The sequence below is a fragment of the Microbacterium sp. M4A5_1d genome, assembly GCF_053345465.1.
Genome location: NZ_JBKFAD010000001.1, coordinates 617,898 through 675,568 on the forward strand (window position 1 = coordinate 617,898; position 57,671 = coordinate 675,568).

The 57,671-nt window shown below is 69.1% G+C and carries 47 protein-coding genes, 1 tRNA gene and 1 other RNA gene (2 of these 49 cut by a window edge); 22 read left to right on the forward strand and 27 right to left on the reverse strand.

Going from position 1 to position 57,671, the window contains the following annotated elements; genetic code table 11:
• The 3 genes from ACLBWJ_RS02995 to ACLBWJ_RS03005 all read left to right on the forward strand — a co-directional run.
• A protein-coding gene (locus ACLBWJ_RS02995) for a ribonuclease D (protein ID WP_282502421.1) crosses the window boundary here: on the forward strand, positions 1-1,015 show its 3' portion. 182 nt of this gene lie to the left of the window's left edge; 1,015 of the gene's 1,197 nt are visible here — the last part of the coding sequence; its start codon lies beyond the left edge, outside the window; its stop codon occupies positions 1,013-1,015.
• A 72-nt stretch (positions 1,016-1,087) separates the two neighbouring features.
• Positions 1,088-2,305: a thiolase family protein gene (locus ACLBWJ_RS03000; protein WP_112614188.1), complete on the forward strand. Its 1,218-nt coding sequence runs from the start codon at positions 1,088-1,090 to the stop codon at positions 2,303-2,305.
• Between the two features lie 11 nt (positions 2,306-2,316).
• Complete coding sequence (locus tag ACLBWJ_RS03005) at positions 2,317-4,461, forward strand: 3-hydroxyacyl-CoA dehydrogenase NAD-binding domain-containing protein (protein WP_282502420.1); 2,145 nt, start codon at positions 2,317-2,319, stop codon at positions 4,459-4,461.
• Positions 4,462-4,522: 61 nt separating this feature from the next.
• Here the strand turns inward: ACLBWJ_RS03005 and pepN are convergent, their stop codons facing one another.
• Entirely contained in the window at positions 4,523-7,024 is a 2,502-nt protein-coding gene (gene pepN, locus ACLBWJ_RS03010; protein WP_447659718.1) for an aminopeptidase N, read from the reverse strand.
• 66 nt (positions 7,025-7,090) lie between these two features.
• Between pepN and ACLBWJ_RS03015 the strand changes: the two genes are divergently transcribed.
• Together ACLBWJ_RS03015 and ACLBWJ_RS03020 are read left to right on the forward strand one after the other, a co-directional pair.
• Positions 7,091-7,768, forward strand: a complete 678-nt coding sequence (locus tag ACLBWJ_RS03015) for a TetR/AcrR family transcriptional regulator (RefSeq protein ID WP_323987550.1) — start codon at positions 7,091-7,093, stop codon at positions 7,766-7,768.
• A complete protein-coding gene (locus tag ACLBWJ_RS03020) occupies positions 7,765-8,367 on the forward strand; it encodes a hypothetical protein (protein WP_447659719.1) in 603 nt (200 codons plus the stop codon). The genes ACLBWJ_RS03015 and ACLBWJ_RS03020 overlap by 4 nt, the downstream gene beginning before the upstream one ends.
• On the opposite strand, the gene dxs is transcribed toward ACLBWJ_RS03020, so the two are convergent.
• The 5 genes from dxs to dut form a co-directional block, all read right to left on the reverse strand.
• Complete coding sequence (gene dxs, locus ACLBWJ_RS03025) at positions 8,349-10,337, reverse strand: 1-deoxy-D-xylulose-5-phosphate synthase (protein WP_447659720.1); 1,989 nt, start codon at positions 10,335-10,337, stop codon at positions 8,349-8,351. The two genes, ACLBWJ_RS03020 and dxs, sit on opposite strands and share 19 nt — an antisense overlap.
• 104 nt (positions 10,338-10,441) lie before the next feature.
• Complete coding sequence (acnA, locus tag ACLBWJ_RS03030) at positions 10,442-13,300, reverse strand: aconitate hydratase AcnA (protein ID WP_274177691.1); 2,859 nt, start codon at positions 13,298-13,300, stop codon at positions 10,442-10,444.
• A 133-nt stretch (positions 13,301-13,433) separates the two neighbouring features.
• Positions 13,434-14,201 (reverse strand): DUF3159 domain-containing protein, encoded by a 768-nt coding sequence (locus ACLBWJ_RS03035; protein WP_323987546.1) that lies wholly within the window; start codon positions 14,199-14,201, stop codon positions 13,434-13,436.
• On the reverse strand, positions 14,198-14,776 hold the full coding sequence (locus ACLBWJ_RS03040) for a DUF3710 domain-containing protein (RefSeq protein WP_112614172.1): 579 nt from the start codon (positions 14,774-14,776) through the stop codon (positions 14,198-14,200). The genes ACLBWJ_RS03035 and ACLBWJ_RS03040 overlap by 4 nt, the downstream gene beginning before the upstream one ends.
• Positions 14,773-15,228 (reverse strand): dUTP diphosphatase, encoded by a 456-nt coding sequence (dut, locus tag ACLBWJ_RS03045; RefSeq protein ID WP_181574120.1) that lies wholly within the window; start codon positions 15,226-15,228, stop codon positions 14,773-14,775. The genes ACLBWJ_RS03040 and dut overlap by 4 nt, the downstream gene beginning before the upstream one ends.
• A gap of 63 nt (positions 15,229-15,291) precedes the next feature.
• Between dut and ACLBWJ_RS03050 the strand changes: the two genes are divergently transcribed.
• Positions 15,292-15,738 carry a DUF3093 domain-containing protein gene (locus ACLBWJ_RS03050; RefSeq protein ID WP_323987545.1) on the forward strand — a complete coding sequence of 149 codons (447 nt, stop codon included), beginning with the start codon at positions 15,292-15,294 and terminating at the stop codon, positions 15,736-15,738.
• 63 nt (positions 15,739-15,801) lie between these two features.
• Here ACLBWJ_RS03050 and ACLBWJ_RS03055 read toward each other — a convergent pair whose 3' ends face one another.
• Positions 15,802-16,095 (reverse strand): DUF4193 domain-containing protein, encoded by a 294-nt coding sequence (locus ACLBWJ_RS03055; protein WP_023951316.1) that lies wholly within the window; start codon positions 16,093-16,095, stop codon positions 15,802-15,804.
• Positions 16,096-16,323: 228 nt separating this feature from the next.
• On the opposite strand from ACLBWJ_RS03055, the gene sepH reads away from it, so the two are divergent.
• Positions 16,324-17,373, forward strand: a complete 1,050-nt coding sequence (gene sepH / locus ACLBWJ_RS03060) for a septation protein SepH (protein ID WP_323987544.1) — start codon at positions 16,324-16,326, stop codon at positions 17,371-17,373.
• A 4-nt stretch (positions 17,374-17,377) separates the two neighbouring features.
• On the opposite strand, the gene ACLBWJ_RS03065 is transcribed toward sepH, so the two are convergent.
• Positions 17,378-18,505 carry an alkaline phosphatase family protein gene (locus ACLBWJ_RS03065; RefSeq protein ID WP_447659721.1) on the reverse strand — a complete coding sequence of 376 codons (1,128 nt, stop codon included), beginning with the start codon at positions 18,503-18,505 and terminating at the stop codon, positions 17,378-17,380.
• Positions 18,506-18,568: 63 nt separating this feature from the next.
• Between ACLBWJ_RS03065 and ACLBWJ_RS03070 the strand changes: the two genes are divergently transcribed.
• Entirely contained in the window at positions 18,569-21,028 is a 2,460-nt protein-coding gene (locus tag ACLBWJ_RS03070) for a DNA gyrase/topoisomerase IV subunit A (RefSeq protein WP_404568063.1), read from the forward strand.
• Between the two features lie 110 nt (positions 21,029-21,138).
• Here ACLBWJ_RS03070 and ACLBWJ_RS03075 read toward each other — a convergent pair whose 3' ends face one another.
• A complete protein-coding gene (locus ACLBWJ_RS03075; protein WP_404568064.1) occupies positions 21,139-23,208 on the reverse strand; it encodes a DNA gyrase/topoisomerase IV subunit B in 2,070 nt (689 codons plus the stop codon).
• A 194-nt stretch (positions 23,209-23,402) separates the two neighbouring features.
• Here ACLBWJ_RS03075 and ACLBWJ_RS03080 point away from each other — a divergent pair, with 194 nt between their 5' ends.
• Positions 23,403-23,621: a DUF7455 domain-containing protein gene (locus ACLBWJ_RS03080; protein ID WP_112614164.1), complete on the forward strand. Its 219-nt coding sequence runs from the start codon at positions 23,403-23,405 to the stop codon at positions 23,619-23,621.
• Between the two features lie 84 nt (positions 23,622-23,705).
• Here the strand turns inward: ACLBWJ_RS03080 and ACLBWJ_RS03085 are convergent, their stop codons facing one another.
• From ACLBWJ_RS03085 to ACLBWJ_RS03105, 5 genes are all read right to left on the reverse strand, one after another.
• Complete coding sequence (locus ACLBWJ_RS03085; protein ID WP_274177685.1) at positions 23,706-24,713, reverse strand: sugar-transfer associated ATP-grasp domain-containing protein; 1,008 nt, start codon at positions 24,711-24,713, stop codon at positions 23,706-23,708.
• Between the two features lie 51 nt (positions 24,714-24,764).
• The gene (locus ACLBWJ_RS03090) at positions 24,765-25,778 is read right to left on the reverse strand and encodes a sugar-transfer associated ATP-grasp domain-containing protein (protein ID WP_240309657.1); all 1,014 of its coding nucleotides are present in this window, start codon (positions 25,776-25,778) and stop codon (positions 24,765-24,767) included.
• A gap of 10 nt (positions 25,779-25,788) precedes the next feature.
• Positions 25,789-26,487, reverse strand: a complete 699-nt coding sequence (locus ACLBWJ_RS03095; RefSeq protein WP_114587847.1) for a coenzyme F420-0:L-glutamate ligase — start codon at positions 26,485-26,487, stop codon at positions 25,789-25,791.
• The gene (locus tag ACLBWJ_RS03100) at positions 26,484-27,806 is read right to left on the reverse strand and encodes an RNA polymerase sigma factor (protein WP_447659722.1); all 1,323 of its coding nucleotides are present in this window, start codon (positions 27,804-27,806) and stop codon (positions 26,484-26,486) included. The genes ACLBWJ_RS03095 and ACLBWJ_RS03100 overlap by 4 nt, the downstream gene beginning before the upstream one ends.
• Before the next feature lie 229 nt (positions 27,807-28,035).
• Positions 28,036-28,962, reverse strand: a complete 927-nt coding sequence (locus tag ACLBWJ_RS03105) for a proteasome assembly chaperone family protein (protein ID WP_112614154.1) — start codon at positions 28,960-28,962, stop codon at positions 28,036-28,038.
• 92 nt (positions 28,963-29,054) lie between these two features.
• On the opposite strand from ACLBWJ_RS03105, the gene ACLBWJ_RS03110 reads away from it, so the two are divergent.
• The 3 genes from ACLBWJ_RS03110 to sucB all read left to right on the forward strand — a co-directional run bounded on the left by ACLBWJ_RS03110 (position 29,055) and on the right by sucB (position 33,707).
• The gene (locus ACLBWJ_RS03110; RefSeq protein WP_274177684.1) at positions 29,055-30,521 is read left to right on the forward strand and encodes a leucyl aminopeptidase; all 1,467 of its coding nucleotides are present in this window, start codon (positions 29,055-29,057) and stop codon (positions 30,519-30,521) included.
• The gene (gene lpdA / locus ACLBWJ_RS03115) at positions 30,518-31,888 is read left to right on the forward strand and encodes a dihydrolipoyl dehydrogenase (RefSeq protein WP_404568066.1); all 1,371 of its coding nucleotides are present in this window, start codon (positions 30,518-30,520) and stop codon (positions 31,886-31,888) included. The genes ACLBWJ_RS03110 and lpdA overlap by 4 nt, the downstream gene beginning before the upstream one ends.
• Positions 31,889-31,952: 64 nt before the next feature.
• Positions 31,953-33,707: a 2-oxoglutarate dehydrogenase, E2 component, dihydrolipoamide succinyltransferase gene (sucB, locus tag ACLBWJ_RS03120; protein ID WP_447659723.1), complete on the forward strand. Its 1,755-nt coding sequence runs from the start codon at positions 31,953-31,955 to the stop codon at positions 33,705-33,707.
• A gap of 17 nt (positions 33,708-33,724) precedes the next feature.
• On the opposite strand, the gene ACLBWJ_RS03125 is transcribed toward sucB, so the two are convergent.
• The gene (locus tag ACLBWJ_RS03125; protein WP_447659724.1) at positions 33,725-35,083 is read right to left on the reverse strand and encodes a hypothetical protein; all 1,359 of its coding nucleotides are present in this window, start codon (positions 35,081-35,083) and stop codon (positions 33,725-33,727) included.
• 120 nt (positions 35,084-35,203) lie between these two features.
• On the opposite strand from ACLBWJ_RS03125, the gene ACLBWJ_RS03130 reads away from it, so the two are divergent.
• Positions 35,204-35,914, forward strand: a complete 711-nt coding sequence (locus tag ACLBWJ_RS03130) for a DUF4191 domain-containing protein (protein WP_112614144.1) — start codon at positions 35,204-35,206, stop codon at positions 35,912-35,914.
• A 27-nt stretch (positions 35,915-35,941) separates the two neighbouring features.
• Here ACLBWJ_RS03130 and ACLBWJ_RS03135 read toward each other — a convergent pair whose 3' ends face one another.
• On the reverse strand, positions 35,942-36,376 hold the full coding sequence (locus ACLBWJ_RS03135; RefSeq protein WP_240309658.1) for an RDD family protein: 435 nt from the start codon (positions 36,374-36,376) through the stop codon (positions 35,942-35,944).
• Positions 36,377-36,510: 134 nt separating this feature from the next.
• On the opposite strand from ACLBWJ_RS03135, the gene glnA (ACLBWJ_RS03140) reads away from it, so the two are divergent.
• Complete coding sequence (gene glnA / locus ACLBWJ_RS03140; protein ID WP_023951345.1) at positions 36,511-37,935, forward strand: type I glutamate--ammonia ligase; 1,425 nt, start codon at positions 36,511-36,513, stop codon at positions 37,933-37,935.
• A 200-nt stretch (positions 37,936-38,135) separates the two neighbouring features.
• Here glnA (ACLBWJ_RS03140) and ACLBWJ_RS03145 read toward each other — a convergent pair whose 3' ends face one another.
• Together ACLBWJ_RS03145 and ACLBWJ_RS03150 are read right to left on the reverse strand one after the other, a co-directional pair.
• Positions 38,136-38,792, reverse strand: coding sequence for an esterase/lipase family protein (locus tag ACLBWJ_RS03145; protein ID WP_447659725.1), 657 nt, complete (start codon positions 38,790-38,792; stop codon positions 38,136-38,138).
• 11 nt (positions 38,793-38,803) lie between these two features.
• A complete protein-coding gene (locus tag ACLBWJ_RS03150) occupies positions 38,804-39,601 on the reverse strand; it encodes an alpha/beta fold hydrolase (RefSeq protein WP_447659726.1) in 798 nt (265 codons plus the stop codon).
• A gap of 98 nt (positions 39,602-39,699) precedes the next feature.
• Between ACLBWJ_RS03150 and ACLBWJ_RS03155 the strand changes: the two genes are divergently transcribed.
• The gene (locus tag ACLBWJ_RS03155; protein ID WP_269266545.1) at positions 39,700-39,852 is read left to right on the forward strand and encodes a hypothetical protein; all 153 of its coding nucleotides are present in this window, start codon (positions 39,700-39,702) and stop codon (positions 39,850-39,852) included.
• 3 nt (positions 39,853-39,855) lie between these two features.
• On the opposite strand, the gene ACLBWJ_RS03160 is transcribed toward ACLBWJ_RS03155, so the two are convergent.
• From ACLBWJ_RS03160 to ACLBWJ_RS03175, 4 genes are read right to left on the reverse strand one after another with little or no spacing between them, the layout of a single operon-like run.
• Positions 39,856-40,758, reverse strand: coding sequence for a DUF808 domain-containing protein (locus ACLBWJ_RS03160; protein WP_323987535.1), 903 nt, complete (start codon positions 40,756-40,758; stop codon positions 39,856-39,858).
• Between the two features lie 8 nt (positions 40,759-40,766).
• The gene (locus ACLBWJ_RS03165; RefSeq protein WP_447659727.1) at positions 40,767-43,757 is read right to left on the reverse strand and encodes a bifunctional [glutamine synthetase] adenylyltransferase/[glutamine synthetase]-adenylyl-L-tyrosine phosphorylase; all 2,991 of its coding nucleotides are present in this window, start codon (positions 43,755-43,757) and stop codon (positions 40,767-40,769) included.
• Between the two features lie 4 nt (positions 43,758-43,761).
• On the reverse strand, positions 43,762-45,099 hold the full coding sequence (gene glnA / locus ACLBWJ_RS03170; protein WP_064956796.1) for a type I glutamate--ammonia ligase: 1,338 nt from the start codon (positions 45,097-45,099) through the stop codon (positions 43,762-43,764).
• A gap of 33 nt (positions 45,100-45,132) precedes the next feature.
• Positions 45,133-45,354, reverse strand: coding sequence for an SPOR domain-containing protein (locus tag ACLBWJ_RS03175; protein ID WP_114587856.1), 222 nt, complete (start codon positions 45,352-45,354; stop codon positions 45,133-45,135).
• 78 nt (positions 45,355-45,432) lie between these two features.
• On the opposite strand from ACLBWJ_RS03175, the gene ppgK reads away from it, so the two are divergent.
• Entirely contained in the window at positions 45,433-46,257 is an 825-nt protein-coding gene (gene ppgK / locus ACLBWJ_RS03180; RefSeq protein WP_114587857.1) for a polyphosphate--glucose phosphotransferase, read from the forward strand.
• 304 nt (positions 46,258-46,561) lie between these two features.
• Here the strand turns inward: ppgK and ACLBWJ_RS03185 are convergent, their stop codons facing one another.
• From ACLBWJ_RS03185 to ACLBWJ_RS03205, 5 genes are all read right to left on the reverse strand, one after another.
• Positions 46,562-47,602: an HNH endonuclease gene (locus tag ACLBWJ_RS03185; protein ID WP_274177677.1), complete on the reverse strand. Its 1,041-nt coding sequence runs from the start codon at positions 47,600-47,602 to the stop codon at positions 46,562-46,564.
• Positions 47,603-47,794: 192 nt separating this feature from the next.
• Positions 47,795-48,153, reverse strand: an RNA gene (gene rnpB, locus ACLBWJ_RS03190) — RNase P RNA component class A.
• A 42-nt stretch (positions 48,154-48,195) separates the two neighbouring features.
• A complete protein-coding gene (locus ACLBWJ_RS03195; protein WP_274177676.1) occupies positions 48,196-49,884 on the reverse strand; it encodes a bifunctional 3'-5' exonuclease/DNA polymerase in 1,689 nt (562 codons plus the stop codon).
• A 7-nt stretch (positions 49,885-49,891) separates the two neighbouring features.
• Positions 49,892-50,623, reverse strand: a complete 732-nt coding sequence (locus ACLBWJ_RS03200) for a zinc ribbon domain-containing protein (protein ID WP_112614118.1) — start codon at positions 50,621-50,623, stop codon at positions 49,892-49,894.
• Between the two features lies 1 nt (position 50,624).
• A tRNA-Val gene (locus ACLBWJ_RS03205) sits at positions 50,625-50,698 on the reverse strand.
• A 137-nt stretch (positions 50,699-50,835) separates the two neighbouring features.
• On the opposite strand from ACLBWJ_RS03205, the gene aceE reads away from it, so the two are divergent.
• From aceE to ACLBWJ_RS03235, 6 genes are all read left to right on the forward strand, one after another.
• Positions 50,836-53,565, forward strand: a complete 2,730-nt coding sequence (gene aceE, locus ACLBWJ_RS03210) for a pyruvate dehydrogenase (acetyl-transferring), homodimeric type (RefSeq protein ID WP_114587859.1) — start codon at positions 50,836-50,838, stop codon at positions 53,563-53,565.
• 7 nt (positions 53,566-53,572) lie between these two features.
• Positions 53,573-54,775 (forward strand): PucR family transcriptional regulator, encoded by a 1,203-nt coding sequence (locus ACLBWJ_RS03215; RefSeq protein ID WP_112614114.1) that lies wholly within the window; start codon positions 53,573-53,575, stop codon positions 54,773-54,775.
• A 124-nt stretch (positions 54,776-54,899) separates the two neighbouring features.
• Positions 54,900-55,817 (forward strand): ACP S-malonyltransferase, encoded by a 918-nt coding sequence (locus ACLBWJ_RS03220; protein ID WP_274177675.1) that lies wholly within the window; start codon positions 54,900-54,902, stop codon positions 55,815-55,817.
• A complete protein-coding gene (locus ACLBWJ_RS03225; protein ID WP_274177674.1) occupies positions 55,814-56,815 on the forward strand; it encodes a beta-ketoacyl-ACP synthase III in 1,002 nt (333 codons plus the stop codon). Before ACLBWJ_RS03220 ends, ACLBWJ_RS03225 begins: the two co-directional genes overlap by 4 nt.
• Before the next feature lie 75 nt (positions 56,816-56,890).
• Positions 56,891-57,139, forward strand: a complete 249-nt coding sequence (locus ACLBWJ_RS03230) for an acyl carrier protein (RefSeq protein ID WP_023951379.1) — start codon at positions 56,891-56,893, stop codon at positions 57,137-57,139.
• A 51-nt stretch (positions 57,140-57,190) separates the two neighbouring features.
• Positions 57,191-57,671, forward strand: partial view of a beta-ketoacyl-[acyl-carrier-protein] synthase family protein gene (locus ACLBWJ_RS03235; RefSeq protein ID WP_114587862.1) — the 5' portion only. 758 nt of this gene lie beyond the right edge of the window; 481 of the gene's 1,239 nt are visible here — the first part of the coding sequence; it begins with the start codon at positions 57,191-57,193; the stop codon falls past the right edge of the window.

A 57,671-nucleotide genomic window follows, 5' to 3' on the forward strand; every position in this document is an offset into this window, starting at 1 on the left:
GGCGATCTCGACCTTCGCGCCCCTCCAGGCAGCGATCGGCGAGATCGAGTGGGTGCTGCATGCCGCGAGCCAAGACCTGCCTTCGCTGCGCGAGGCCGGCCTCGACCCGACATCGATCTTCGACACCGAGCTGGCCGCACGGCTGCTGGGCCACGCCCGCGTCGGGCTCGGCGCCGTGGTCGAGGACACGCTGGGCATCGTCCTCGCGAAAGCGCACTCGGCCGCCGACTGGTCGACGCGCCCGCTGCCGCAATCGTGGCTCGAGTACGCCGCTCTCGACGTCGAGCACCTGATCGACGTCCGCGACGTGCTCGCCCGCGAGCTCGAGGCCCAGGGCAAGGTGGAGTTCGCGGCCCAGGAGTTCCAAGCCGTGCTCGACCGGCCGGTCAAGCCGCCCCGCGAGGATCCGTGGCGCCGACTCAGCGGCCTGCACACCATTCGCGGCCGGCGTGCCCTCGCCGTCGCTCGTGCGCTGTGGACCGCGCGCGAGGAGTACGCCCGCGAGCAGGACATCGCTCCGGGCCGGCTCGTCCCCGACCGCGCGCTCGTCGCGGCGCTCGCCGCCGACCCGAAGACGAAGCAGGACCTGGCGAAGGTCAAGGACTTCACCGGCCGCGCGAGCCGCTCGCAGCTCGACCGCTGGTGGGCGGCCTTCGAGGCGGGCCGGGCCGAGCAGTCGTTGCCGCCGGACCGGCTGCCCGGCGACGGACTGCCGCCGGTGCGGGCCTGGGTCGACCGGAACCCTCCCGCCGACGCCCGCCTGAAGGCGGCGAAGCCACTCGTCGAGCAGCGCGCCGAGGAGCTGTCGATGCCGACGGAGAACCTGCTCACGCCCGAGCTCCTGCGCCGCGTGGCGTGGGCGCCGCCCGCCGAGATCTCCGCTGAGACGGTCGGCGCAGCACTTGCCGAGCTCGGCGCACGTCCGTGGCAGATTGAGCAGACCGCACAGGTGATCGCGCAAGCCTTTGTGGATTCCGTGAACGGGGATGCCGCGCCCTCCTCGAGCGGTTCGTAGGTTCGACCCAACCGATTTTCCCGGCCTCCCCGGCTCTCTAGGCTGGAGTCGATCCCATCTTCTGGAGGCAAAGTGGCCGAGATCTCGGACGTCTACTTCATCGACGGCATGCGTACCCCGTTCGGGCGCGCCGGCGAGAAGGGCATGTACTGGAACACCCGAGCGGACGACCTCGTCGTCAAAGCGATCCGGGGCGTGATCGAACGCAACCCCGATGTGCCGCTCGACCGGATCGATGACGTGGCGATCGCCGCGACGACGCAGCAGGGCGATCAGGGCCTGACCCTCGGCCGCACTGCGGCGATCCTCGCCGGCCTTCCGCAGAGCGTGCCGGGCTTCGCCATCGACCGCATGTGCGCAGGCGCGATGACCAGCGTCACCACGATGGCCGGGTCGATCGGCATCGGCATGTACGACCTCGCCCTCGCGGGCGGCGTCGAGCACATGGGCCGCCACCCGCTCGGCGGCGGAGACACCGACCCCAATCCCCGCTTCCTCACCGAGAAGCTCGTCAGCGCAGATGCCCTGAACATGGGCATCACCGCCGAGCGCCTGCACGACCGCTTCCCGGTCCTCACGAAGGAGCGCGCCGACCGGTTCGGCATGCGCAGCCAGCAGAAGGCGCAGGCCGCGTACGACGCCGGCAAGCTGCAGCCCGACCTCGTTCCCGTCGCGGTGAAGTCCGCGGACGGCGCGTGGGGCCTCGCGACCGAGGATGAGGGGCGCCGGCCCGAGACCACCATGGAGGGCCTCGCGCAGCTGAAGACCCCCTTCCGGCCGCACGGCCGCGTCACCGCGGGCACTTCGTCGCCCCTCACCGATGGCGCGACCATCAGCCTTCTCGCCGGCTCGCGCGCGGTGAAGGAGCTCGGGCTCACCCCGAAGATGCGGATGGTCTCGTTCGGCTTCGCCGGCGTCCAGCCCGAGGTGATGGGCATCGGCCCCATCCCCTCGACCGAGAAGGCGCTCGCCAAGGCCGGCCTGACGATCGACGACATCGGGCTCTTCGAGCTCAACGAGGCGTTCGCGGTGCAGGTGCTCTCGCTGCTCGACCACTTCGGCATCGACGACGACGATCCGCGCGTCAACCCGTGGGGCGGCGCGATCGCGGTCGGTCACCCCCTGGCGGCATCCGGTGTGCGTCTGATGATCCAGCTCGCCGCGCAGTTCGCCGAGCGCCCCGACGTCCGCTACGGCCTCACCGCGATGTGCGTGGGCCTCGGCCAGGGCGGATCCGTGATCTGGGAGAACCCGCACTACACCGGCAAGAAGAAGACCGCGAAGAAGTGAGGCGCGCCGACATGACCTACGACGACATCGACTTCTCCCCCCTCGACGCCCTCACCGGTGACGAGGTCGTCACGCATTCGCTGGTGCGCGATGTCCGGCTCGCCTCGGGCCGCACGCTAGCGCTCGTCACCCTCGACAACGGACGAGACCACACCCGGCCGAACACGCTCGGTCCGGCGACGCTCGCCGAGCTGGGCGGCGTGCTCGACACGATCGCCGCCCGTGCGGCGGCCGGGGAGATCGACGCCGTCGGCATCACCGGCAAGCAGTACATCCTCGCTGCGGGCGCCGACCTCTCCGATGTCTCACGGTTGCCCTCGAAGGAAATCGCGAGGCTCGTCGCGCAGCGCGGGCACCAGGTGCTCGGGCGTCTGTCGCAGCTCGGCGTCCCCTCCTTCGCTTTCGTGAACGGCCTCGCCCTCGGCGGCGGTCTCGAGATCGCGCTCAACAGCACCTACCGCACCGTGGACGCCTCCGCCGCGGCGATCGCGCTGCCCGAGGTCTTCCTCGGGCTCATCCCGGGCTGGGGAGGCGCCTACCTGCTGCCGAACCTCATCGGGATCGAGAACGCGCTCGAAGTGGTCATCAGCAATCCGCTCAAGCAGAACCGCGTGCTCAAGCCGCAGCAGGCGTACGACCTGGGCATCATGGACGCGATCTTCCCCGCGGTGAGCTACCTCGAGGACTCGCTCGCCTGGGCCGACCGCGTGCTGTCGGGCGCCGTCTCGGTCACGCGCAAGAACGAGCCCGGCAAGCTCGAGCGCCTGACCAAGTGGCCGATCGCCGTCAAGGTTGCCCGCGGCATGCTCGAGTCGAAGATCGGCACCGTCCCGAAGGCCCCCTACCTGGCCCTCGAGCTGCTTGAGAAGGCCCGCGGCGGCTCACGCGACGAAGGCTTCGCCCGCGAGGACGACGCTCTGGCCGAACTGATCTCGGGTGACCAGTTCGCCGCGTCGATGTACGCCTTCGACCTGGTGCAGAAGCGCGCGAAGCGGCCGGTCGGCGCTCCCGACAAGGCGCTGGCGAAGAAGGTGACGAAGGTCGGCGTCATCGGCGCGGGCCTCATGGCCAGCCAGTTCGCGCTGCTGTTCGTCCGCAAGCTCCAGGTGCCCGTGCTCATCACGGACCTCGATCAGGCGCGCGTCGACAAGGGGCTCGCCTACATCCGCGACGAGATCGGCAAGCTCGAGGCGAAGGGCCGCATCGATTCCGACACGGCGGGCAAGCTCCGCTCGCTCGTGCACGGCACGGTCGACAAGAGCGAGTACGCCGACTGCGACTTCGTCATCGAGGCGGTGTTCGAGGAGGTCGGGGTCAAGCAGCAGGTCTTCGGCGAGATCGAGAAGATCATCGCCGACGACGCGATCCTCGCGACGAACACCTCGTCGCTGTCCGTGGCGGAGATCGGCGCGAAGCTCGCCCACCCCGAGCGTCTCGTCGGCTTCCACTTCTTCAACCCCGTCGCGGTCATGCCGCTGATCGAGGTCGTGAAGACATCGCAGACGACGGATGCTGCCCTGTCAACCGCGTTCGTCGTCGCGAAGGGCCTCGGCAAGAACGCCGTCCTGACAGCCGACGCGCCCGGCTTCGTCGTGAACCGACTGCTGGCGAAAGTCATGGGCGAGGCGGCGCGTGCCGTCTACGAGGGCACGCCGGTCGCCGATGTCGAGAAGGCCTTCGCGCCGCTCGGGCTGCCGATGGGGCCCTTCCAGCTCATCGACCTCGTCGGCTGGAAGGTCGCCGCACACGTGCAGGACACGATGACCTCGGCGTTCCCCGACCGCTTCTATGCGAACGAGAACTTCCACCAGCTCGCGGAACTGCCCGAGGTCGTCGAGAAGGACAAGGGAGGACGGGTCACCGGCTTCACCAAGGCCGCGGAGAAGATCGCGAAGAAGGCGACGGGTTCGTCGCCGGTCGCGGCCGACACGATCCTCCAGCGCGTTCAGGACGGCCTGGCGCAGGAGATCAAGCTCATGCTCGACGAGGGCGTCGTTCCCGAGGTCCAGGACATCGACCTGTGTCTCATCCTGGGCGCCGGCTGGCCGTTCGTCGACGGCGGTGCTTCGCCCTACCTCGATCGGGAGGGCGCATCGGAGCGGGCGTTCGGCGACACGTTCCACCACCCGCCCATCCGCGGGATCGCGAACCGCTGACAGCCAGCGCTGCACCGCCGACGAGGACCCCGTGGCATGAAGCCGCGGGGTCCTCGTCGCGTCACGCCGGTCGGCCCTGCGCGCTCTGCACGCGCAGGTCGCGCTCGCGGACATCGCGCTGCTCGATCACGATGCGACGCAACGCGGCCGGCGCCCCGGGGTTCGAGTCCAGCCACGTCGTCGCCGCCGTCAGGTCATCCGTCGCCGGGAACAGACCGCGCACGAGGCGGCGCGCGATCTCGATGCTCCGGGTCTCCCAGACTCGGCCGATGCGCGAGAAATAGTCGCCGTCGAGGGCCGCGATGAGATCGCGCCGCCCTCCGGCGCGGACACCCGCGATCGTGGCGTCGAGCTCGTCGTTCGACAGGGTCTCGTCTGTCCATGCCGCGACCCACGCGGCCTCGCGCACCGGCGCCTCCGGCAGCGCCGCTCGGGCGGCGCGGTGGGCTCGCCTGCCCTTCGAGGTATCGTCGCGGACCAGCTCGGCGTCGATCTCGGCGGCGCTGGCCTGGCCCGTCGAGGCGAGCGCGAACAGCCAGCTCCATCGCAGGTCCGCATCGAGCACGAGACCCTCGGGGAGCTGCCCTTCGCCGGCGAGCAGCTGGCGCAACGACGCCGCACGCCCCGCATCCACCGCGGCGGCAGCGCCCAGGGCGCGCGCCCAGACAAGCTGGGCGTCCGTCCCGGGGCGGGCTTCGTGCAACGACCGCCAGACGGTCTCCAGCCAGCGCGCGGCGAGCGACTCGCGCTGTGCGGGAGCGGCGTAATGGGCGATCGCGTAGTCGGCATGCGCGACCGCGTCGGTGAGGAGGCCGATGTGGGTCTCGGCCGCGGCGTGTGCTCCGACGATCTCGAGGTAGCGCGCCACTTCGAGGCGACCGTCGCGAACCGCGTTCCAGAGCGCGGCCCACGCCACCGAACGAGCGAGCGGGTCGCCGACCGTCGAGAGCGAGCGCTCGAGGGCTGCCGTCGTGTCACCGTCGAGGCGCACCTTGGCATAGGTGCGGTCGTCGTCGTTCGGGATGATCACGCCCGCGGCATCACCGGGCAGCGGCGTCCGGGCGTCGACGAGATCGAGCTCGACCCCGCCCTCTCGGCGGAGCGCCCCCTCCGACGCCGCGTACCGTCCGATCGTCACGCGGTGGGGTCGGGGATCGGTCTGGACGATCGTGACGCCGTCCGATCCATCGCGCTCGACCGACAGATCCGACATCCCGGTGGTCTCGAGCCAGGCGCGACTCCACGCCCGCAGGTCGCGCCCGGAGGTGTGCTCCAGGGCGTCCAGCAGATCACCGAGCGTGGTGTTCCCGAAGGCGTTGTCGGCGAAGTACTTGCGCGCGCCGGCGAAGAACGCCTCCTCCCCCACGTACGCGACGAGCTGCTTGAGCACGGACGCTCCCTTGGCGTACGTGATCCCGTCGAAGTTGAGCTTGGCCGCCTGCAGGTCGGGAATGTCGGCCACGATCGGATGCGTGGTCGGAAGCTGGTCCTGCTCGTAGGCCCACCCCTTCCGCCGGCTCGCGAAGCTCACCCAGGCATCCGGATAGAGCCCGGTCGCGACAGACGCATGCGAGCCCATGAAGTCCGCGAAGGACTCCTTGAGCCACAGGTCGTCCCACCACCGCATGGTCACGAGGTCGCCGAACCACATGTGCGCCATCTCGTGGAGGATCGTGTTGGCGCGGGCCTCGCGCTGCGCGGCGGTCGCGGCCCCGCGGAAGACGTACGCCTCGGTGAACGTGACGAGACCGGGGTTCTCCATCGCGCCGAGGTTGTACTCGGGCACGAAGATCTGGTCGTACTTGCCCCACGGATAGCCGAGCCCGAACGCCTCACCGAAGTACGCGAGCCCACGGCGGGTGATGTCGATGATCTCCTCGGCGTCGAGGTACGGCGCCAGCGAGGCACGGCACAGGACGCCCAGGTCGACAGGTCCCTCGGGTCCGTCCCAGACCGCGCCGACGCGGTGGTAGGGGCCTGCTGCGACGGCGGTGATGTAACTGGAGATCGGGAGGGTCTCAGCGAAGGTGACCTCGGTACCGCCGTCGAGGTCGCGGCGGTCGGTCTCCGCACCGTTGGACAGCACCCGCCAGCCCTCCGGCGCCGCGACCCGCATCCGCCAGCGTGCCTTCAGGTCCGGCTGCTCGAAACACGGGTAGACGCGACGCGCGTCCGCGGGCTCGTACTGCGTGTACAGGTAGACGGCGCCGTCGACCGGGTCGACGAAGCGGTGGAGGCCCTCCCCCGAGCGGCTGTAGACGCCGCGCGCCGCGATCGAGACGGTGTTGCGCTCCGCGAGGTCACGGATGCGGATGCGCGCGCCGTCCCATTCCACGGGCCGGCTCTCGCCGTTCACGATGACCGCATCGACGCTCGAACCGAGGAAGTCGACCCAGGCCTCACCGCCGACGCGCGCATCGAACGACAGGATCGCGCGGGTGCTGAACGTGGTCTCCTCGGCGCGCGGGGCGTCACGGACGTCGAGGGAGACATCGATGGTGTGGAGCCGGACCTCGGCTGCACGATGCTGGGCGTCGGTACGGGTGAGGTTGTCGCCGGTCATCCCTCCATGCTTCCACGGGAGCGGGGAAGCCTGTGGCCGGGGTTGCCTGCACGCTAGTATCTGAACATGTTCAGCACCCCGGATCCGACCGGATCGAAGCGCCACCGCACACGTGCCCTGATCGTCGAGACGGCGCTGCGTTCGTTTCGCGAACGCGGCTACGACGCGACCACCATCCGCCGCATCGCGTCGGAGGCCGGCGTGTCGGTCGGGACGACGAACTACCACTTCGCGTCGAAGAACGAGCTCGTGCAGGAGTTCTACCTGCAGGTGCAGCAGGGTCACCGCGCGGCCGCCCTGCCCGGACTCGAGTCGGAGCGCGACCTCAAGGACAGGCTCGCGATCGTCTTCCACACGGGCCTCGATCAACTGACGCCGACGCATGGCCATGCGCCCGAGTTCCTGACGGCCGCCGTCTCGCCGCGATCGTCGATCAACCCGCTGTCGCCCGAGTCGAACGCCTCGCTCGCGATCGTGGAGGATCTGTTCCGTACCGCCGTCGACGGTGCCGACCACAAGCTTCCGAAGGACATCGCCGAGGCGCTGCCCGGCGCGCTCGTTCTCGCGCATCTGCTGCTCGCGATGTACTGGGTCTACGACGAGTCCGATCACCAGGCGAAGACGCGGCGCTTGCTCGACAAGGGCCTGGCACTGCTCGCGATGGCGCTCCCACTGGCGCGCCTCCCGATGCTGCGGCGGCCGGTGCGGGAACTTCTCGACCTCATCGCCGAGGCCCGGTCGTGACGGGCGCCGGCCCGCAACAGCAGCGCGCACCACGTCGAGACTCGCCCCGCACGGATGCCGAACCCCTCGCGTTCACCCGCGCCGAGTTCCTGGCGGGCATCGCCCGCGCGTGGGGCGCGACCACGCTGCTACTCATCGTCGCCTGGGCGGTGCTGACGGGCGGCTTCAGCTTGGTCGTGGGCACCGTGATGATCTTGGTCGTCTCCGTGCCCGCTGTGGTGATCGGCTCCCCCGGCGCATACGCACTCGGCCGCCTCCTGCGACGTTCGCCACGTGTCGGCGCACATCTCATCGCTTTCACGGCCTACGGCGCGCTGGTCGGCTTCGCCACCACGGCCGTCGCCCTTCCCTTGCTCATCGGCGACTCGGGCGACGGGTGGATCGAATCGATCGCCTTCCTCGTCAACGTGCCTCTCAGCGCCCTCGGACTCGCAGGCGCCTGGTTCATCACCATGCGGAGAGCCCTCCGCCTCGACGCCGAGGTGTTCGGCGACGTCGTGCCGACCTCGAACCCGGACGCCGCCACCGAGGATGCCCTCGACGAGAACTACCGCATCATCTCCCCCGACCGGCGACGACGTCAGCGGCCGCGAGGCTGAGGCTCGCCGTCGCTCGCACCTGCGCGGCCCGGCGCGTCGGCGGCATCCGCCCAGTCCGTCGCGGCATCCGCGCTGGGCCGGGCGATCGGGATGCGGGTACCGAGGACCTGCGCGACGACGTCGTGCGCGATCTTCGCGGACGTCAGCCCCGCGTCGTCGAGGATCTCGTCGCGCTCCGCGTGATCGATGAACTCGTCGGGCAGTCCGAGCTCGTCGACGGCCGTGTCGATGCCGGCCTCGCGAAGAACCTGGCGGATGCGTGTGCCGATACCACCGACACGGATCCCGTCCTCGATGGTGATGACCAGCCGGTGTCCAGCGGCGAGGTCCACGACCGAGCGAGCGACCGGGACCACCCAGCGAGGATCGATGACGGTCGCGCCGATTCCCTGCGCTCGCAGGCGCTCGGCGACCTCGATGCCCAGGCGCGCCATCGGGCCGATGCCGACGATGAGGACATCGTCCGATTCGCCCCGCACCAGCACGTCGGTTCCGTCGTCCAGACGTTCCACAGCGGGCAACTCGTCGCCGACCGATCCCTTCGGATAGCGAACGACCGTGGGCGCGTCCTCGATGTCGACGGCCTCGCGGAATACCTCGCGGAGACGCTCAGCGTCTCGCGGCGCCGCGATACGGACGCCGGGCACGAGCTGGAGCATCGCGAGGTCCCAGATGCCGTGATGGCTGGGTCCGTCGGGTCCGGTCACGCCGGCCCGGTCGAGGACGAACGTCACACCTGCACGGTGCAGCGCGACATCCATCATCATCTGGTCGAACGCGCGGTTCATGAACGTCGCGTAGATCGCGACGACCGGATGCAAGCCGCCGAAGGCGAGGCCGGCGGATGCCGCGACGGCGTGCTGCTCCGCGATGCCGACGTCCAGGACACGGTCGGGGAACCGCTGCGCGAAGGGCAGCAGCCCGGTCGGACGCAGCATCGCCGCAGTGATCGCGACGACATCGCCGCGGCGCTCCCCCGCAGACACGAGCTCCTCGGCGAACACGTCGGTCCAGGTCGTCTTGCCACCGGAGGAGACCGGCTGGCCCGTCGCAGGGTCGATCTTCCCCACGGCATGGAACTGGTCGGCTTCGTCGAGTCGGGCGGGCGCGTAGCCGCGGCCCTTCTCGGTGATCGCGTGCACGATGACCGGAGCACCGTACGACTTCGCGAGGCGCAGGGTCTCGATCATGGCCTCGAGGTCGTGGCCGTCGACGGGTCCGAGGTACTTGATATCGAGATTCGAGTACAGGGCCTCATTGTTCACGAACCGGGACAAGAATCCGTGAGTCCCACCGCGGAGTCCACGGTAGACGGCCCGCGCCGCCGGCCCGAGGCGGCCGAAGAGCGACGCTGAGCCTTCGTGCAACGACCGGTAGCGCTCGGTGGTGCGCACCTTGTTCAGGAAACGCGCCATGCCGCCGATCGTCGGCGCATACGAACGGCCGTTGTCGTTGACGACGATGACCAGGTTGCGATCGTTGTCGTCGGAGATGTTGTTGAGCGCCTCCCACGTCATCCCGCCGGTCAGCGAGCCATCGCCGACCACGGTGACGACATGGCGATCGGTGCGACCGGTGCGGGCGAAGGCCCGTGAGATGCCGTCGGCCCAGCTGAGCGAGCTCGACGCGTGCGACGACTCGACGACGTCGTGCTCGCTCTCGCTGCGCTGCGGGTAGCCAGCCAAGCCGCCCCGCGAGCGCAGCCGCGAGAAGTCCTGGCGGCCCGTGATCAGCTTGTGCACGTAGGACTGATGCCCGGTGTCGAAGACCACCGGGTCGTTCGGAGAGTCGAAGACCCGATGGATCGCGAGGGTGAGCTCGACGACTCCGAGGTTGGGTCCGAGGTGCCCGCCGCTGCGCGCGACGTTCTCGACGAGGAACGAGCGGATCTCACCGGCGAGCGTCTCGAGCTGAGCGATCGAGAGGGCGTCGAGATCGCGCGGGTGCGAGATCGAGGAGAGCAACGACATCGAGCTCCTCCTTCCATCGGGTGCCGGTAAGTCTAATCAGCGGGATGCACGAGAGGCCGGAGCTGGACGCTCCGGCCTCTCGTGGACTACTGCAGCTCCGTGTCTCAGACGAGCGAGCGCAGCACGTACTGCAGGATGCCGCCGTTGCGGTAGTAGTCGGCCTCACCGGGGGTGTCGATGCGCACGATCGCGTCGAACTCGACCGTCTGCTTGCCCTCGGGCGAGAACTCGCTCGGCTCGGCGACGACCTTCACCGTCTTCGGGGTGACGCCTTCGTTCAGCTGCTCGAGGCCCGTGATCGAGATGATCTCGGTGCCGTCGAGTCCCAGCGACTTCCAGCTCTCGCCGGCGGGGAACTGCAGCGGGACGACGCCCATGCCGATCAGGTTCGAGCGGTGGATGCGCTCGAAGCTCTCGGTGATGACGGCCTTCACGCCGAGGAGGTTGGTGCCCTTCGCCGCCCAGTCGCGCGACGAGCCCGAGCCGTACTCCTTGCCGCCGAAGATGACGAGCGGCGTACCCTGCGCCTGGTAGTTCTGGCTCGCGTCGTAGATGAACGACTGCGGGCCGCCCTCCTGAGTGAAGTCGCGCGTGTAGCCGCCCTCGACGACCTTGCCGTCGTTGACCGCTGCCGTGAGCTCGTTCTTCAGACGGATGTTGGCGAAGGTTCCGCGGATCATGACCTCGTGGTTGCCACGGCGCGAGCCGTAGGAGTTGAAGTCCTTCTGCGCGACGCCGTGCTCGGTGAGGTACTGCGCGGCCGGGGTGCCGGCCTTGATGTTTCCGGCCGGGCTGATGTGGTCGGTGGTGACCGAGTCGCCCAGCGTCGCCATGACGCGCGCACCGGTGATGTCGGCGACCGGGGTCAGCTCCATCTGCATGCCGTCGAAGTACGGCGCCTTGCGGACGTAGGTCGAGTCCTCGTCCCACTCGAACACCGGGCCGGTCGGCGTGGGCAGGTTCTTCCAGCGCTCGTCACCGTCGAACACGGTGGCGTACTGCTTGATGAACTGCTCACGCGAGATCGACGAGTCGATGATCTCCTGGACCTCATCGGGAGCGGGCCAGATGTCCTTGAGGAAGACGTCGTTGCCGTCCGAGTCCTTGCCGAGCGCATCGGTCTCGAAGTCGAAGTTCATCGACCCGGCCAGGGCGTACGCGACGACCAGCGGCGGCGAGGCCAGGTAGTTCATCTTGACGTCGGGGCTGATGCGGCCTTCGAAGTTGCGGTTGCCCGAGAGCACCGCGGTGACCGCGAGGTCGTTCTCGTTGATCGCGGCCGAGACCTCTTCGATCAGCGGGCCGGAGTTTCCGATGCAGATCGTGCAGCCGTAGCCGACGGTGTAGAAGCCGAGGTTCTCGAGGTCCTTGTCGAGGCCGGACTTCTCGTAGTAGTCGGTGACGACCTTCGAGCCGGGGCCGAGCGTCGTCTTGACCCACGGCTTGCGCGTGAGGCCGCGCTCCGAGGCCTTGCGGGCCAGCAGACCTGCGGCGATCATGACCGACGGGTTCGACGTGTTGGTGCACGACGTGATGGCCGCGAGCGTCACTGCGCCGTTGTCGAGCATGTAGCTCTCGCCCGACGGCTGCGTGACCTTCACCGGGTTGGATGCCGCATGGCGTGCGCCGCTCGAGAGCAGACCCGCGTGCGCGTGGTCGTGCTGGTGCGAGACGGTGTCGTCGGAGTGGGTCTCGTGCTCGACGCCCGGGGCGTTGCCCGGGTCCGACGCCGGGAAGGTGCCCTCGACCTCGACGGCCTCGTCGGCGGCCGTCGCGTAGTTGAGGATGTCCTTCGCGAACTGCTCCTTCGACTCCGACAGGAGGATGCGGTCCTGCGGGCGCTTCGGGCCGGCGATCGACGGGACGACCGTCGAGAGGTCGAGCTCCATGTACTCGCTGTAGCTCGGCTCGTTCGCGGGGTCGTGCCAGAGCGACTGCTCCTTCGCGTACGCCTCGACGAGGGCGACGGTCTGCTCGTCGCGGCCGGTCAGGCGCAGGTAGTCGAGCGTGACGTCGTCGATGGGGAACATCGCGGCGGTCGACCCGAACTCGGGGCTCATGTTGCCGATCGTGGCGCGGTTCGCGAGCGGGACGGACCCGACGCCGGCGCCGTAGAACTCGACGAACTTGCCGACCACGCCGTGCTTGCGCAGCATGTCGGTGATCGTCAGCACGACGTCGGTCGCGGTGACGCCCGCGGGGATCTCGCCGGTGAGCTTGAAGCCCACGACGCGCGGGATGAGCATCGACACGGGCTGACCCAGCATCGCGGCCTCGGCCTCGATGCCGCCGACACCCCAACCCAGGACACCGAGGCCGTTGACCATCGTGGTGTGCGAGTCGGTGCCGACACAGGTGTCGGGGTACGCACGGAGCACACCGTCGACGTTGCGGTCGTAGATGACCTTCGCGAGGTGCTCGATGTTCACCTGGTGGACGATGCCGGTGCCCGGGGGGACGACCTTGAAGTCGTCGAACGCGCCCTGACCCCAACGGAGGAACTGGTAACGCTCGCCGTTGCGCTCGTACTCGATCTCGACGTTGCGCTCGAGGGCGTTCTCGCTGCCGAAGAGATCGGCGATGACCGAGTGGTCGATGACCATCTCGGCGGGCGAGAGCGGGTTGATGCGGTTGGGGTCACCGCCGAGCGCGGTCACCGCCTCGCGCATCGTGGCGAGATCGACGATGCAGGGCACGCCCGTGAAGTCCTGCATCACGACGCGGGCCGGGGTGAACTGGATCTCGGTGTCGGGCTCTGCCGACGCGTCCCACGAACCCAGCGCGCGGATCTGCTCCTGCGTCACGTTCGCGCCGTCCTCGGTGCGCAGGAGGTTCTCGAGCAGCACCTTGAGGCTGAAGGGAAGACGGTCGTAACCCTCGACCGTGTCGATCCGGAAGATCTCGTAGTCGGTGCTGCCGACCGTCAGGGTGCTCTTGGCTCCGAAGCTGTCAACAGTGGACACGTCTGCTCTCCTTCATCGGCGGGCCGCGCGCTCGCGCGCACTGTCCCATCATCCCCTCGCCGCACCGGTCGATCTAGTGAGGCGACCCTTAGTCGGATCGGGGGAAATTTATCTTGACGTCAAGATAAATGTATCACTCGGCGGGCCGCTTATAGAGCGCCCGCACGGCGAGCCAGGTGACGGCCGCGAGCGGGGCGAACAGCGGCAGGCCCATGACGAGCTTCAGGGTTCCGAGGGCGGCGACTTCGTCGGCGAAGTACAGCGGCAGTTGCACGGCGAGCCTGAGGTAGAAGAGCCCCGCCCAGGCGATCGCGAGCCAGAAGTAGACGCGGCGCTTGCGCTTGTCACGCCTCCAGGCGACGCCCTCGTTCATGAGGAATCCGGCGGCGAGTCCGATGAGCGACCATCCGATGAGGGCCGAGACCAGGAAGGCGGTCCCGTAAGCCGCATTGGTGATCAGACCCGGGATGAAGTTGTCCTGCCCCCGCCCCGTCCACAGCGCCAGCCCCGCGGCCGCAGCGGTCGCGATGAGACCTCCGAATGCGGCTCCTGCCGGGCCGCGCTGGATGAGGCGCAGCAGCGTGAACACCGCGGCGACACCGACCGACAGCCCGAGCGACAGCCAGAGATTCGCCTCACGGGTCTGCGGGTCCGTCGTGAGCGTGAACACGACGATGAAGACCAAGCCGGGGAGGACGGCCTCGACGATGCCGCGGAAACCGCCCATCGCGCGCCAGACGACGCCCCCGGTCGAAGCCTCGGTGTCGGGATCGAAACCGGCCTTGCGCGCAGCCTCGCCGAGCGCGGCTCCGAGAACGCCCGAGGTCGAGGCCACCGGTTCGGGCGGGGTCAGATCGGCGGGACGCTCGGTCGCGGCCTCGCGCCCTTCGTCAGCGCTCACGCCGAGCCGGGGGTCGCCGGCATCTTGAGCGGGATGAGGTCGCGCGGCGGCATCGGCGATCCGCCGCGGACGACCACGAGCGACCGGAAGAGATCCTCGACCTGCGCAGCCGCGTCGACGTCATTGGTCGCCGCACCGCCGATGACGCCTCGGAGGAACCACCGCGGCCCGTCGACGCCCACGAAACGCGCGAGACGCTTTCCGCTGCCCTCCGCCCCGGCCATCACGGGGACCTCGGCGAGCAGCTCCGGGCCGAGCGGGCCTTCGCGCTCCTCGACGCGACCGCCCTGCTGGCGCACCTGCTGGCGGATCTGCTCGCGCGTCTCCTCCCAGAGCCCCGTCGAACGGGGCGCTGCGAACGGCTGGACCTGAAGCGTCGAACCGGCGTAGTCGAGACCGACCGCGACAATGCGCTTCGTCTGTTCCTCGACCTCGAGACGCAGGTTCAGCCCCTCGCGCGGAAGCACCTTGATGCCGCCCAGATCGATGTACGGACGAACCGGGTTGGCCTCGGACTCGTCGAAGGGGCCTGCCGTGGCCCGGTCGGCGGGTGCCGACTTCGCGTCGTCGCTCATGCGGGTACTCCTGTCTGCTGCTGATAGCCGGTCGAGCCGAAACCGCCCTCACCGCGAACGCTCTCGGGCAGGGTGTCGACGGGGATGAAGCGGGCCCGGGTGACGGGCATGACGATCAGTTGGGCGATGCGGTCGCCGGGCGCGATGTCGTACGGCTCGGCGGTGTCGGTGTTCAGGAGCGTGACCTTGATCTCTCCGCGGTACCCGGCGTCGACCGTTCCCGGCGAGTTGACCACGGTGATCCCGTGCTTCGCCGCGAGCCCGCTGCGCGGCACGACGAAGGCGGCGAAGCCGTCCGGCAGGGCGATTCGGACACCGGTCCCCACGAGTGCGCGCTGCCCGGGCTCGAGACGCAGCTGCTCGACGGACACGAGATCTGCTCCGGCATCTCCGGGATGGGCGTAAACGGGAACGTCGGCGGCGATAATGGGGACGTCCACGGATTCGGTCACCCCACGAGGCTAATGCACAGTTCCGCCCCCGCCACCTCGCCCGCCACAAGCTACCGCGAGCGCTTGAGCCCATCCCTGTGGGCTCTGGTGAGCGCCGCCGTCTGCGGGCCGATGGTCGCTCTCGTGCTCGCCCCGCTCGACTCGGTGGTCGGGCTCATCGCCGGCATCGCCGTGGGAGCCCTCGTCGTGGCAGGACTCATCGCCCTCTCACCGGTGATCGAAGTCACCGGCGAGCGGCTCCGAGTCGGGCGCGCGAGCATCGAGCTCACCTACCTCGGCGAGATCGAGACGTTCACCGGCGACGCCGCGCGGCAGGCACGCGGGCCCGGCCTGTCGTCGAGTTCCTGGCACCTTCTGCGTGGCGGCATCGACGGAGTCGTACGGATCGCGATCGAAGACGACGACGATCCGGTCACCCACTGGGTGTTCTCCTCGCGGACGCCCGCCCGCGTCGCCGCGGTGATCGAGAGCGCCCGCGCGACCGCCGCCCCGGCCGGCCCCGACGCGTAACGCCGCCCGGTAAAAGACAGACCCCCGACGCCGGAGCGTCGAGGGTCAGCGAAGGTCGTGCGATCAGGCCGCGCACTCGGTGCAGATGGCGCCGACCTTGGTCTCGTGATCGATCTGGGTGCGGTGCTTCACGAGGAAGCACTCCATGCACGTGAACTCATCCTCCTGCGGGGGCAGGACGACGACATCGAGTTCGAGGTCCGAGAGGTCGGCCCCGGGCAGCTCGAAGCCCGACGGGTTGTCGGCGTCCTCGTTGTCGATCGAGCCCGACGACTTGTCGGGCACGCGCTCCTTCAGGGCCTCGATCGACTCGCTGTCGTCCTCGGTCTTGCGGGGTGCGTCGTAATCCGTAGCCATGTCGAAAGGCCTCTACTTCCAGGTGTTGCCGGTTGCCGCGCCGAGTGGGGCGGCGATAGTTTGCATGACCGGCGCGATTTTCGCAAAACGTCGCGGAAGATCCTTCCGGGAACGGATGCGCACGACCGGTTCGCCCCCCGAAACCGGCGGCGCGCCCCGGATATTCCCGCGGTGCCCGGATGCCTGTGACACCATGACGGCACACGTATCGCTGGGAGGGTTCTGCGCATGGAACAGCTCAAGGTCATCGGGACCGAGGAGGGCATCCTCGTCCTCGCCACCGAGTCCGGGGAGCGCTTCGCGTTGCCGGTGAACGAGACGCTGCGCGCCCAGCTGCGCCGCGCCCGGCCGACGGACGAACCGCGGGCTCCTCGCCCCAGCCCCCGCGAGATCCAATCGCACATCCGCTCCGGGATGAGCGCCGCGGACGTCGCCACCCTCCTCGGAGTCCGGGTCGAGGACGTCGCGCGTTACGAGCGCCCGATCATCGCCGAACGCGAGCACATCGTCGGGCAAGCGCTCGCCGTGCCCGTCCTCATCGCAGGCGAGCTGGAGCCCGATGCGCAGCCGACCTTCGGAACGGCGGTTCGAACCAAGCTCAGCGAGGCAGGCGCGACCGGCGAGCGGTGGAGCAGCTGGCGCGAACCCGACGGCTGGATCGTGAAGGTCGAGTTCACGGTCGGCGAGGTGGAGCACGACGCACGGTGGTCGTTCGACCCGCGGCGCTCGTCGCTGGCACCGCTGAACTCGGATGCGACGCAGCTGTCGCGGCAGGGGTCGCTGCCGGAAGGTCTGATCCCCCGTCTCCGTGCCCTCGACACGCCACAGGCCAAGGACGAGTCCCGGTTCGACAGCGGCGCCTTCGGGCCGCGGCATCCCGCCGCCGCCGCCGCCGCTGACGCTGACGCGGTCGCGTCGAACTCGCTGCGCAGCACGAACGCGAAGGACGCGGCGATCAAGCGAGCGCCCGAGCCGGTCGTGACCTCGTCGGAGACCGCCGATCTGCTCGAAGCGCTCCGGCGTCGCCGAGGCCAGCGTGAGCCGATGCCCGGTGAGGACCGCGGTGCCGACACGCGTGAACGCACTCCGGTCGCCCTCTTCGATGCCCTGGAGGCCGGTCAGCGCGAGCCAGCCGAGCCTGCGCCGTCCGAACCCGAGACGCCGAAGACCGAGCCCGCGAGCGAGGATTCCGCGCCCGAGACTCGCCGTCGCGGTGGCCGCACGTCGATGCCCTCGTGGGACGAGATCGTCTTCGGCGCTCGCAGCGAGGACGCCTGACCGCTCAGGCGAACGCGCCGAGACGGACGAGCGGAACGATCCGCTCCTGATCCGTCAGAGATCCGTGCTGGCCGACCATGCGCTGCGGTTTCTTGTCGGCGAGACGATCGTCGTAGTAGGCCACCGCTGAGCGCGCGGCGACCAGCACGTCGCCGATCCGCGGTACGACCTCGGGATGCACCGGTCCGAACAGCCCGGCGTCGATCGCCTCCTCGCGCGTCACGACCCAGGAGCGATCCGACTCCGCGTCGCGCCAGCGCGAAGCGACGCGTTCGGCCGCGCCGTCGGACGCATAGAGGTGCAGCATCCGCGGCTCGCCGCCGATGACTTCGACCTCGTCGAGGAGTGGGTCCCCCTCTCGGAGCAGCACATGCCGGTGCGCGGGAACGTCGATCATGCCGTGGTCGGCCGTCAGCACCGCGCCGATCCCGGGTGCCAGTTGACGGTCCCAGCGCCGCAGCTCGGCGTCGAGCGACTCCAGCTCGGCCGACCACCGGTCGCTCTCCCAGCCCTGCGCGTGCCCGATGACGTCGAGCTCGGGAATGTAGACGTAGACGAGGGACCCGTCATGAGTGCCCGCGAGGGCCTCAGCCATCGCGAGACGCTCGCCGATCCCCGAGGCCGCGACGAACTCGGCCCCGCGCACCGTAGCCGTCGTGAACCCCGTGCCGGCGTACTGCGCCCGGCTCACGACGAAACAGCGTCTTCCCCCGGCGACCTCGCGCTCGAAGACCGGCTGCGAGCGCTGCCACGAGAGCGGATCGAGCCCGTCTTGCTCCCACCCCGTCAGCTGATTGGGAGCGGATGCGGTGCCCGGCACGCGGACGCGATAGCCGACGATGCCGTGCTCACCCGGAAGCACGCCGGTGAAGAGGCTGCTCAGGGCGGCGGCGGTCGTCGCCGGGAACACCGTGCGAGCGGCATCCCGCTTGGCCATCCGCTCGGAGAGGAACCGGGCGTAAGCGGCCCGCTGAGCGAGGTTGCCGCGCCCCAGCCCGTCGGCGACGATGACGATCGCCGATCGCGCCGGAGCGAACCAGTCGGATCGACCCGAGACGGAGGCGATCAGCTGCGGCAGCACACCGGTGAGGCTCCGGGCCGCGGGCGGGTCGATCGGTAGGCTGGAGGGCATCGCGGACAGTCTCGCACACCCGGCATCCGCACTCCCATCCCCGATCGAGGTCCGTACAGCTCCATGGCCGCATCCCGCACCGCTTCACCCGTCCCCGACCAGCCGGAGCGCATCGAGGACGTCGACGTCTCGGCGGAGATGCAGGGTTCGTTCCTCGAGTACGCGTATTCGGTCATCTACTCCCGCGCGCTTCCCGACGCGCGTGACGGCCTCAAGCCCGTGCAGCGGCGCATCCTGTTCCAGATGGCCGACATGGGCCTCCGTCCTGACAAGGGGCACGTCAAGAGCGCCCGTGTCGTGGGCGAAGTCATGGGAAAGCTGCACCCGCACGGCGACTCCGCGATCTACGACGCGCTCGTCCGTCTCGCACAGGACTTCGCTCTGCGCGTGCCCCTGGTCGACGGACACGGCAACTTCGGCTCGCTCGACGACGGGCCTGCGGCAGCGCGGTACACCGAGGCCCGGCTGGCGCCCTCCGCGCTCGCCCTGACCGAGAACCTCGACGAGGACGTCGTCGACTTCGTCCCGAACTACGACGGACAGTTCCAGCAGCCGGCTGTCCTTCCCGCCGCGTACCCGAACCTGCTCGTCAACGGAACGACGGGCATCGCCGTCGGTATGGCGACGAACATGGCGCCGCACAACCTCATCGAGGTCGTGGCGGCAGCCGTGCACCTGCTCGAGAACCCCGACGCGACGCTCGACGAGCTCATGGAGTTCGTGCCGGGCCCCGACCTGCCCGGCGGCGGCGTGATCGTCGGACTCGACGGCATCAAGGACGCCTACACCAACGGGCGCGGCACCTTCCGCACCCGCGCGAAGGTGTCGGTCGAGTCGCTCGGGCCACGACGCACCGGTCTCGTCGTGACCGAGCTGCCGTACATGGTCGGCCCCGAGCGGATCATCGAGAAGATCAAGGACGCCGTCAACGCCAAAAAGCTGACCGGTATCTCGGATGTCCAGGACTTCACCGACCGCAACCACGGGTTGCGCCTCGTCATCACGATCAAGACGGGCTTCGACCCGAACGCGGTGCTCGAGCAGCTCTACCGGCTGACCCCGCTCGAGGACTCGTTCGGCATCAACAACGTCGCGCTGGTGGAGGGACAGCCCCAGACGCTCGGACTCAAAGAGCTGCTGCGCGTCTACCTCGACCACCGCATCGAGGTCGTCACACGGCGCAGCCGGTACCGCTTGGCCAGGAAGCAGGAGCGCCTGCACCTCGTCGAGGGCCTGCTCATCGCGATCCTCGACATCGACGAGGTCATCCAGGTCATCCGCGCGTCCGATGACGGGGAGCAGGCGAGGACGCGACTGATCGACGTCTTCGATCTCTCGCAGCCGCAGGCCGAGTACATCCTCGAACTACGTCTACGCCGCCTGACGAAGTTCTCCCGCATCGAGCTGGAGACCGAGCGCGACCAGTTGAAGGCCGAGATCGCGCACCTCGAGGAGCTCCTCGCGAGTGACGTGCTGCTCCGAGCCCAGGTGGCCCGCGAGCTCGAGGCGGCCGCCGAGACGTACGGCACGCCGCGTCGCACGCTGCTGCTCAACGGCGGACCCGTGACCGCACGCTCGGGCAAGAAGGCCGGCGTCGACCTGCAGATCGCCGACGCGCCCTGCCGCGTGTTCCTGTCGGCGACCGGCCGCATGGTCCGCGCAGAGCTCGGCGAAGATCTGCTCAGCAGCGGCATCGTCCCGCCTGCGCGGCGGAGCAAGCACGACGCCATCCGATCGGCCGTCGACGCGACGGTCCGGGGCGACCTCGGCGCCGTCACCAGCACGGGGCGCCTCGTCCGCTTCTCGCCCGTCGATCTGCCCTCGGTTCCCGGCAACAGCGTTCAGCTCGCGGCAGGCTCGAAGGCCGACCAGTACCTCGGGCTCGGCCCGAACGAGCACGTCGTGGCCATCGTGCCGTTGACCGGCGAACCGCCGATCGCGCTCGGCACGGCTCAGGGCGTGGTCAAGCGTGTCGCGGCCACCGAGCTCGCGCCGGGGAAGCCCGACGCCGAGATCATCTCGCTCAAGCCCGGTGATCGCGTCGTCGGCGCCGCGCCCGCCCCCGACGGTACCGAGCTGGTCTTCGTCACCTCCGACGCCCAGCTGCTGCGCTTCGACGCGGCTGCGGTGCGGCCGCAGGGTCGAGCCGCCGGCGGCATGGCGGGCGTCCGCGTCGCAGACGGCGAGCGAGTCATCGCGTTCACCGCCGTGACCGCGTCCGAGAACACCGTCGTCGTCACGATCGCTGGGTCGACGCAGTCGCTCGCCGGTGCTGACGCCGGCAGCGGCAAGGTGTCGGCATTCTCCGAGTTCCCGGCGAAGGGCCGCGCGACCGGCGGCGTCCGTGCGCAGCGCTTCCTGCGCGGCGAAGACACGCTGACCCTGGCGTGGGTGGGCGACTCCCCCCGCGCGGTCGGTCCTGACGGTGCGACCCGCGCTCTGCCCGAGGCCGGAGCCAAGCGCGACGCGTCAGGCCAGCCTCTGGATGGCGTGATCGGTGCGGTCGGCACCGTCGTCGCCTGAGCCGCCGGCCCCCGAACCTCGGAGAATGACGTCGACCTCGGACCCCTGGCCGAGATCCCTCCGAAGCTCTCGTCGTCCTCCGAGCTTCGTGCGCGCAGCCGCGGCGTGGGTCAGGCGTCGATGGCCTCGCGCGAGAGACGGTCGCTCGAGGTGACGATGAAGTCGCGGCGCGGCGCGACCTCGTTGCCCATGAGCAGCTCGAAGACGGCGTTGGCCGCATCGGCGTCCTCGACACGGACACGGCGGAGCGTACGGCCGGCGCGATCCATCGTGGTCGTCGCGAGCTGATCGGCATCCATCTCGCCGAGACCCTTGTAGCGCTGCACGGGCTCCTGCCATTTCCGCCCGGACTTGCGGAGCTTCGTGAGCAGCCCGTGGAGTTCGGCCTCGGAGTATGTGTAGATCGTCTCGTTCGGCTTCGACCCCGGGTTGACGACGACCACGCGGTGCAGCGGCGGAACCGCAGCGAACACGCGACCCTCCTCGATGAGCGGTCGCATGTACCGGAAGAAGAGCGTGAGCAGCAGGGTACGGATGTGTGCGCCGTCGACGTCGGCGTCGCTCATCAGGATGACCTTGCCGTAGCGAGCCGCGCTCAGGTCGAACGAGCGTCCCGACCCCGCGCCGATCACCTGGATGATGGCGGCGCATTCGGCGTTGGAGAGCATGTCGCTGACCGACGCCTTCTGCACGTTGAGGATCTTCCCGCGAATGGGGAGCAGCGCCTGATACTCGCTGTTGCGGGCGTGCTTGGCGGTGCCGAGCGCCGAGTCACCCTCGACGATGAACAGCTCGGACTCGGCCACGTCGTTGCTGCGGCAGTCCGCGAGCTTCGCCGGCAGCGACGAGGACTCGAGAGCGGTCTTGCGCCGCTGCGTCTCCTTGTGGGTGCGCGCCGAGATGCGCGCCTTCATCTCGGAAACGACCTTCTCGAGCAGCTGCCCCGTCTGCGCTTTGTCGTCGCGTCTGGTGGATGAGAACAGCGCACCCAGTTCACGGTTGACGACGGATGCCACGATCTGCCGCACCGCCGGTGTTCCGAGGATCTCCTTGGTCTGGCCCTCGAACTGGGGCTCGGGCAGACGGACCGTCAGGACCGCGGTGAGCCCGGCCAGGATGTCGTCCTTCTCCAGCTTGTCGTTGCCGACCTTCAGGCGCCGAGCGTTCTGCTCGACCTGGCTGCGGATGATCTTCATCAGACCCTGCTCGAAGCCCTGCTGGTGGGTTCCGCCCTTCGGAGTCGCGATGATGTTCACGAACGACCGGGTGACGGTCTCGTAGCTCGTGCCCCACCGCAGCGCGATGTCGACCTCGCACGATCGCTCGACCTCGGTCGGGACCATCGCACCGTTGGCCTGGAGCACGGGCACGGTCTCGGTGAAGTTTCCCGAGCCCGTCAGCCGCCAGGTGTCGGTGATCGGGGCATCGGGAGCGAGGAACTCGGCGAACTCGGAGATGCCGCCGTCGAAGCGATAGCTCGTCTCGACCCGCTCCTCGCCGCGCTCGTCGACGATGACGATCTCGAGGCCCGGGACGAGGAAGGCGGTCTGCCGTGCCCGCTGCACGAGCTCTTCGAGATGGAAGGCGGCATCCTTCGTGAAGATCTGACGGTCGGCCCAGTAGCGGATGCGGGTACCGGTCGTACCCCGGGGCGCCTTGCCGACCACACGCAGCTCGGACGAGCGCTCGAACGGGGTGAACTCCGAGTCGGGCGTATCGCCCGCGAAGAGCCCCGGCTCGCCGCGATGGAACGACATCGCGTAGGTCTTGCCCGCGCGGTCGACCTCGACGTCGAGGCGCTCCGACAGGGCGTTGACGACCGATGCGCCGACACCGTGGAGACCGCCCGACGCCGCGTACGAGCCGCCACCGAACTTGCCGCCGGCATGCAGCTTGGTGAAGACGACCTCGACACCGGTCAGGCCGGTGCGGGGCTCGACGTCGACGGGGATGCCGCGGGCGCGGTCACGCACCTCGACGCTGCCGTCGGCATGGAGCACGATGTCGATGCGCGAGCCGTATCCGCCCAGGGCCTCGTCGACGGAGTTGTCGATGATCTCCCAGAGGCAATGCATGAGGCCGCGGGAGTCGGTCGAGCCGATGTACATGCCGGGGCGTTTGCGGACGGCTTCGAGCCCTTCGAGCACCTGGAGGTGGTGGGCGGAATACTCAGCAGTCACGATCTCCAAGCGTATCCGCGGGCGCCGACACGCTGGGGAGGACACACGAGGTCACGGCGGTCCCGGTCCGGTCTGTGCGCGGTGAGCGTACGCGCAGAGCGAAATGCACGTCAAATGGGGCATACCCCCGGCTGGTCGTGGTTGTATCGAAGGCACTCAGTTGCACGACCCGATCGACCGAGGAGGCACCCATCATGACCACGAACACTTCCGAGAGCACCGCCGTCCTCGAACACCGCCTGACTGCGGCAGATCGCTGTGACTCGTGCGGCGCACAGGCTTACATCGCCGCCGAGGTGAACGGCAGCGAGCTCCTCTTCTGCGCCCACCACGGCCGCAAGTACGAAGAGAAGCTCCGCGCCGTCGCCACCAGCTGGCACGACGAGACCTCGCGCCTCGTCGCAGCCGGCTGAGGACGGCCTCACGACGAAAGCCCCGAGCATCGCGCTCGGGGCTTTCGCGTACCGGGAACCGCGGCGCAGTTCCCGGTCGTCAGGTCAGAACCCGACGGCCGCCTGGTACACGGGAAGCAGGCCGGTGCGCACGCCCGAGGCCGACGGCTTGGGCTGGAACACGCTCGAGTTGTGATTGCCCTCGATGACGACCGGACCGTTCGGCGTGACCGCCAGGTCCCATCCGACGTAGGGCGCCTCCGGCGTCCGGCGAGCCAGCTGTTCGGTCAGCGCGAGCACCTGGTCGAACAACGGAACGGTGAAGCCGACGATCGGGGTGCCGGTCACGGGGTGCTCGCGGTAGACGTTCGAGTTCTTGTCCACGCCCGGGTAGAGCGCGACGCCGTGCTCGTCGAGCATCGTGAACATCCCGCCCGAGGCGAAGTTGTCGATGACGTCGCCGTTGCCGATCCGCAGCACACCGGCGAGGAGGCGCACATCGCCCTCCGGGGTGAGGAACGTGATCATCCGTACCGTGTTGACGCTGTCGGGGTAGAGCGAGGCCATCTCGGGATGCTGCACGATGAACTCGTCGACGATCGACTGCCCGGCGGCGGTGGCCTCGGCGCGGAAGGCCGCAGCATCCGTCACGTTCTCGTGCAGGGTGATCCCGCCGCCGCCGTGTCCGTCGAGCGGCTTCGCCAGAACCTTCGGGTGGCGGCCGAGGAACGCACCGAGTTCCGCGTCGTCGACATCGCGCAGGTCGAGCGTCTCGCGGCCGAGCAGGTCGGCGTACTCGCGAGCGAACCGGCGCTTGTCCTCCAGCTTCGCGCGCCCCTCGGGCGTGTTGTGCATGCGGGTGATCCGGAACGACTTCGGGTGCGTCATCCAGGTGGCGCGCTCGCGCGCGTTCAGCAGACGGATGTCCCAGACCGCGTAATCGCGGAATCCCATGTCGTACTTGACCGAGCACCAGAGCATGTCGGCGATGATCAGCGGCAGCGGTGCCTTCGACACCTTCTGCACCTGGCGCCCGAACTCGACGAGGTTGCCGACCCGGACGTTGCGGGCACGGTCGAGGAGGTAGCCCAGCCGTACGCGTGATCGACCCATTGCTCGTTCTCTCCGTGTTTCTCGGTGTTCCGGTGGCGGATCCAGCGGACCTCAGAAGCGCATGGCGGCGCGGTAGCGCGGCAGCAGCCCGCGCCGGATGCCCGACACCGACGGCTTCGACTGGAACACACCCGTGTTGTGATTGCCCTCGATGACGACGGGCCGCTCGGGCGTGATCGCGATGTCCCAGCCGATGTACGGCATCTCGGGAACCCGTCGGGCGAGCCGATCGACGAGCTCGAGCACCTGCGGGTAGAGCGGAACCTGGTAGCCCGTGATCGGAACTCCGGTGATCGGGTGCGTCTCGAACGGGCGGCCTTCTTCATCGCTCGCGGCGTGGAGGGCGCGGCCCTCGTCGTCGAGCATCGTGTACATGCCACCGTTGGAGAAGTTGTCGATCACTCCCCCATTGCCCACCTTCAGCACCGAGGCGAGGACGTGAACCACATCGTCGGGGTCTCGATAGGTCACCACGCGGAGCGAGTTGACGCTGCCGGGATAGAGCCGCGCCATCTCCGGATGCTGCACCAGGACCTCTTCGACGAGCGTCTCACCCGACGCCAGAAGCTCCTCGCGAAGCGCGGCGACGTCATCGATCGAGGCGACCTCGCGCATCGTGATGCCGTTGCCGCCGACTCCCCCGGGGTTCTTGGTGATGACGCGGTCGCGACCGTCGAGGAAAGCGGCGAGGGCCGCCGCGTCGGAGGTGGTGACATCGAGCCACGCCCGTCCGAGCTCGTCACCGAACCGCTGGGCGAACTGGAGCTTGTCGTCGAAGACGCCGCGCACTGAGTTGTCGTTGAGACGCCGCGACAGGTGGAACGACTTCGGGTCGGTCATGTATGTCCGGCGCTCACGCGCCTTCAGGATCCGGAAATCCCACTCCGAATAGTTCTCGAAGGTCGTCTCGTAGCGAACGGCGCACCACGCCATGTCGGCGGCGACCCACCACACCGGCGCCTTCGAGAGCGCAGCGGACTGGCGGGCGAACTGGAGCACCCGCTCGCGGTCGAACGATGAGACGCGACGGACGAAGAAACGCGCACGCCGGTAGAGCCGGTTCACCGCTCCCACGTCAGACCTCGCGGATGACGCCGAGCGGCGTCGACTCGTGGCCCTGACCGAGCGGGTTGTCGCGGAGGATCCGCACGAGCCGCTGCTCTCCGGCCTTGTCGAGCGTCGAGCCGAGGATGTTGCCGCCGATGTCGTTGATGTCGACCACCGCGACCTCGGCGACGCCGCCCAGCTGCGACTTGATCCGCGCGGCGACACCCTTCGGGTCGGTAGGCCCGAGGACGACCGCCTTGTTGTAGGGCGGGATGGTTCCGGACGTGGGCCCGTCGATGGCGCGCGCCTTGTCTCCGGCCACGCGGTAGAAGTCGCCCCGGCGGCCGAAGACCTTCGTGACGGCGCTGACGGCGGCGGCGAAGAGGATGCGCGGCGTGCCGCACTCGCGGAGTGCCATCTCCATCGTCTCGGGCATGCCGAGGCCGATGCCGTACGGGGTGCGCGTGACGTACTTCGACAGGAATCGGGCGAGCGGGCGCACCTCGATTTCGTCGAGCGTGTAGGAACGACCCTGCGTGATCGCCACGATCTTCTCGGTGACGAAGAGCAGGTCTCCCGGCTGGACGGTGGACGTGGCGTATTCCGAGATGACGGCCTCGAGATCGTCGCCCGGCATCACCACGCGGGTGCGGATCGGGATCCGCGCGTAGGACGTGCCGTCGACGACGACCTCGAGAGCCTTGCCCTCGTTGGCGGCGCCGGTCACTCGAGGTAGTCCCGCAGCGACTGCGAACGCGACGGGTGGCGCAGCTTCGCCATCGTCTTCGACTCGATCTGACGGATGCGCTCGCGAGTCACGCCGAACGTGTCGCCGATCTGGTCGAGCGTCTTCGGCTGGCCGTCGCCGAGGCCGAAGCGCATGCGGATGACGCCGGCCTCGCGCTCGCTGAGCGAGTCGAGGAGCGACTCGAGCTGACGCTGCAGCATGGTGAAGCCGACCGCGTCGGCCGGGACGACCGCCTCGGTGTCCTCGATGAGGTCACCGAACTCGCTGTCGCCGTCTTCACCGAGGGGTGTGTGCAGCGAGATCGGCTCACGACCGTACTTCTGCACCTCGATGACCTTCTCGGGGGTCATGTCGAGTTCACGGCTCAGCTCTTCGGGCGTGGGCTCGCGTCCGAGGTCCTGCAGCATCTGACGCTGCACGCGGGCGAGCTTGTTGATGACCTCGACCATGTGCACCGGGATGCGGATCGTACGGGCCTGGTCTGCCATGGCGCGCGTGATCGCCTGACGGATCCACCACGTCGCATAGGTCGAGAACTTGAAGCCCTTCGTGTAGTCGAACTTCTCGACGGCACGGATGAGACCGAGGTTGCCCTCCTGGATGAGGTCGAGGAACTGCATCCCGCGGCCGGTGTAGCGCTTGGCGAGCGAGACGACCAGACGCAGGTTAGCGCCCAGAAGGTGGCTCTTGGCGCGCTGACCGTCACGTGCGACCCACTGCAGGTCGAGACCGAGCTGGTTCGACTTCTCGGCCGCCGACATGTGGGAGAGCTTCTCTTCGGCGAAGAGGCCGGCTTCGATGCGCATCGCGAGCTCGACCTCTTCGGCCGCGTTCAGCAGCGGGACCTTGCCGATCTGCTTGAGGTAGTCCTTGACCGGGTCTGCCGTCGCGCCGGTGATCTGCGTCGAGTAGACGGGGACGTCCTCCTCGTCGCTCGACGAGATGACGATGGCGCCGGTCGGCAGCGCCTCGGTGACGACGGGCTTCTTCGACTCGTCGTCGTCCTCGTCGTCGTCGGCCTTGGCCGCATCGCCCGCGGGGGCGGCGTCGTCGGTCACGTCGTCGGTGTCGACCTCGACGTCGTCCTCGACGTCCTCGTCGTCCATCTCTTCGTCGTCGGCCTTGGCCTTCGCCTTGGAAGCCTTCGCGGGGGCGGCCTTCTTCGCGGCGGTCTTCTTCGCAGGCGCCTTCTTCGTGGCGCTCTTGGGCGCAGCCTTCGCTGCGGTAGCGGGCGCGTCCTCGACGAGTTCGGTGTCCTCGCTCGCGCGGGTGCGGGTGGTCTTCGTGCCTGACGTCACGGTTAGCCTCTCACCGGTGCGAACGCACCGGGTTCTCGGACACTAGTAAGACCCTTGTCAAGTCCCCCGCCACTCGAACGACGAGGAGCACAGGATCGACAACGGGTCAGGTCCTTCATTGTCTCATATCTCGTGCGCTGTTCCTGCGCAAGCATTCATTCCTATGAGAACGCCGACGGCCTACGGGGCATTCCCACCATCGGAGATGACCAGGGCCGGAGGGGCAAGCTCAGGAGCGACCGCGCTTGTCGTCGTCCCCTGGCGGGCGCGAAGCGAGGAATCGTTCGAGCTCGGCAGCGAGCTCATCCGCACTCGGAAGATCACCCGTATGGATGATGGGCTGTCCGAGCGCCGACCCCGCCATGTACGAGTCGTAGCGTTCCTCGAGCGTGTGCAGCATGGTCGTCAGCTCTTCGCTGCCGGAAACCTGATCAGCGACCTTCTCGAGGTAGTCACGGTTCTCGTTGCGCAACGTGTCGCTGTCGAAGACGAGCCCGGTCGCGACGCTCAGGCTGTCGAGGCCGGCGATGGCCGCAGCCGGGTACTCGGTCTCACCGAGGTAATGGGGCACGAGCAGGGCGAAGCCCGCGACGCGCGCGTCGGCCTCGGCGAGACGGAGCTCGAGCAGATGGCCCGCCGTGGCGGGGATCTGCGTTCGGGGCTGCCAGACGGAGTGGGCCGCCGTGAGTTCGGAGCGGGTACCGCTGACCGTCGCGCCGATGGGTCGCGTGTGCGGCACGGGCATGGGAATCGCGTGCACCCACGTGATCGAGGCGACCTGCATCCCCTCGGCCAGACCCACGACGGTTTCGGCGAACGCCTCCCACGCGAAGTCGGGCTCGTAGCCGGCGAGCAGCACGAACGGCTGGCCGAGCGAGTCGTGCGCGAGAGAGAGCTCCAACCGCGGCGCGCGGTAGTCGGTGAGGTGATCCTCGTCGAAGGTGACGATCGGCCGTCGTGCGCGGTAGTCGAACAGGACGTCGTTGTCGAACGCGACGACCGTCGTGGGGTCGAGCTCGCCACGGAAGTACTCGACGATGCGCGAGACCGCACCGCCGGCATCCGTGAACCCGGTCAGCGCGATGACGAGCGGCAGCCCCGCGGGGACGGGCGGAGACCCGGCGGCACGTGCGTAGAGCGGTCCGGACAGCGGCATGGTTCAACTCTACGAGGCCCATCACACCCCCGAGGCGGCTCACCCCCTCGCTGTCAGCGAACGCCCGCGGCGCGCGAACCTAGGATGGGAGGATGCCGTTCCCCGAGATCGCGCACAGCAGCGCGCCCGTCACCGAATCCGACGCCGACGCTCTCGTCCTCGTTCTGCCACCGCTCGATGAGCAGGCCGACGTCGCCGACTGGCCGGGCATCACCGAGATGCTGACCGCCGTCGGGTTCACCGGCGCGCGAGGATCGGTCCATCGCGTCTTCCTGCCGGCCGTGTCGTCGACCCCCGTGGTCGTCGTCGGATCGGGAACCGATCCCGACGCCGCCGCGCTGCGCGACGCCGTCGGCACGGCAGTTCGCGTCACGACAGGTTTCGCCTCGCTCGCCGTGGCCGCGCCGCTCGCGGCGGCGGATGCGTGGGGCGCTCTCGCGGAGGGTGCCGCCATCGGCGGGTACCGCTTCGCCGGGTACAAGGGCGGCACGCCGAAATCGCGCGCGGAACGGGTCACGATCCACTCGTCGGCTGAGCCGTCCGCCGAGGACGTCGCGGCCGTCAACGCTCTGGGTCGGGCGCTCGCGCTGGTGAAGGACCTGGTCAGCACGCCCGCCGAGTGGCTGTCGCCCGCAGACCTCGCGGAGCGCGCGATCGAGGCCGTCGCGGGGCTCCCCGTCGAGGTCGAAGTCCTCGACGAGAGCGAGCTCGAACGTCAGGGCTTCGGTGGGGTGCTCGGCGTCGGGCAGGGCTCCGACCGCCCGCCCCGCGTCGTTCGCATCGACTACTCCCCCGCGGACGCCGCACGTCACGTGGCACTGGTGGGCAAGGGCATCACCTTCGACACGGGAGGCCTCTCGCTCAAGCCCCCGGCGAGCATGGTCGGCATGAAGTACGACATGGCCGGTGCCGCGACGGTGCTGGCGGTCGTCCAGGCGGCCGCGGCGCTCGCCCTTCCGGTGCGCGTCTCGGCATGGCTCTGCGTCGCCGACAACATGCCCTCGGGGCGCGCGACGCGCCCGGGCGACGTGCTCCGCATGCTCGACGGCACGACCGTCGAGGTTCTGAACACCGACGCCGAGGGGCGCCTCGTCCTCGCCGACGGCATCGTCGCTGCCAGCCGAACGCGGCCGGACGCGATCGTCGACGTCGCGACTCTGACCGGGGCGATCATCGTCGCCCTCGGCAACCGGCACACCGGTGTCATGGGAGACGAGGCCGCCGTCGCCGACTATCTGGCGGCGGCCGAGCGGGCGGGCGAGGACGCATGGCACCTGCCGCTCCCCGCTCACATGGAGGACGAGCTCGACTCGCCGATCGCCGACATGCAGAACGCGAAGATCGGCGACCCCTCGGGCGGCTCCCTCTTCGCGGGCCTCTTCCTCCAGCGCTTCGTCGGGCGTACGGGTGACGATGACGACGCTCCTCGGATCCCCTGGATCCACCTCGACATCGCCGGGTCGGGTACGACGAAGGCCGCCTTCGGCGGCACCGACAAGGGCCCGACCGCGGCGACCGTCCGCTCGCTCGTCGAGTACCTCCGGGGTCCGCAGCGATGACCGATCACAGCGTCGATCTGGTGATCCTCGGCGGTGGCAGCGGCGGTTACGCGACCGCACTGCGCGCCGCGGAACTCGGCTCATCAGTCGTGCTCATCGAGAAGGACAAGCTCGGCGGAACGTGCCTGCACCGCGGCTGCATCCCCACCAAGGCGCTCCTGCACTCCGCAGAGGTCGCCGACAGCATCCGCGGCTCGGAGCACGTCGGCGTGCGCGCCACGCTCGAGGGAATCGACATCGCTGGTGTCCACGCATATCGCGAGGGCATCGTGGCCAAGAAGCACAAAGGCCTCGAGGGCCTGATCGCGGCACGGAAGATCACCGTCGTGCACGGCGAGGGCACACTCGAGGCGGACGGCGGCGTGACCGTCGGCGACGACCGTTACCGCGGCACGGATGTCGTGCTGGCCACCGGCTCGTACAGCCGATCGCTGCCCGGACTCGAGCTCGACGATCGGATCATCACGAGCGAGGGCGCCCTGGCACTCGGCACGGTGCCGCGGCATGCCATCATCCTCGGCGGCGGCGTCATCGGAGTCGAGTTCGCCAGCATCTGGCGATCCTTCGGCGCCGAGGTGACGATCATCGAGGCTCTCGACCGGCTGCTGCCCGCTGAGGATGCCGCCATGAGCAAGGCCGTCGAGCGCGCGTTCCGCAAGCGCGGGATCAGCGCTCGCACCGGAGTGCGCTTCGCCGGCGCCGAGAGCCGAGCGGACGGCGTCCGGGTGTCGCTCGAAGACGGCACCGAGCTCGAGGCCGACGTCCTGCTGGTCGCCGTCGGCCGCGGCCCCGCGACGGCCGGTCTCGGTCTCGAAGAGGCCGGAGTCGAGCTCGATCGCGGCTTCGTCCGCGTCGACGAGCGGCTGCGCACGACGCGCGACCGGGTGTGGGCCGTCGGCGACATCGTCCAGGGCCTGCAGCTCGCTCACCGCAGCTTCCAGCAGGGCATCTTCGTGGCCGAGGAGATCGCGGGCCTGCGCCCGACCGTCATCCCCGACAGCCTCGTGCCGCGCGTCACCTACAGCAGCCCGGAGGTCGCATCCGTCGGGCTGACGGAGGAGCAGGCCCGTGCCGAGCACGGTGACGCGATCGTGGTGCGCGAGTACAACCTCGCCGGAAACGGCAAGAGCGAGATCCTGGGGACGGCGGGCCTGGTCAAGGTCGTTCGACGACTCGATGGCCCCATCGTCGGGGTGCACCTCGCCGGCGATCGCGTCGGGGAGCTCATCACCGAGGGCCAGCTCGCGGTGGGCTGGGAAGCCCATCCCGAGGACATCGCACCTTTCATCCACGCCCATCCGACGCAGAGCGAAGCTCTCGGAGAAGCATTCCTGGCGCTGGCGGGCAAACCGCTGCACGCGCTCTGACCGGTCGACCGATGCAGATCAGTAAGCTAGAAGGACATCGGCATTTCTTGAAGGAGACAGATTCATGAGCACTTCCGTGGTCCTCCCCGCGCTCGGAGAGAGCGTCACCGAGGGAACGGTGACCCGCTGGCTCAAGAAGGTCGGTGACACCATCCAGGAAGACGAGGGTCTTCTCGAGATCTCCACCGACAAGGTGGACACCGAGATTCCGTCGCCCGTGAGCGGCGTCATCGAAGAGATCCTCGTGCAGGAGGACGAGACCGTCGAGGTCGGCGCCGTTCTGGCGAAGATCGGTGACGGTTCGGGCGCGCCCGCAAGCGACGCACCGTCCGAACAGGCTCCGGCTGAGGAGGCTCCCGCTCCCGCGGAGGAGGCTCCTGCCGCCGAGGCACCCGCCGCACCCCAGCAGGCCGCTCCCGCTCCGGCAGCATCCGGCGACGCGAAGGATGTCGTGCTCCCCGAGCTCGGCGAGAGCGTGACCGAGGGCACCGTCACCCGTTGGCTCAAGCAGATCGGCGACGACGTCGCGGTCGACGAGCCGCTTCTCGAGATCTCCACCGACAAGGTCGACACCGAGATCCCCGCGCCTTTCGCCGGCACGCTCGTCGAGATCCTCGTCCAGGAGGACGAGACCGTCGAGGTCGGCTCGGCACTCGCGCGCATCGGCTCGGGTGCTCCCGCCCCGGCCGCGGAAGCGCCCGCCGCCCCCGAGCCCGCCGCAGCGCCCGAGCCCGCAGCTGAGAAGCCCGCCGCGCCGGCCGAGGCCCCCGCGCAGGAATCGGCGCCCGCTCCGGCTCAGCAGGCCGCTCCGGCTCAGCAGGCAGCTTCCGCTCCGCAGGCTGCTCCGGCGGCTCCGGCGGCTCCGGCGGCTCCGGCCGCTGAAGCAGCGTCCGCCTCCGACAACGACGGCGTCACCTACGTCACGCCGCTCGTGCGTCGCCTCGCCCAGCAGCAGGGCGTCGATCTGTCGTCGATCAAGGGCAGCGGCGTCGGCGGTCGCATCCGCAAGGAAGACGTCCTCAAGGCCGCGGAAGCAGCATCGGCCCAGCCCGCCGCCGCATCCGCGGAGGCTCCCGCCGCCCCCGCGCAGGTCGAGGTCTCGGAGCTGCGCGGAACGCGCGCGCCGATGTCGCGCTTGCGCAAGGTGCTCGCCAAGCGCGCCGTCGAGTCGATGCAGCAGACCGCTCAGCTGACGACCGTCGTCGAGGTGGACGTCACCAAGCTGTCCGCGTTCCGCGACAAGGTGAAGGTCGACTTCAACGAGAAGACCGGCGCGAAGCTGTCGTTCCTGCCTTTCTTCGCCCTCGCTGCAGCCGAGGCGCTGCAGACCTTCCCGATCGTCAACTCGACGGTCGACGGCGAAGAGATCGTCTACCCCGCCACCGAGAACATCTCGATCGCGGTCGACACCGAGCGCGGGTTGCTCACGCCCGTGCTGCGCGACGCAGGCTCGAAGAACCTGGCCCAGATCGCTCAGGACATCGCAGACCTCGCCGCACGCACGCGTGACAACAAGCTGAAGCCCGATGAGCTCGCAGGCGGAACGTTCACCATCACCAACACCGGATCGCGCGGCGCGCTCTTCGACACCCCGGTGGTGTTCCTGCCGCAGTCGGCGATCCTCGGCACCGGCATCGTCTACAAGCGCCCCGGCGTCGTGACGGTGGACGGCAAGGACGCGATCTCGGTGCGCTCGTACGTATACCTCGCGCTCTCGTACGACCACCGCACCATCGACGGCGCCGACGCAGCTCGATTCCTGAGCGCGATGAAGGCACGCCTCGAGGGCGCCCAGTTCGAGGGGAACCTCGGCTACTGACCAGCTGAGCACCCACCTCACGGCTGGTCCGCGACGTCATACACGTCGCGGACCAGCCGTTTGTCGTCACGCCGAACCAGCACGACGACTTGCGCAGGCAGCGTCCCGGATGGGTCGTCGACGCGAACCACCTCGACTCCGCCCAGATCATCCAGGAGGGCCACCTCTCGGGGGCCGGCGGACGTCGCGACGCCTTCCGGGAGCGCCGCATCCGGACGCTCCAGGATCGCCGCACGGCATTGCTCATCCTCCTCCCGCCAGCATCGCGCGAGTTCGTCGATGGCGCTCCCGACCGGGTCGGCCTCCTCGTCGTCTTCGGGCGCGCCGGAGACCGGCGCAGGAGCCTCCTCGGCGGCGGGGACCGGCGCGGCCGACGTCTCCTGTGCTGCGTCATGCCTCGGCGTCGGGCGCATGATCGAGTCTTCGGGCACGTCTCGGGCCGAGGCGGATCCGTTGTCGCTCTCGCCACCCTCCGGCCACAGCAGACCCACCACGAGCGTCGTGGCGACCGCGGCGAGCGCGACCATCGGGACGCGTCGCCGCCCGGTCGCGGTTCCCCCGCTCTTGTCGTCGGCCTCGGCGCCATGGCCTCGCCGCCGGGCCGGGAGCCGGTCGGACACGCGTCGGACTGCGGCGCGCACCGAGCTGAGAACATCGGTCAGGCGCTCGACGACCTCGCCGTCGACGAGCCCGGCGGCAGCATCCCGTGCCAGCGGAGCCGGGCCCGGCCGGGCGCCGAGATGGCCAGCGGTGTCGTGCTCGCGAACGTTGCGCGCGGACGGAGATGACGCCGACACCGACACCGCGAACGGCTCCGGGGTCGCCACCGCGAAGAGGTCGTCCTCGAGGCCGGGCACCGTGAAAGGCAGCGTGACCCGGTCGCTCAGCGCCTCGTCGAGTCGGTCACGGATCCGCCGGGGCAGCACGGCGTCCGCGATCCGGTCGAGCACCAGCCGCGACGAGAGTTCCCATGCGCGGTCTCCGCTCGGCACGAGCACAGGTCGTCCCTGGGTCGTCGACCACCACTCCCCCTCGTGGCAGTCCGATTCCGCCGCTTCGGCCGCCCCTCGGAGGACGCTGACCGCAAGTGTCACCGCCTGGCCGGGCGTGAGGTCGAACGGCTGCTCACCACCGCACAGGCGTGTGTCGAGCAACGGCAGAATCGCCACGGTCGTCCCCGCGATCCGGTCCACGTCCTCGACGGCGAGCAGGTGACCGTCCGGCCGCGCCGCCCACACCGGACGCGGCACGTCCGCCGCAGAGACTCGGTACACCGCGCCGTCGGACGTCGCCAGGATCTCCCCGGCGAAAGGCACCTCCGGAGGCGCGACGCGGCGTAACGGAGTGGTGACGTCGAGATTGCCCGTTCGGATCATGGCCCCAGTCTCGCGATGGCGCCCGGCGCGCCTGCGACCTTCCGGTGCCGATGTGCACAGTGATCGCGCGACGGTGCCTGTGCAGGCGGAACGGGGCGGCCGAAAAGGTAGGCTGTGAGCATGTCGTCCCGCAGCACCGCACCCGAGAAGCGCCCCGGATTCTTCTCCCAGCTCCGCTCCCTCTTCACCTTCACGAAGGAGTACTACAGCTGGCTGCCGTGGCTGCTCATCGGCATCGTGGTCGTCGGCATCGGTCTCGGCGTCCTCGTGGGCTTCCTCATCCCGCCGGGAGCGATCTGGAGCATCATCCTGTGGGGCGTCACGGGTCTGCTCTTCGGCATCCTCGGCGCCATGATCACCATGACGCGACTGGCGACCCGGGCGATGTACAAGCGCATCGACGGGATGCCGGGAGCGACGGGGCACATCATCTCGACCAACCTCGGCCGAAAGTGGCAGGCTTCGGAGATGCCCGTCGGCGTGAACCCGAAGACTCAGGAAGCGGTCTACCGGGCCGTCGGCCGTGGCGGTGTCGTCATCATCGGCGAGGGTGCCCGCGGACGTCTGACGCGACTGATCAACGACGAGCGCAGCAAGGTCAAGCGCGTGGCCTCGGGTGTGCCGATCCACGTGCTGTACGTCGGCCACGGCGAGGACGAGGTCCCCATCGCCAAGCTCGCCCCCACCATCAAGGCGCTGCCGAAGGCGATCGACCGTACGACGATGGCGGCCGTCATCAAGCGCATCGAGTCCGTCTCGCAGTCGGTCACCTCGCTGCCGATCCCGAAGGGCGTCGACCCGATGAAGGCCCGCGCCCAGCGACCCCGCTGAGCTCCACCCGACCCGAGGCTGGTGGGATCAGGCCCGGACGAGGATCGTGCCGGCCGCCTTGTCGTGGAGGCCCCGCTGGTCGGGATCGAACACGACGGCGGGGATGACGAGGACGAGGAGCAGCGTCCGGATGATCGGACGCCAGAGGCCCGTCCAGCCGCCGTGCAGGAGCTCGAGGCGCAGGCCCACGATGCGGTGACCCGGGCTGCCCCCGATGAGCGGGATGAAGATGACCTGGAGCGCGGCGAAGACGGTGATCGGCGCGAACTGCGTCACTCCCGCCTCGCCCGGAAGAGCGAACTGGTTGAAACCGAGGAACGCGGTCGCGAGCAGCGTGGCCGCGGCGTAGTCGATCACCAGCGCCGCGAGCCGCCGTCCCAGGCGGCCGACGCTGCCGGGGCCGTACTCGGGACGCCCCAACCGCTCGCCGGGATAGGTGTTCTCGCGCAGGGGTTCGGGCACTCCCCCAGCCTAAACGGGGGCCGGCCGCGTAACATCCCGGAAACATCCGAGATACTGCCGGGCAACTGGATGCCGATAGGTTCGAAGAGGTCTGGATGACTCCAGGCTGTTCCTCACCCGATCTTGGAGACTCCATGTTCAAAGATTCTTCCGAGGTGCTCAAGTTCATCCAGGACGAGGACGTCAAGTTCCTCGACATCCGTTTCACGGACCTCCCTGGCGTGCAGCAGCACTTCAACATCCCGGCCTCGACCGTCGACGAGGAGTTCTTCACGGTCGGTCAGCTGTTCGACGGCTCGTCCATTCGCGGCTTCGCGAACATCCACGAGTCGGACATGCAGCTGATCCCGGACGTCTCGACGGCCTACGTCGACCCGTTCCGCGAGGCGAAGACGCTGATCATGATCTTCGACATCTACAACCCGCGCAACGGCGAGATCTACGCGAAGGACCCGCGCCAGGTCGCGAAGAAGGCCGAGAAGTACCTCGCTTCGACCGGTATCGCCGACACCGCGTTCTTCGCCCCCGAGGCGGAGTTCTACATCTTCGACGACGTCCGCTACGAAGTGAAGCAGAACTCGAGCTTCTACTCCGTCGACTCCGAAGAGGGCGCCTGGAACACCGGCCGCGTCGAAGAGGGCGGCAACCTCGCCAACAAGACCGCGTACAAGGGCGGCTACTTCCCCGTCTCGCCGGTCGACAAGACCGCCGACCTGCGCGACGACATCTCGCTCAAGCTCATCGAGTCGGGCCTCGTGCTCGAGCGCGCCCACCACGAGGTCGGCACCGGTGGACAGCAGGAGATCAACTACCGCTTCGACACCATGGTGCACTCGGCGGACGACATCCTGAAGTTCAAGTACATCGTCAAGAACACCGCCGAGATGTGGGGCAAGGTCGCGACCTTCATGCCCAAGCCCCTCTTCGGCGACAACGGCTCGGGCATGCACACCCACCAGTCGCTGTGGCTGAACGGCGAGCCCCTCTTCTACGACGAGAAGGGCTACGGCGGGCTCTCCGACATCGCGCGCTGGTACATCGGCGGCTTGCTCAAGCACGCTCCCGCGGTCCTGGCGTTCACCAACCCGACGCTCAACTCGTACAAGCGTCTCGTCAAGGGCTACGAGGCTCCGGTCAACCTGGTCTACTCGGCCGGCAACCGTTCGGCGGCCGTCCGCATCCCGATCACGGGCACCAACCCCAAGGCCAAGCGCATCGAGTTCCGCGCCCCGGACGCCTCGGGCAACCCGTACCTCGCCTTCGCCGCTCAGATGATGGCCGGCCTCGACGGCATCAAGAACCGCATCGAGCCGCACGAGCCGGTCGACAAGGACCTCTACGAGCTGCCGCCCGAGGAGGCCAAGAACATCCCGCAGGTTCCGAACTCGCTGCTCGACTCCCTCGAGGCGCTGCGCAACGACCACGAGTTCCTGCTGGCCGGCGGCGTCTTCACGCCCGAGCTGATCGAGACCTGGATCGAGTACAAGATCGAGAACGAGATCCAGCCGATCAACGCGCGTCCTCACCCCTACGAGTACGAGCTGTACTTCGGCGTCTGACGCACCAGCCGTGACGAGCCCCGTCGCCCGCTCTCCGAGCCGGGCGGCGGGGCTCAATCATTTCCCGGTACGAAGGCGTCGCTCCGAGCCGGCGACCTGCTCACCCCGGGCTTCCCATCGAACTACCGCCCGGAGCCCACCGACGGGAGCGCATCGATCGGATGGCGGCGGAACACGCCGAGATCATCAACTGACGAGCGTCACTCGGCCAGCCGCACGACCTCGGCGATGACCCGCGGGTGCGCGAGGATGCGGAAATGTCCTCCAGTCTCCAGCCGGACGTTGCGGGCGCCGTCGAGCTCGCTTCCACCCGGAATGTGAGGGTCGAATTCGCCGTAGACCGACACGATGTGCGGGTTGGGTGCGACTTCGCGCGCCAGCGCCAGAATCCCAGGCGCAGTCGGCGAGAACGCACGCAGCGTCGGCACGAGCATGAGCCGGCCGTAGACCGATCCGGCGAACGGACTCGCGACGGCGACCATCCCCCGGACCCGACCGCCGACGGCGGCATCCGCCATGACCTGCTTGCCGACGAGGCCGCCCTTGCTGTGCGCGACGATCACGACGTCGTCGAGATCGTGCTGCTGCAGGTACTCCGCGACGTGGCGCGCGGCACGCGGCACCGGCCAGCGGTTCCGCCCCAACGCGGCGATCACATGAACCGGATGCCCGCGGTCGTGCAGCTCGGTGATCAGGGGCTGCAGGAAGCGCCACGTCTCGTAGACGCCGGGCAGCACCACGATGGGCGTGCCATCCCCCGACCCGAAGTCGCCGGGATCCGTCCGCGAGAAGAAGGCGCGAGCCTGCCAGACGACGGCGTAGGCGTAGTCCGCGATCCACCACGCGGCATTCCTCACGGGGCGGAAGATCACGGGCCCTCTCCCGGGTCCCTCGACGCGGCCATCGCGAGGATGCCGCGGGCGACAGGTTCCGCCGCGGTGCGCTCGACGTGGTGGCCCTTACCCGGTACGACGAGGACGCTGCCCCGTGCCGTTCGGGCGGCGAGGCGCTCGACCCACGCGTCCCCCGCGATCGGGTCGCGGCCGCCGCGTACGAGAAGCGTCGGCACGTTCAGCTGCGCCACGCGCTCCTCGATGGGATAGGCGAGCATGTGCCGGACCTGCGCGAAGAACCAGCGGGGGCCGGTTCGGAAGTAGTCGAGCGTGACGCGGGCGTTCACCCGGGGCGGCTCGAGCAGTCCATCGCGGGACAGTGCCAGGGCCTGCGCGCCGAGCGTGCGGTGGTGATCATCGACGACCGGGCCGATCAGGGCGAGCCCACTCACCAGATCCGGATGCCGCGACGCCGTCTCCACCGCCCACTGCACCCCCATCGAGTGCCCGACGAGGACAGCGGGTCCCGCGAGCACGCGGCCCAGCACCTCCGCCAGCGCATCCGACATTGCGGCGACCGGCACATTCCGACGCGGCGCCGGCAGGCCCGCGAAGCCGGGCAGATCAACGCTGTGCACCGATGCGCTCCGCGCGAGCAGCGGGTGCAGCCGGAGGAACGAGCGGTGCGACATCCCCACCCCGTGGAGAAGCACGATGTTCGGAGGCGACGCTTCAGTGGCGGAGCTCCAGACGCGGAACGCGAGCCCGTCGACGGAGATCCGCCGGGGCGACCATCCGACACGCTCCGGGCGAGGCAGCGTCGAGGTCGTCATCACCTCGTCAGGCTATGAGAGCCGGGAACCGAGTGCAGGCGGCTTGACTTCGTGTCAACCACCGTGACCGGATGCCGACGCCGCGGTGGACTGCTGTCATGACCGATGCATCCCGTGACCAGCAGCCCATCGCCGACCCCGCCGCGCAGGACACCGATCGCGACGACACCTCGATCGTGCCCGATCTCGACACCGACCCCGTCGAGGCGGAGCAGAACCGGATTCCGAACGCCGAGCGCGGCGAGCGCTGACGCTCAATGCGTGCCGGCGCCTCCGGCATGCTGCGGTTCGCTGTGCCGGAGGCGCCGGATCACCGTGAGCACACCGACGATCACGAGCCCGGCGAGCAGCCCGGCGATCGCCGACACGGCCGTCTCGCCGATCCAGACGACCACACCGCCCGCGGCTTCGAGCAGGTGCTCCACCCCGTGCAGCAGGTCGAGGGTGAAGGTCACCCCAACCTCGCCGAGGTTCGCGAGCACGAGGTGACCGCCCACCCACAGCATCGCGACGGTGCCCACGACGCTGATCACGCGGAACACAGCGGGCATCGACCGGACGATCCGCATGCCGGTGTGCCGGACGCGAGATGACGCGTTCTTCGCCATCCGCAGGCCGATGTCGTCGATCTTCACCAGGAGCGCGACCGCTCCGTAGACGATTCCCGTCATGAGCAGGGCGATCACGGCCAGGACAGCGAGGGTCTGCCAGATGCCCATCCCCTCGTCGAGGTTCGAGAGCGAGATGAGCATGATCTCGGCTGAGAGGATGAGGTCGGTGCGGACAGCGCCGAGCACGAGCTTCTTCTCGTCGCGCGGGCCGTCGTCCTCCGCCCCGTGGTGCACCCCGAACCACTCCAGCACCTTCTCGGCTCCCTCGTAGCAGAGGAACATTCCACCGAGGATGAGAAGGAAGGGCAGCACAGCCGGCGCGAACGCGGTCAGCAGCAGCGCGACCGGGATGATGATGAGGAACTTGTTCGCGATCGAGCCGAGCGCGATCTTCCCCACGACCGGCAGTTCCCGAGCGGGCGTGATCCCCTGCACGTACTGGGGCGTCACCGCGGCATCGTCGATCACGACACCCGCCGACTTCGCGGAGGCGCGCAGCGCCGCGCTCAGGATGTCGTCGACGACAGCCAGCAGACCAACCGACATGTTTCCCCTTAGCCGTAGAAGAGCTTCTCGAACACGCGGCGGGCTTGACGCGCAGCGCGCATCCAATCCTCCTCCACGATGGTCGCCGATCGCGCCGGATACTCCAGCAAACGACCGATTCCGTCCAGTCGGCCACGATCGGTCGGCAGGACGTCGCTCGTCTGTCCCGACAGCAGGGTGTTCGCCGAGCGCAGCCGACTCGCCAGCCGCCATGCCGCAGCGAGCTTCTCCGCGGCATCCCGCGGGATGAGGTCGGCCTTTACTGCCGCCTCGAGTGCGGCGATCGTCGAGGTCGTGCGCAGGCCCGCTACGCGGTGCGCGTGCTCGAGCTGGATGAGCTGCACGAGCCATTCGACATCGCTCAGGCCCCCCGGACCGAGCTTGAGGTGCCGGGAGCGGTCCTGCCCCTGGGGCAGTCGCTCGCTCTCGACGCGCGCCTTGATACGCCGGATCTCGCGGAGGCCCTGAGGGTCGGGGGCCACCGGATAACGCAGGTCGTCGGCGAGGGCGAGGAAGCGATCGATGAGCGTCACACTGCCCGCGACGCCCCGAGCGCGCAGAAGCGCCTGCGCCTCCCACGACAGCGACCAGCGCCGGTAGTACTCCGCGTACGACTCCAGCGAGCGCACGAGTGGACCGTTGCGGCCTTCGGGGCGCAGGCCCGCGTCGAGCTCGAGCGGCAGACGGTGATCCTCGGAGTATCGGCGCACGCCGTGAACGAGCTGGAGGGCGAGCTCCTGAGCCCGCTGCGCCGGCACCCCATTCGCGTCGAAGACGTAGATGATGTCGGCGTCCGATCCGAACCCGAGCTCGGCACCGCCGAAACGCCCCATTGCGATGACCGAGAAGTCGAGGCGGTCGTCCTCTGGCGGCACCACCTCGCGCCGGACGGCGCGCAGCGTCGCCTGGATGGTGACCTCCGTGATGGTGGTCAGGCCTTCGGCGAGCTCTTCGATCGACAGCTCGCCGACGACGGCCGCCATCGCCAGGCGCAGCAGCTCACGCCTCCGGAGGGCGCGGACCGCCGACATCGCGTCATCGATCGAGGCGTGTCGGGTCTGGATCGCGCGCGCCTCCTCCTGCAGCACGAATCCGGGTCGCGGCCGGAGCTGATCAGGCGAGTCGAGCCAGGCGATCGACTCGGGGATCCACTCCATCAGTTCGCCCACGTAGCGCGAGCCCGAGAGCAGGCGGGTGAGACGCTCGGCGGCGCCCGCCGAGTCGCGCAGCATCCGAAGGAACCACGGCGTGTTCCCCAGCCGTTCGCTGACGCGGCGGAACGCGAGCAGTCCGTAGTCCGGATCGACGCCATCGGCGAACCAGCGGATCATGACCGGCATGAGGTGTCGCTGGATGACGGCCTTGCGGCTGAGGCCGCTCGTCAGGGCGCCGATGTGCCGCAGCGCGCCCGCGGGATCACGGAACCCGATCGCGGCGAGACGGGCCTTCGCCGCGTCGGGCGAGAGCGTGTGCTCATCGGCGGGCAGCGCCGCGACGGCCGAGAGGAGCGGCCGGTAGAACAGCCGCACGTGGATCTCACGCACCTCGCGCTTGATCTCCTCCCACACCGCGACGACCCGGTCGCCGCCGTCGCCGATGCGCGACGAGCGCGCGAGCGTTCGCAGCGCCGCCCCGTCCTCGGGCATGAGATGGGTCCGGCGCAGCTCGCGCAGCTGCAGCCTGTGCTCCATGACGCGCAGACGCCGGTAGTCGAATGCGAAGCGTGACGCGTCCTCGCGTCCGATGTACCCCTCCGACACGAGCGCGTCGAGGGCGTCCAGAGTCGACCGTTCCCGGATGCGGTCATCGGAGGCGCCGTGCACGAGTTGCAGCAGCTGGACGGTGAACTCGACATCGCGGATGCCGCCCGGTCCGAGCTTGAGCTGCCGCGCGACCTCGCCCGGTGGGATGTGGTCGGTCACCCGCTCGCGCATGTTCTGCACGCTCTCGACGAAGTTCTCGCGAGCCGCGCTCGCCCACACCATCGGCTGGACAGCGTCGACGTACTGCTCCCCCAGCTCCGGGTCACCGGCGAGCGGCCGCGCCTTGAGCAGAGCCTGGAACTCCCAGCTCTTCGCCCAGCGGTCGTAGTAGGCGACGTGCGACTCGAGGGTGCGCACGAGTGCCCCCTGCTTCCCCTCGGGCCGCAGGTTCGGGTCGACCTCCCACAGGGGCGGCTCGACCTCCACCTCCGAGATGCCCCGCATCGTCTGGATCGCGAGTCTCGTCGCGATCTCGACGGCCTGCGACTCCGAGACGACGGCTTCGTCGGCTGATCCGCCGACGAAGATGACGTCGACGTCGCTGACGTAGTTCAGTTCGCGCGCCCCGGACTTGCCCATCCCGATGATCGCGAGGCGAGTCGCGGCGACGGCGTCGCGCTCGGAACGCGCCGCGCCGGGGACGCCGGCGACGAGCCTGCTGCGCGCGACGGCGAGAGACGCCTCGAGGGCGGCACCGGCAGCGTCGGCGAGGGCCGCAGCGACCGCGTGCAGGATGATCGTCGGGTCGGATGCCGCGAGGTCGAACCGTGCGATGCGCGCCAGCATCCGGCGGTATCGTACCCGCAGCGCGACCCAGGCCTCGTCACCCCAGGAGGCCGCGAAGCCGTCCTCGGCGCCGACGGCATCCAGCATCTGCGCGCTCAGCTCGTCGCGTGTGGGAAGTCCGTCGCCGTCGGAGGCGAGATCGGCGAGCTCCTCGGGATGCCGCAGGTAGAAGTCGGCCAGCCCGAGCGACGCGCCGAGCACCGACCACACCGCCGCAGGCCGCCGTCGCAGCGTGTCGGTGACGATCTCGGCATCCCGGCGGGCGATGCGCAGCAGCGCCGCCACCGCTCCGTCGGGGTCCGCCGCCAGCTCCGCCGATCCGACGAGCTCCTCGCGCTCGATGCCGGTCAGCTCGGCGAGCTCGGCGAGGTCGGCATCCGCGCGCGCGAGGTCATCGAAGCCCGCCCGGGCCAGCCCCGTCAGCCCGGTCGAACGAGGTGACCGGGTCATGGCCTCAGAGCATCTCCAGGTTGCTCTTGAGCTCGAACGGCGTCACCTGGGCGCGGTAGTTCTGCCACTCGCGACGCTTGTTCAACAGCACGTAGTTGAACACCTGCTCGCCGAGCGTCTCGGCGACGAGCTCGGACTCCTCCATGTACTCGAGAGCGTGATCGAGGCTCGCGGGAAGCGGCGCGTAACCGAGGGCCCGACGCTCCGAATCGGTGAGCGACCAGACGTTGTCCTCGGCCTCGGCGGGAAGCTCGTAGCCCTCTTCGATGCCCTTCAGTCCCGCTGCGAGCAGCAGTGCGTAGGCAAGGTACGGGTTGGCAGCCGAGTCGAGCGCACGATACTCCACGCGGGACGACTGGCTCTTGTTCGGCTTGTACATGGGCACGCGCACGAGCGCCGAGCGGTTGTTGTGACCCCACGTGATGAAGCTGGGGGCCTCGTCGCCGCCCCACAGACGCTTGTACGAGTTCACGAACTGGTTGGTGACCGCCGAGATCTCGTTGGCGTGACGGAGGAGACCGGCGATGAACTGTCGACCGGTCTGCGAGAGCTGGTACTGCGCACCCTCTTCGTAGAACGCGTTCACGTCGCCCTCGAAGAGCGACATGTGGGTATGCATCCCACTGCCCGGGTGGCCGCTGAGGGGCTTCGGCATGAAGGTCGCGTACACACCCTGCTCGATCGCCACTTCCTTGATGACGGTCCGGAAGGTCATGATGTTGTCGGCCGTCGCAAGGGCATCGGCGTAGCGCAAGTCGATCTCGTTCTGGCCCGGGCCGCCCTCGTGGTGGCTGTACTCGACCGAGATGCCGAGGTCTTCGAGCATCCGCACCGAGCGCCGGCGGAAGTCATGCGCCGTGCCGCCGGGGACGTTGTCGAAGTAGCCGGCGGAGTCGACCGGCTCGGGACCGTCGGGCCCGTACGACGACGACTTCAGCAGGTAGAACTCGATCTCGGGGTGCGTGTAGAACGTGAACCCGGCGTCCGCGGCCTTCGCGAGGGTCCGCTTGAGCACGTTGCGCGGGTCGGCGACGGCGGGCTGGCCGTCCGGCGTCGTGATGTCGCAGAACATCCGAGCGGTGGGGTCGATCTCGCCGCGCCAGGGCAGGAGCTGGAACGTCGTCGGGTCGGGGTGCGCGAGCAGGTCCGACTCGTAGCTTCGGGTCAGTCCCTCGATGGCCGAGCCATCGAAGCCCAGGCCCTCCGCGAAAGCACCCTCGACCTCTGCCGGGGCGATCGCGACCGACTTCAGGGTGCCGATCACATCGGTGAACCAGAGCCGCACGAATTTGACGCCGCGCTCCTCGATCGTTCGCAGTACGAAGTCCCGCTGCTTGTCCATCGCGTCCTCTCCGAGACAGGGTCGGATCCCAGACTACTGGCGGCGAGCGCCCTCCGACGGCGGCGTGCCCCAGTCGTCCTCCCGAGCCTCATCCTCGCGCCATGCCTGCGCACGTTGCGCCATGATCTGCGGAGCCCGCGCTGCTTCCTCGGCGGAGGCGAAAGGGCCGGCACGATCGGCGCCCGGCGACTGCTTGCCGTGCTCCACCTCGTGCGTCGTGAGGTTGTACCAGTACTCGTCGTGGCTCTCGGGCATGGTCGCTCCAGACTGCGCCTGCGGTGGCGCTCAGCCCGAGCCTAATCCGACCGGCTCGCGCTCGATAGGCTGAGCCGTATGAGTGCGAGTGCGACGCGGGCCGTCGGAGTGGACATCGGCGGAACCGGCATCAAGGGAGCCGTCGTCGACCTGTCGACGGGCGAGCTCCTGACCGATCGGATCAAGGTCGCCACGCCCCACGGGGCAGAGCCCGAAGACGTCCTCGATGCCGTCAAGGTCGTGCTCGACCGACTGGAGGTGACCGACGCGGGCGACGTGCCGCTCGGCGTGGCCTTCCCCGCGATCGTGAAGAACGGCCGCACCCTCTCGGCGGCCAACGTCGCAGACACCTGGATCGATTTCGAAGCCGAGAGCTTCTTCGAGAAGGGCCTCGGCCGTCAGATCCACTTCGCCAATGACGCGGATGTCGCCGGCGTCGCCGAGCTGCGTTACGGCGCCGCGCGCGACCAGGATGGGCTCGTCATCCTGACGACGCTCGGCACCGGCATCGGCTCGGCCATGATCTACAACGGCGTGCTCATCCCGAACTCCGAGCTCGGGCACGTGCACCGGGCGAAACACGGCAAGGATGCCGAGGCCTGGGCCGCGTACTCGGCGATGGAGCGCGACGAGCTCGACTGGCCCGAGTGGGCCGAGCGCCTGCAGTGGTACTACAGCCACATCGAGTTCCTCTTCTCCCCCGATCTCTTCGTCGTGGGCGGTGGAGTGTCCAAGCATGCCGACAAGTTCCTGCCGCTGCTCGACTTGAAGACGCCGATCGTGCCCGCCGTCCACCGCAACAACGCCGGCATCATCGGCGCAGCGGCCCTCGCACTCGCGGGCGAACGCCCCGGTGTCCTCGACGAGACGACGGAAGACCTCGCCGGCACGACCGCCCACTGACCCCGCACGGCGAGGTCTCGCCGGCAGCTGCGGCTTCGGGCGCACTTCCGCGCATCCCGCGCGCTTCAAGCCGCGCCTGATGCGCGGAAGTGCGCCTGACGTGAAGCGGGGTTAGGCGAATGGGCCGGCCTGTACGCCGGGCTCTGTGGCCGGGCATAACGACCCTGCGCCCACGCTGTAGCTGAGCGTTCGTCACGCTGTGCGCGTCCCCGGGAGCAGAAATCGGACGATGCGACACCACCGAGCGACGATACGCCGAGCGGAAGAGACCTACGCGCTCAGCCGTGACCGCGGGGGTGCGAGATCAGGAGGCGATGAGCTTGTTTGACTTAGAACGGTTGCAACGCCAACAGAGCGTCTGCAGGTTCTCCTCAACCGTCATCCCGCCGCGCGACACAGGGACGATGTGGTCGACTTCCAGGAGGAGATTCGGTTCGACCCGAACGGACGCGCCACAGCTCTTGCATGCCCATCCGTCGCGATCCTTGATGTAGGCGCGGAGCCTGGCAGTCATCAGCGCCCGCTGCCCCGCGGCAGACTTCCGGAACCTGATCGACTGAGCGAGGAACTCGACCATCGCGTCGATCGCCGGAGTGTCCAACTTCACCGTGGTGCGCTGGGAGCTGTTGCCGCCAGCGCTCACATACTCGAATCGGTACTCCGGGTAGGGAACGGACACAGGCGACAACTTGACGCCGACCTGCGACATGAACTCGTCCGCGAAGTACCTCATGATGAACGGAGGCGGGCTAACTACGCCCACGATCTGCGACTCGCGGGCCCGAAGGTTTGCTACTGCCGCTTCGAGGCTCGCGATACTCTCCCCCAGCGTCTCGACGTCGGCGAGCGTGTCCTCGTCTGCTTTAATGTCAAAGTACTTAGTTACGTACTTGATCGGGTTGCTCGCGGCGTTTCTGACCAACTGCAGCGAGCAGTTGTGCACGTTACTCGCCGCGTACTCCGCGACATTGCGGTCCCGTCGATAGTTGTGGGCGCTGGTGTTCTCAAACGTGGCGAGGTGCGCGTGCCGCCCCGTTCCCGTGGCGCCGACCTCAAAGGACCCGCGATCCCGAATCTCGGCGACGTACTGGGTGACCTCGTTGTGTTCATAAGTGAGCGCCGCTATCTCCGCCTTATGCGCAGCGAAATCCTCACTGGCGAAGTACCTACGCTTGCGCATCTCGCGAACAATGCTCGGCGTTTTCCAAGCAATCACCGCGATGATCGCCGCGGGAATCGCGAGGTACCAGAAGTTCACTAGCAAAGAGATGATCAAGACGATCGCGAAAAATATGATGACGTACTGCACCTTAAGGCTCCCCCCAAGCTCAGGTATTGCGCTCATTTAGCATAGCCGCTAAATCGCGCTGCCTAGCATCGATGATTCCACCCACACTGAGATTCAGGTCCCAGGTTCGCGCTTCTCGATAGCGAGGATAGGACGCACTCAGGAAGCATGGCGCTGCCTCGCGGCATCCGTACTCGCGCCTGATGCGGGGAAGTGCGTCTAACGCGGGCGCGGGTCGAGGCGGTTAGGCGAATGGGCCGGCCTGTACGCCGGGTTCTGTCCGGGGGCGTGAGCCCCGTGGACGGCCATCTCTCTCGGCGACACGTTGCCGTGCCGCTCCAGCGGTCTACCCGGGGACTCGGCGGACCGCGTCAACATCCCCTGTCTGACCTTGCTCCGGACGAGGTTTACCGTGCGAGTCGTGTCACCACGACCCCGGTGGTCTCTTACACCACCCTTTCACCCTTACCGGCGCGGACGCCGGCGGTCTGCTTTCTGTGGCACTGTCTCGCGGATCACTCCGGGTGGGCGTTACCCACCGTCCTGTCCTGTGGAGCCCGGACGTTCCTCGGTGCGGTTGCCCGCCACGCGACCGTCCAGCCGACCCATTCGCCCGTCGAGTCTACCGGCGGGCCCACCCACGCCCGTCGTCAGCTCTTGTCGGCGGATGCCGCGATGCGCACGTCCAGCAGAAAGTCGAGGGGGAACGAGCCGAAGAGCAGTCGTCCTGCCGCGTCTGCGGCCTCGCGGACGGCTGCCGCGGCGGACTCGGCGTGCTCGACCGGGGTGTGCACGATGATCTCGTCGTGGAGGAAGAACGCGAGGTGCGCGCGCCCCGTGACGGGGTGGTCTCCGACGCTCGGAAAAGCCGCGAGGCGCTGCCGGAGGTCGGCGAGCCAGGCGAGCGCCCATTCGGCCGCCGTCCCCTGAACGACGAAGTTTCGGGTGAAGCGGCCGCGCTCGCGCGCCCGTGATCGCGCGAGCGTCTTGATGGCATCGGATGCCTCGGGCTCGGCGGCATCCGCTTGGAGCTCGCGCCACGCCGCGGACGGCGCCGGGCTGGTGCGACCGAGCAGCGTGCGCACCGAGCCGCCCTCCTCTCCCACGCGCGCCGCGTCATCGACGAGGGCCATCGCGCGCGGGTACGCGCGGCGCAACGACGGCACCAGCCGCCCGCTGTCTCCGGTCGTCGCGCCGTACATCGCGCCGAGCAGCGCCATCTTCGCCTCCTGACGCGAGGGCACGGTGCCGCGGGCGACGATGCCCTCGTAGAGGTCGCGCCCCCGCGCGGCATCGGCGAGGGCGAGGTCGCCGGACATCGCCGCGAGGATGCGCGGCTCGAGCTGAGCGACGTCCGCGACCACCAGCTGCCATCCGGGGTCGGCTCGCACCGCGGGGCGCAGCATCCGCGGCAGCTGCAGCGCTCCCCCGCCGGACGACGCCCAGCGGCCCGTGACGACCCCTCCCGGCACGTAGACCGGACGGAACCGGTCGGTCGGGATCCATTCGTCCATCCACGCCCAGCCATTGGCGCTCAACAGCCGCATCGCGCGCTTGTAGGCCAGAAGCGGCTCGATGACCGGGTGCTCGTGACGTCGGAGCTCCCACTTGCTCGTCGACTCGACGAGCACACCCACCCGGTGCAGCGAGCGCAGCAGGCGCGGCTGCGAGTCGAGGCTCGCGGTCGGGTCGCCGAGCGCCTTCCGCACCCGGTCGGCCAAGTCGCGCACGAGGCTCGGAAGCTCACCCGGTCGCGGACGGGGGCCCAGCGCGTCCGCGAGGATCGCGTCGTGCACCTCGCGACTCCACGGGACACCGGCGCCATGCAGTTCGACCGCGACGAGCGCTCCGGCGGACTCCGCGGCCGTCAGCAGCCGCAGACGACCGGGGTCGGTCGCGCTCTCGATCGCCCGGGCCTGACGCGCGAACTCCGCCAGCGTCGCGTCGAGGTCATGCGGAAGGGCGTCGGCAGCCGGCTCGAGCGAGAAGAGGACGTCGCGGTCAGACACCGGGTCTTCGGGCGCGGCGTCCCAGGAGGTCGCGGCCCGCAGCTGTGCCGGTTCCGTGACGAGCGAGCTATCACGGAGGATCGCATGGCACAGGCGCAGGTCGTGACACCGCGCCACCCGGACGCCGGCGGCCAGGATGTCGTGGTACCAGGCCGTGGTGTCGGACCAGATCCACCGCGCATCGGGGTCGGCTGCGATCTCACCCGCCAGCTCGCCGGCGGCGACACGGCCGCGCTCGATCACCGCGCCGGCGGCATCCACCACCGCGATGTCGACGTCTCCGTCATTGCGGCGTCCCACCGCGCGCCACCGGGCGCGCGGTGTGGTCATCGACGGGTCACAGACCGGATTCGTCGGTGCGGACGAGGATGCAGCCGCACTCGGGGCACGTCACGACCTCGTCGGCGGCAGCCTGCCCGATCGCCTTGAGGTCGGTTCCGGAGAGCTCCATGTGGCACCCGCCGCACGTGCGGCGCTGCAGGAGGCCGGCGCCCGGCGTCCGCTCGGCGAGCGACTCGTAGCGTGCCAGGAGATCCGCGGGCACCTTGGCCGCGACCGCCGCGCGGTCACGGGTGGCCGCGTCGAGACGAGCCTGGGCGTCCGCGACGGCGGCCTTGCCCTCGGCGCTCAACCGCCCGCCTTCGGCATTGACCTCGGCGATCAGGGCCTGCTGTGCGGAGACCGCGGTTTCCGCGGCCTCGAGGCGCTCCATGGCTTCGAGCTGCGCGTCCTCCAGCTCGCTCTTACGGCGGGCGAGCGAAGCGATCTCGTGCTCGAGGCCCTGGGCGTCCTTCGGGTTCGAGGTCGCCGCGAGTCGATCGGCATCGCGAGCCGCTCGAGCGTCGACGACAGCGACGTCCGATGCGATGCGCTTGAGCTCGGCCTCGATGTCGTCGCGATTGCCGAGCAGGCCGGTCAGCTCGACGGAGAGCTCCTGACGGCGTGCGAGCAGCTCGTTGACACGCGCCGCCTGAGCCGGATTGCGCTTCGCGGCCTCCGCTCCGCGCGCCTGCGCGTCGAGGCGGGCGATGTCCAGCAGCAGCAGCTGATCTGCGGGGGTGGCTTTCATGTGGGCCCAGAGAGACTCGAACTCCCGACTCCCTCGGTGTAAACGAGGTGCTCTAACCAACTGAGCTATAGGCCCCTGCTCTCAGTGTACGAGAGCGCCGACCCCTCCGAGCGTGAGTAGGCTGTCGTGCGGTGCTTGTGCGCGCCCGACAATGCCCGCGCCCTGCCCGTGGTGATTACCTGGCACGATCTGCCATACGAGAAAGGTCGCCCGTGACTGTCAACGATCAAGACCCCTACTCCCAGGACGCCCTGGACAGCGACCCGGAAGAGACCGGTGAATGGCAGGAGTCGCTGCGCCAGCTGGTCGATGCGAAGGGCTCGGGTCGCGGTCGCGAGATCATGCTGAGCCTGCTCCAGGCCTCGCACGAGCTGCAGCTCAACGTCCCGCAGGTGCCGGTGACGGACTACATCAACACCATCGCGCCCGAGAACGAGCCGGAGTTCCCCGGTGATGAAGAGCTCGAGCGTCGCTACCGTCGCTGGATCCGCTGGAACGCCGCGGTCACCGTGCACCGCGCCCAGCGTCCCGGCATCGGTGTGGGCGGACACATCTCCACCTACGCGTCGTCGGCCTCGCTCTACGAAGTCGGCTTCAACCACTTCTTCCGCGGTCCCGACCACCCGTCCGGCGGCGACCAGATCTTCATCCAGGGCCACGCCTCACCCGGCATCTACGCCCGCTCGTACCTCGAGGGACGCCTCAGCGAGAGCCAGCTCGACGGCTTCCGCCAGGAGGCTTCGAAGGCGCCCGACGGCATCCCGTCGTACCCGCACCCCCGTCTGATGCCGGACTACTGGCAGTTCCCGACGGTCTCGATGGGTCTCGGTCCGATCAACGCCATCTACCAGGCGATGAACAACAAGTACCTCACCAACCGCGGCATCAAGGACCTGTCCGACTCGCACGTCTGGGCCTTCCTCGGCGACGGCGAGATGGACGAGGTCGAGAGCCGCGGTCAGCTGCAGGTCGCAGCCAACGAGGGACTCGACAACCTCACGTTCGTCATCAACTGCAACCTCCAGCGTCTCGACGGCCCGGTCCGTGGAAACGGCAAGATCGTCCAGGAGCTCGAGGCGTACTTCCGCGGCGCGGGCTGGAACGTCATCAAGGTCGTCTGGGGACGCGGCTGGGACGAGCTGCTGTCGCAGGATGACGAGGGCGCCCTCGTCCGCCTGATGAACACCACCCCCGACGGCGACTTCCAGACCTACCGCGCCGAGGACGGCGCGTTCATCCGCGAGCACTTCTTCGGGCGCGACGAGCGCACGGCGGCGCTCGTGAAGGACTGGTCGGACGACGACATCTGGGGCAAGCTCCGCCGCGGCGGTCTCGACTACCAGAAGGTCTACGCCGCCTACAAGCAGGCGATGGAGCACAAGGGCCAGCCGACCGTCATCCTCGCGAAGACGATCAAGGGCTATGGTCTCGGTCACCACTTCGAGGGTCGCAACGCGACCCACCAGATGAAGAAGATGACGCTCGAGAACCTCAAGCACTTCCGCGACTCGATGCGCATCCCGATCACCGACGCGCAGCTCGAGGAGAACCCGTACCTCCCGCCGTACTACCACCCGGGCGCCGAGGACGAGACGATCCGCTACATGCTCGAGCGTCGCCGTGAGCTCGGCGGTTTCCTGCCGCAGCGTCGTACGAAGCACGCGCCGCTGACGCTGCCCGGCGACGAGTCGTACGCGCTGCCGAAGAAGGGCTCGGGCACGCAGGAGATCGCCACCACCATGGCGTTCGTCCGACTGCTCAAGGACCTGCTGCGTGCGAAGGACTTCGGCCACCGCATCGTGCCGATCATCCCCGATGAGGCGCGCACGTTCGGCATGGACGCGTACTTCCCGACCGCGAAGATCTACAACCCGCACGGGCAGAACTACACCTCGGTCGACCGCGAGCTGCTGCTGGCGTACAAGGAGAGCCCGCAGGGTCAGATCCTCCACGTCGGCATCAACGAGGCCGGCGCCGTCGCGGCGTTCACCGCGATCGGAACCTCGTACGCCACCCACGGCGAGCCGCTCATCCCGGTCTACGTCTTCTACTCGATGTTCGGATTCCAGCGCACCGGCGACGCGCAGTGGGCCGCGGGCGACCAGATGGCCCGCGGGTTCATCATGGGCGCGACGGCCGGCCGCACGACCCTGACCGGCGAGGGCCTGCAGCACGCTGACGGCCACTCGCACCTGCTCGCTTCGACCAACCCCGCCACTGTGTCGTACGACCCGGCCTACGGGTACGAGATCGCCCACATCGTTCGTTCGGGTCTCGAGCGCATGTACGGCGGGAACCACCCCGACCCGAACGTCATGTACTACATCACGCTCTACAACGAGCCGCTGGTGCAGCCGAAGGAGCCTGAGGATGTCGACGTCGACGGCATCATCCGCGGCATCCACCGCGTGAGCGTCGGCGAGGGCGACGGGCCGCGCGCGCAGCTGCTCGCGTCGGGCGTCGGCGTGCCGTGGGCCTACGAGGCGCAGAAGCTCCTCAAGGACGACTGGGGTGTGATCGCCGACGTCTGGTCGGTCACGAGCTGGACCGAGCTGCGTCGTGACGGTCTCGCCGTCGACGAGCACAATTTCCTGCACCCGACCGACGAGCCCCGCACGGCCTTCGTCACGCAGAAGCTCAACGACTCCGAGGGCCCGGTCGTCGCGGTCAGCGACTTCATGCACGCCGTGCAGGACCAGATCCGGCCGTGGGTGCCGCGTCGCTTCGCGACGCTGGGCGCGGAGGGCTTCGGCTTCTCCGACACCCGCCCGGCCGCTCGACGGTTCTTCAAGATCGACGGGCCGTCGATCGTGGTGCGCACACTCCAGGCTCTGGCCGAGGACGGCGTCGTGGACCGCGGTCTGTCGGCGCAGGCGATCGAGCGCTACCGTCTGCACGACGTGACGGCGGGCACGAGCGGAAACGCGGGCGGCGAGAGCTGACCCTTCGGTGACCGACGACAGCTCGAAGGCGGAGACACTCGCGTGGCTCCGCCGGATCTCGGGTGATCTGGCCACAGCCACGATCAATCGGCTCGAGGAGACGCTGCCCTGGTACGCCGAGATGCCGCCTGCGCGCCGGTCCTCCGTAGGACTGGTCGCGCAGGCGGGCATCACCTCGTTCATCCAGTGGTACGAGGATCCGACCTCGACCCCGCGCATCGCGGCCGACATCTTCGCCGCGGCTCCGCGCGAGCTGTTGCGCAGCGTCAGCCTGACGCAGACCCTGCAGCTCGTGCGGGTGACCGTCGAAGTCACCGAGGAACGGGTGGCGCACCGCGGCGACGATGTCCGCGAGGCGATCCTGAAGTACTCGCGTGACGTCGCTTTCGCAGCGGCAGACGTGTACGCGCGCGCCGCCGAGGCGCGCGGGTTGTGGGATGCCCGCCTCGAGGCGCTCGTCGTCGATTCCATCCTCACGGGTGAGACCGACGAGGAGCTTCCGAGCCGGATCGCCGCGCTCGGCTGGCACGGGCACGGTGCGGTCGCCGTCCTCGTCGGCACCGCTCCCCCGCAGTTCGACGTCGACCAGCTGCGCCGTGCCGCGCGCAAGATGGGCGTCGACGTCCTCGTCGGCGTTCAGGGCCTTCGCCTGGTGATCGTGATCGGGCGTGCCGACCTACCAGGCCGGGCGGAGCCGGTGCCCGAGCTGACCTTCCTCGAGATAGCGGCGAGACTCGAGCCCGGTTTCGGCCCCGGTCACCTGGTGCTCGGCCCCACCGTGCCCGCCCTGGTCGATGCGAGCCAGAGCGCTCGCGCGGCTCTCGCCGGCTTCGCGGTCGCGAGTGCCTGGCGTCATGCGCCGCGACCCGTCGAGGCCGACGATCTGCTTCCCGAGCGCGCGCTGGCCGGCGATCCCGTCGCCAAGGCAACTCTGGTCGAACGGATCTATCGTCCGCTGCTCGCCCACTCTGCGGACCTCGTCGCTACCCTGTGGAGCTACCTCGACAACGGTCGTTCCCTCGAAGCGACGGCCCGCGAGCTCTTCGTGCATCCGAACACCGTCCGGTACCGGCTGAAGCGCGTGTCGGACGTCATCGGCTGGGACGCGACCGGGCCCCGTGAGGCGCTCATCCTGCAGACTGCGCTCATCCTGGGCTCTATCGGCAATGACCTCACGAGACGACGCGCGCCGCAGTCGCGCCGGAGCTGACGAGGCCGCGCCTCCGTCGGACGCTCCTCATGACCCGTCGACTGTACGGTCGACACAAAGGTTCGCCGCATTGTTGTGCGATCGTCGCCAGCGGTCGACCGACTGAACTTGGAAGGATGTAACAGTGATCATCGCCGTGTTCCCCGGGCAGGGGTCGCAGTCCCCCGGCTTCCTCGCCCCGTGGCTCGAGCTGGAGGGTGCGCGTGAACGCCTCGAGCGCTTCTCCGAGCTCGCCGAGGTCGACCTCGTCGCCGCCGGTACCGAGTGGGATGCGGATCGCATCCGAGACACCGCCGTGGCCCAGCCGCTCATCGTCGCCGCCAGCCTGCTGTCGTACAGCGCGCTCGTCGCCGACGGCGCTCGCCCGGCAGGCGTCGCCGGCCACTCGGTCGGCGAGATCGCGGCACTCGCCGCCGGCGGTGTGCTGAGCGACGATGACGCGATGCGTCTGGTCGGACTCCGCGGCCGCGCCATGGCGGATGCCGCGACCCGCGAGCAGACCGGCATGAGCGCCGTGCTCGGCGGCGACCAGGATGCCGTCGTCGCCCGTCTGGAGGAGCTCGACCTCACCCCGGCCAACTACAACGGTGGAGGACAGATCGTCGCGGCCGGCGCACTCGACGCTCTCGCGAGCCTCGCCGCCGAGCCCGTCGCTGCGACCCGGGTCATTCCCCTCCAGGTCGCCGGCGCGTTCCACACGCGGTACATGGCGCCGGCCGTCGACACGCTCGCCGCGGCCGCATCCGCCACCTCGGTGAACGACCCCGACCTCACGCTGTGGTCGAACCGCGACGGCGCCGTCGTCGCCGAGGGCCGTGACGCTCTCGACCGTCTGGTCGCCCAGGTCGCGTCTCCCGTGCGCTGGGACCTGTGCATGTCGTCGTTCGCCGAGCACGGCGTCACCGGCATCATCGAGTTCGCCCCCGCCGGCACCCTCGTGGGCCTCGCGAAGCGTGCTCTTCGCGGCGTCCCCTCGGTCGCCGTCAAGACCCCCGACGACCTCGTCGCCGCATCCGCTCTCATCTCCGGAGGTGCCGCATGACCGCCGCCATTCGCCAGGCCACCGGCCCCGCTCACACCCGCATCTACGCGTACGGCGCGGCTCGCGGTGAGAACGCCGTACCCAACGACGACCTCGTCGGACCGATCGACTCGAGCGACGAGTGGATCCGTCAGCGCACCGGCATCGTCACTCGCGTCCGCGCGGACAAGGAGACCACCGTCATCGACCTGGCTGCGGATGCCGTGGCCGAGGCGATCGAGCGCAGCGGCGTTCCCGCCGACCAGGTCGACGCCGTCATCGTCTCGACGATCTCGAACCCGAAGCAGACCCCGTCGGTCTCGGCGATCGTCGCCGACCGCGTCGGGGCGAACCCGGCGGCGGCGTACGACGTCAACGCGGCGTGCGCAGGGTTCTCCTACGGCGTGACTCAGGCCGACGCGCTCGTTCGCGCGGGTGCGGCCCGCTACGTCGCCGTCGTCGGCGCGGAGAAGCTCAGCGACATCGTCGACCCCACCGACCGCACGATCTCGTTCCTGCTCGGCGACGGCGCGGGCGCGGCGATCATCGGGCCGAGCGACACCCCGGGCATCGGTCCGACGGTGTGGGGCTCGGACGGGTCGAAGGCCGACGCCGTCGGCATGAACCACACACTCGTGGAGTTCCGCGACGGGACTGCGCCGTGGCCGACACTCCGGCAGGAAGGCCCGACGGTGTTCCGCTGGGCGGTCTGGGAGATGGTCAAGGTCGCACGGCGAGCCATCGAGGAGGCCGGCATCCAGGCGGGCGACCTCGCCGCCTTCATCCCGCACCAGGCGAACATGCGCATCATCGACGAGTTCGCCAAGCAGCTCGGGCTGCCCGAGACCGTCGCGATCGGTCGTGACATCGAGACCACCGGCAACACGTCGGCGGCATCCATTCCCCTCGCCACTCACCGCCTGCTCGAGGAGAACCCCGAGTTGAGCGGCGGTCTGGCCCTCCAGATCGGCTTCGGCGCGGGGCTCGTCTTCGGCGCGCAGGTCGTCGTCCTTCCCTGATCGGGCGGGTCCCCGCACCTAGACTGAACAGCGGCCCGCGTCCGGGTCGGTCCAGAGATAACAAGGAGAAACCCCATGGCATTCAGCAACGACGAGGTCCTCGCAGGACTCGCCGAGCTCATCACCGACGAGACCGGCATCTCGGCCGACGAGGTCGCCCTCGAGAAGTCCTTCACCGACGACCTCGACATCGACTCGATCTCGATGATGACGATCGTCGTCAACGCCGAGGAGAAGTTCGGCGTCACCATCCCCGACGAAGAGGTCAAGAACCTCAAGACCGTCGGCGACGCCGTCACCTACATCACGTCCAACCAGGCGTAACCCCCACCGGCGGGGGCACACGCCCCCGCCGGGGTTCCACCGAGGAGATCCATGAGCACCCCGCGTATCGTCGTCACCGGAATCGGAGCGTCGTCGCCCCTGGGCGGCACCGCACCCGAAAGCTGGGAAGGCCTGCTCGCCGGCCATTCCGGCACGCGCACACTCGAGCACGAGTGGGTCGAGAAGTACCAGATTCCGGTTCACTTCGCCGCCGAGGCCATCGTGCGCCCCGACACCGTGCTGGAGCGCCCTGTCTCCAAGCGTCTCGACCCCGCGTCGCAGTTCGCGATGGTCGCCGCGATGGAGGCGTGGGCGGATGCCGGCAGCCCCGAGGTCGACCCCGAGCGTCTCGGTGTCGACTTCGCGACCGGCATCGGCGGGGTGTGGACGCTGCTCGATGCGTGGGACACGCTGCGCGAGAAGGGACCGCGACGCGTTCTGCCCATGACGGTTCCGATGCTCATGCCCAACGCCGCCGCCGGTAACCTCTCGCTGCACTTCCGGGCGCGCGCCTTCGCCCGGACGGTCGCGA

Coding starts and splice junctions, on each gene's coding strand:
- ACLBWJ_RS03005 (WP_282502420.1), top strand. CDS start 2,317: ATGACCTACGACGACATCGACTTCTCCCCCCTCGACGCCCTCACCGGT.
- pepN (WP_447659718.1), bottom strand. CDS start 7,024: ATGACCGGCGACAACCTCACCCGTACCGACGCCCAGCATCGTGCAGCC.
- ACLBWJ_RS03015 (WP_323987550.1), top strand. CDS start 7,091: ATGTTCAGCACCCCGGATCCGACCGGATCGAAGCGCCACCGCACACGT.
- dxs (WP_447659720.1), bottom strand. CDS start 10,337: ATGTCGTTGCTCTCCTCGATCTCGCACCCGCGCGATCTCGACGCCCTC.
- ACLBWJ_RS03040 (WP_112614172.1), bottom strand. CDS start 14,776: ATGAGCGACGACGCGAAGTCGGCACCCGCCGACCGGGCCACGGCAGGC.
- ACLBWJ_RS03055 (WP_023951316.1), bottom strand. CDS start 16,095: ATGGCTACGGATTACGACGCACCCCGCAAGACCGAGGACGACAGCGAG.
- sepH (WP_323987544.1), top strand. CDS start 16,324: ATGGAACAGCTCAAGGTCATCGGGACCGAGGAGGGCATCCTCGTCCTC.
- ACLBWJ_RS03065 (WP_447659721.1), bottom strand. CDS start 18,505: ATGCCCTCCAGCCTACCGATCGACCCGCCCGCGGCCCGGAGCCTCACC.
- ACLBWJ_RS03070 (WP_404568063.1), top strand. CDS start 18,569: ATGGCCGCATCCCGCACCGCTTCACCCGTCCCCGACCAGCCGGAGCGC.
- ACLBWJ_RS03080 (WP_112614164.1), top strand. CDS start 23,403: ATGACCACGAACACTTCCGAGAGCACCGCCGTCCTCGAACACCGCCTG.
- ACLBWJ_RS03085 (WP_274177685.1), bottom strand. CDS start 24,713: ATGGGTCGATCACGCGTACGGCTGGGCTACCTCCTCGACCGTGCCCGC.
- ACLBWJ_RS03105 (WP_112614154.1), bottom strand. CDS start 28,962: ATGCCGCTGTCCGGACCGCTCTACGCACGTGCCGCCGGGTCTCCGCCC.
- ACLBWJ_RS03110 (WP_274177684.1), top strand. CDS start 29,055: ATGCCGTTCCCCGAGATCGCGCACAGCAGCGCGCCCGTCACCGAATCC.
- lpdA (WP_404568066.1), top strand. CDS start 30,518: ATGACCGATCACAGCGTCGATCTGGTGATCCTCGGCGGTGGCAGCGGC.
- sucB (WP_447659723.1), top strand. CDS start 31,953: ATGAGCACTTCCGTGGTCCTCCCCGCGCTCGGAGAGAGCGTCACCGAG.
- ACLBWJ_RS03125 (WP_447659724.1), bottom strand. CDS start 35,083: ATGATCCGAACGGGCAATCTCGACGTCACCACTCCGTTACGCCGCGTC.
- ACLBWJ_RS03130 (WP_112614144.1), top strand. CDS start 35,204: ATGTCGTCCCGCAGCACCGCACCCGAGAAGCGCCCCGGATTCTTCTCC.
- glnA (WP_023951345.1), top strand. CDS start 36,511: ATGTTCAAAGATTCTTCCGAGGTGCTCAAGTTCATCCAGGACGAGGAC.
- ACLBWJ_RS03150 (WP_447659726.1), bottom strand. CDS start 39,601: ATGACGACCTCGACGCTGCCTCGCCCGGAGCGTGTCGGATGGTCGCCC.
- ACLBWJ_RS03155 (WP_269266545.1), top strand. CDS start 39,700: ATGACCGATGCATCCCGTGACCAGCAGCCCATCGCCGACCCCGCCGCG.
- ACLBWJ_RS03160 (WP_323987535.1), bottom strand. CDS start 40,758: ATGTCGGTTGGTCTGCTGGCTGTCGTCGACGACATCCTGAGCGCGGCG.
- ACLBWJ_RS03165 (WP_447659727.1), bottom strand. CDS start 43,757: ATGACCCGGTCACCTCGTTCGACCGGGCTGACGGGGCTGGCCCGGGCG.
- glnA (WP_064956796.1), bottom strand. CDS start 45,099: ATGGACAAGCAGCGGGACTTCGTACTGCGAACGATCGAGGAGCGCGGC.
- ACLBWJ_RS03175 (WP_114587856.1), bottom strand. CDS start 45,354: ATGCCCGAGAGCCACGACGAGTACTGGTACAACCTCACGACGCACGAG.
- ppgK (WP_114587857.1), top strand. CDS start 45,433: ATGAGTGCGAGTGCGACGCGGGCCGTCGGAGTGGACATCGGCGGAACC.
- ACLBWJ_RS03185 (WP_274177677.1), bottom strand. CDS start 47,602: ATGAGCGCAATACCTGAGCTTGGGGGGAGCCTTAAGGTGCAGTACGTC.
- ACLBWJ_RS03195 (WP_274177676.1), bottom strand. CDS start 49,884: ATGACCACACCGCGCGCCCGGTGGCGCGCGGTGGGACGCCGCAATGAC.
- ACLBWJ_RS03200 (WP_112614118.1), bottom strand. CDS start 50,623: ATGAAAGCCACCCCCGCAGATCAGCTGCTGCTGCTGGACATCGCCCGC.
- ACLBWJ_RS03225 (WP_274177674.1), top strand. CDS start 55,814: ATGACCGCCGCCATTCGCCAGGCCACCGGCCCCGCTCACACCCGCATC.
- ACLBWJ_RS03230 (WP_023951379.1), top strand. CDS start 56,891: ATGGCATTCAGCAACGACGAGGTCCTCGCAGGACTCGCCGAGCTCATC.